This window comes from Nocardia sp. NPDC004278 (assembly GCF_053602975.1).
This window is the reverse complement of sequence record NZ_JBSGEQ010000009.1, coordinates 181,913-235,560: the sequence shown is the minus strand read 5'-3', so window position 1 is coordinate 235,560 and position 53,648 is coordinate 181,913. Positions and strand designations below refer to the sequence as shown.

The window sequence follows — 53,648 nt, the reverse complement described above, 5'->3', positions numbered from 1 at the left end:
CGGCCTGTTGCGCGGCCGACTCCGACTAGGCTCGGTCGCATCGGTCGACTTCGATCTGATAGGCCTCGTCGCATCCTTCCATGAGCAACATCCAGCTATCGAACTGTCCCTTGTCGAGGATCGCAGTGAGCGCCTGACAGAACTGTTGCTGACCAACAGGCTCGACGCAGCGGTGGTGGCGTCGTGCCATGAATCGATAGACAGACTGGATGGAATCCTCGTCGCAAACGAACCACTCGTTGCCATTGCCGCGCCCTCGTACGGTCAGTGGCCATCCTGCCGGATGCTCACCCTGCATGACCTTGTCGACCGACCGGTCGCGACCTTGCCGATCGGGACCGGCACTCGCGCCGCGCTAGATCACGCCTGCCACCAGGAAGGCATCGCCCTCGATATCAGGTTCGAAGCGAACACCCCAGCCACCTTGCGCGACCTCGCAAGCGCAGGTCTGGGCATCGCGATCCTCCCAGAACCGGTCGCCCGAACGCCAGGCGTGCGTGCCCATCCGATCGGTCCAGTCGCAATCCGAACACGCCTGTCAATTCTGTGGGTCGGCGATCAACCGTCATCGTCGATCGGCCGAGCCTTCACCCGACACGTCTCGGACAGACTGGCCAGCGATGCCTAGCGCCTGACTTGCGCGTGCATCCCGCACATCGGTTACGCATGGCGGCGCCCGCGGGCCGCTCGGTGCGCGGAGAGCGCGAGATCACTAGTCCCCCATCCAGATAGCTTGCTGCTTCACCACTTCGGCTACTCGCCGAGCGTAGTCATGTGGCGTCGAATACGGCCTTGGCGACCACCACTCGACTACCTTCGACCGTTGCCTGGACGGGAGGAGCTATCTGGACGCGGCAGTGGATTGGCGTTGGTCGGCGCGGTGGCGGAGGATTTCGGCGGTCTGGTCGTCGGCGGGGAGGAAGGCCTCGAGGTGGAGTTCGGAGAGGGTGATGTCGACGGCGGTGGCGAAGCTGGTGATCGTGGTGATGAGGCGGAGTTCGCCGTCGGGGCTGCTCAGGCGTAGGGGGACGGCGAAGCCGAGGTGGTCGGGGCCCAGGGTGGCTTCGGGGAGGTAGCTCTCGAGTTCGGCGATGAATTCGTCGAGGTGGGTGTCCGGGCTGCGCAGGGCCTTGCCGCGCAGGCTTTCGGTAACGTGGCGGCCCCATTCGGGCAGGTTCTGTACGCGTCGGGCCAGCCCATCGGGGTGTAGGGCCAGGCGGAGCACATTGATCGGTGGGGTGATCAGTTCCGCCGCGGCCCCTTCGGTGAGGATGTCGAAGGCGGCGTTGGCGGCGACGAGTCGGCCGTAGGGGCGGGTGACGACCGCAGGGTAGGGCAGGTGCCCGTCGAGAATGCGCTCCAGTGCGGTCCGGACCGGGCCCAATTCCGGTGTGTCCAGGTCGGATTCGGGGAACACCGGGGCGTATCCCGCGGCGAGCAGCAAACCGTTGCGCTCGCGCAGCGACAGCTCCAGCGATTCGGCCAGCCGCACCACCATGGTGCGACCCGGCCGCGAGCGTCCCTGCTCCAGGAAGCTCAGATAGCGCTGGCTGGTATCGGCGCGAATGGCCAGGTCGAGCTGGCTCACGTGCCGTTGCGTACGCCAGTGCCGCAACTGCTGCGCGAACGGACTTGGCTCTACCACCGTGGTCATGACTCCAGTGATATCCGACCCGGCGCACCCGCGCCATTCCCGACAGGGAATCAACGGGCCACCCGCGCGCTTCATCGGTGTCATTCCCTGGAGGGAATCGCGCGGCGGCGTCGCGCTCGTAAAACTCTGAGCCATGAGCAAGCGATTCGATGACAACGACCTGACCGCCTTCGCCGAGCGCTACATGGCCCAGTGGAACGAGTCCGACCCGGAACTGCGCCGCAAGCTGATCCACGAGATCTGGGCCCCGTCCGGTGCGCAGACCCTGGTCGATCCGCCGCTGGAGATTCGGCAGGCGGCCGCCCAACTGAACTTCGCGGTACCCGCACTGGAAGTGCGCGGCCACGACGCGATGCAGGCACGGGTGACCCGCGCCTACGAGATGTTCGTCGCCTCCGGCGAATACCTCTTCGAGGTGGGCGAGCCCACCGAACTGCCCGCCGGTCTGATCGGCCTGCCGTGGTCGATGGTCGCGCGCGCCGACGGCTCTGTCGCGGGCGGCGGCTACGAGGTCATCGGCCTCGACGCCGACGGCCGCATCACCTTTGACCACCAGTTCATCGAGGGCGTGCGATGAGTGCGGTGCGTGCGGCCGGGCTGGCGAAGACGTTGCGGTACAGCCGGATCGTGCGCACCGCGGACGGCGGTTCGCGATTCGTCGACGCCGAACTGGCTTTGGCCGATCGCACCCTGGCCACGGGTGTCCCCGCGATGGCCGTTGCCGGATTGTCGTCGGCGGCGGCCGTGACGTATTTGCGCAGTGCGCAATTCGATAGCGACCCGCATCCGGCTCCGGCCGAACAGTGGGTCGTTATGCTGCGCGGCCTGATCGAGGTGACCACGAGTGACGGCCGCAGCCGGCGCTTCGGCCCCGGCGATCTCGTCCATGTCGAGGACACCGACGGGCAGGGGCACGTCACCGTCGGTGTCGGTGACGCCCCCTTCGAGGCGCTGTTCGTGCCGACCACTGATTTTTCGATTGCTACCGAGAACTGAGAGAGCAGATCATGAATGCCATTGCCTACCACCTCGATCCACTGCACGGCCTGGCCGGGCTGACCGTTCGGGAGCAGGAGGTGCCGGTGCCGGGGCCGAATCAGGTGGTCATCAAGGTGCGGGCGGCCTCGGTGAACAGGCGGGATCTGATGCTGATGGACGGCATCTATCCGCTGCCTGCGACCCCGGATATTGTTCCGCTCTCCGATGGGGTGGGAGAGGTCATCGCCGTGGGCGACAATGTGACTCGCACCGCGCTCGGCGACCGGGTCACCGCCACGTACTTCGTGCGCTTCGTCAGCGGGCCGCAGCGGCTGGCCCTGGTCGCCGAGCAGTACGGCGCCAACTACAACGGCATGCTCGCCACTTACGCCGTGCTCGAACAGGATTCGGTGGTGCATGTGCCCGACCATCTCACCGATATCGAGGCGGCCACGCTGACCTGCGCGGGAGTCGTCGCCTGGGCAGCGCTGACGAAACCCGCGCCGGTCGGACCGGGTGAGACGGTGCTGACCGTGGGCAGTGGCACCGTTGCGCTGTTCGCCGTGCAGTACGCGAAAACACTGGGTGCCCGGGTCATTTCGATCACCTCGGGCCCGGATAAGGCGGAGCGGTTGCACAAGCTCGGCGCGGACGAGACCGTCGACCGGAGCGAGACACCCGACTGGGACGAGAAGGTACTCGAACTCACCGATGGACACGGTGTCGAACATGTGGTGGAGGCCGTCGGGCTGCCCACCCTGTCGAAATCGGTGCGCTCGGCCGGATACAACGCAATGATCACCATGATCGGCGCATCGCAGCTGCCGAAGGGACAGCCATTCGAGAATCCGTTCGTCGGACCGTATCTCGGGATCCGCCGGATCGCGGTCGGCAGCCGCGACGATTTCGAGGCAATGAACCGGACCATCACCGAACACCGCGTGCGCCCGGTCATCGATCGGACATTTCCACTCGATCAGGCGGTGGAGGCGTACCGGTACTTCCGCGACGACAATCCGTTCGGCAAGGTCGTCATCACCATGCCCTGAGTCAGGGCAGCCGTTGGGTTCGCGTGTCATGGCGGCCTTTTCGGCCTGGGTGATCCAGGGCCGATCGGCCGCCTTGATTCGAATCTGCCCGGTCACATGGGTGCATCAGTATTCCTCGCGCTGCGGCAGCCTGGTCGCTGCAATGGAGCACCTTGCCGATGTAGGTTCGGTACGGCCGATCCGGAACTCCGACCGGCGGCAATGTGACTCGGCGGTCAGGCCTCGAACGGCACGATATTGCCCGCCACGTCACGGGTTCCCGCGTTGGCTTCGATGGCGGCCGCGAGTTCGGCAACGGTGGTCCAGGTGCGCGGTGGTTCGGATTCGATATTGCCGATGGTGTACCAGGTCTCGTTGCCGCGATAGCGGACCAGACCCTTACCCGTGTCGTCGACAGCGACATCGAGCTCGCCGGAAACCGTCCCTTCCTCCTCGGTCATGACGGCTGCCTTGACGGAAATCTCGATGATGTCGCTTATTTGAACTCTCCTCGACGGACGCAGTCATCGACTGCGTTGCGCAGTGCGGTGTGTTCGGCGGGATCAACGGTCAGCGCGTATTTTACTTTGATCTTGACATAGTGCTCGATATAGCCACACCGGAAGTTTCCCGGCGGCAGATAGTTCGCGGCGTCTTGATCGCCCTTGGAGCGATTGGCCGACGGATCGGAGGCGATGAGATTGATGGCGTCATTGGCAATGCGGCGGCGGGTATCTTCATCACGCTTGTCCGCACCCGAGCGCCAGGCCTCGGCCAACGGCACGATGTGCTCGGCATCGACGGTGGCCGGATCGGTCATCCACTTGTAGGGCTTGAGTTTTCCGGTCTTCGAGTCGAGGAATCCGTACTGGTCGCGCCAGCCGCCGTCCTTGCCGACGGTGAGTTGGCAGGTCTTCGGGTCGAGTTCGACCGAGCCGGTGGCGTCGCGCAGCATCATCACATCTCGGGTGGTGCACTTGCTGTACTGCTCGAATTCGGTGCCGAATCCGTGCTCGGCCTTATTCGTATCCCAGTGCGGGAACTTCTCGCGGCTGTAGCCGTCCATCGCTGCCTCCGGCGCGTCGACCAGCTGCCCGAGCAATGCGGTGATGTCCTTACCGGAAATCGTTGCGGCGCTGGCGGCACCAGGCGCTTTGCCGCCGCTCTTACCGGTCCAGTCGTCGAAGAAGGAATAGGCGACGGCGACCACAATGGCCAAGACGACGGGTGCGCAAACGGCGAGTACGCGACGCACGGGGCTGGACGACAACCACTTCACAACGATCGAACTTCCTAGCCTCGCACCGATGAATTTGTCGGGCGTCAAGCTACCGTCGGCCGCCCGTCCCGTATGTGATTGTCACGTATGACGTTCGGCACATCCAGTGGGAGAACGTTCTGTGCGGCAATGTGACCGAGCGGTTTGTGTCCGGCACACACAAAACCGCCCCTGAGTCGCCGTGCCGGCGCCGACTCAGGGGCGGTCGTGTCACGAAGGAGTTGGTCCCGCTGGCGAGTGAACGGGCCGGGTGTCCAGTCCAGATGATCCGTTCGGGCGACTCCACGAGGCTGATGAGGGAAGTCTCGTCGAGTCGTCGTACCGCGGGTGACTCCTTGTGACGGTCTGTGTGCGAACTTCATTGTTCTTACGTAGATAGACAGTAGATCAGTCCGAATTCCTTTGTAAACCCTTTACCTAATTCTGAGAATCTCCTGAATTCCGCGATGAGTGTTTGAAGTATGTACTACTCACATACGGAATTAGGTTTACCTGCGGTTGTGTTGAGCTCCGTTCCGGGTGGGCGGCGGCAGGCAGGGTCCGATGGGTGACGAGCGTCACATCGTGCGGCTGTCACAACGGGCACGGAGTGTGTGTCGAAACCGGGTGCAGGCACAGAGCAGGATCAAGGAAGGACCCGCATCATGGCTACCGTCGACGTTCTCGACTCGTTCATCAACTACACCGATACCGGTTCCGGTTCGGTACCGGTGGTGTTCCTGCACGGCAACCCCACCTCATCGCACCTGTGGCGCAATGTGCTCCCGCATGTCGCCGGGCAAACCCGGGTACTCGCGCCGGATCTGATCGGCATGGGCGCGTCCGGGAAGCCGGATAGCGCCTACCGGCTCGAGGATCACGCCCGCTACCTGGACGCCTGGTTCGATGCACTCGGCCTCGATCAGGTCGTCATCGTGGGCCACGACTGGGGTGGCGCGCTCGGCATGCACTGGGCCGCACGGCATCCCGACCGCATTCGCGGCATCGCACTGATCGAGACGTTCCTGCGGCCGATGAGCTGGGACGATCTCCCGCCGCTCGGCGCCGAACTGTTCCGCAAGTTCCGCTCGGCCGAGGGCGAGCGAATGGTGCTCGAGGAGAATATGTTCATCGAGTTCAACCTGCCGAGGGGCGTTGTCGACCTGTCGCCCGAAGATCACGATGTGTACCGCGCGCCCTTCCCGACACCGGAATCACGCAAGCCGATGCTGGCCTGGTCGCGCGAATTCCCGTTGGACGGCTCGCCCGCCGATGTGGTTGCGCTGGTGCAGAACTACGACCAGTGGGCAGCCCGGAGTCCCGAGGTGCCGAAGCTGCTCATGGGGCTGGACAACGGGGTCGGGCTCGGCTCGTCCGAGGTGATCGCCTGGGCCGGCGAGACTTTCGCCAGCGCCGAGGTCGTCTCGGTCGGCCAGGGCGGACACCACGCTCCGGAGGATCAGCCCGATGCGATCGGCACGGCGGTCGCGAACTGGTTGCGCGCGCATTCGCTGACGACGGCGACCGCGAGTGCGTAAGGGGGTGCGCCGCGCGGAGCGCTGATCGACCGGCTCCGCGCGGGGGGCTTGCGCTCGACCGGATGGCGCCGAAGGATTGTGCGGTGGAACCCGAGCTATCGCAGTCCGAACAAGCCTCCGCCGCCGATGTGACCAGGATCGGACTCGGCGATGACGTCGAGGGTGCGGTGCCGGCCGAGGCGCGGGCTCGGGAGCGGGAACTCGTCGATCGGGCCATTGCCGGTGACGGGGCCGCCATCTCGGATGTGGTGCGACACCTGCAGGATCCGCTGTATCGGCTGGCGCTGCGCATGGTGTGGCGGCCCGCGGAGGCCGAGGATGCGACGCAGGAGATCCTCTTGCGGGTGGTCGGGAATCTCGCGACTTGGCGGGGTGAGGCCAAGCTGCTGACCTGGGCCTACCGGATCGGGGTCAACTATCTGCTGAATCTGAAGCGGCAGACGCCGCAGGAGGCCGCGCAGCTCAGCCTCGACACATATCGGGAGGGTTTGGCGGACGGGCTGGCGGCCGAGGACTACCGCGGGCCCGAGGCCGAGGTGCTCGCGCACGAGGTGCGCCTCAATTGCAGTCAGGCGATGCTGCAGTGTCTGGCCCGTGACGAACGGGTTGCATTCGTGCTCGGTGAGGTCTTCGAGCTCAGCTCCACCGATGCGGCCTGGATTCTGGGTATCTCCGCATCCGCGTATCGGAAGCGGTTGGAGCGGGCCAAGAAACGCATCGCGACGTTCTTGAATTCGACCTGCGGGGTGGCGAATCCGGAGGCGTTCTGCCGCTGCTCGCGGCGGGTGGACAAGGCGCTGGCACTCGGGCGCGTCGATCCGAAGCGGCCCGTCTTCGCCGGCCATGCGGTCAGTGCGGGCGGGCGCAATGTCAGCGCGGCCGAGGAGCAGATGATCCGACTGCACGATGCCGCGGCGGTGATCCGGGTCCACCCCGATTACGCTGCGCCGCAGGCGAAGATGGACGCGATTGCCGGACTGCTGCACTCGGGGCGCTTTCCCTTACTCGACTGAGCGGCTCACGCATTCGCCGGGATTCGGGTGCTCTGGGTTCGCGACCAGCCCGCACGTCCACTGGACTATCCGGCTCTTGCCGCGCTCAGCGATGTGTTCTTCCCGCGCGTGATGCTGCGACTCGGCCGGGTGGTTCCGGCCGGAACCGTCACGCTGACCGTGTATTTCCACGCCGATGCCGATCGCCTGGCCGCCCAGTCCGACCACCCGCTGCTGGCCGCCGCGCGCTCCCAGCACTTCGGCAATGGATTCTTCGATCAGGCCGCCGAACTGTGGGCGTACGACGGTGGGTTGCTCGCGACGAGCCGTCAGCTGGTGTACTTCAAGGCCTGACAGCGGCATGGAAATGTCTTGGGCCGGAATGCCGCCGAGGGCCCCGCGCTGGGACGGGGCCGCGGCAGTCGTTCGTGATCAGGCGGCGGGGGTCGGTCGCAGGAGCGGACCGGTGTGGACACCGCGGATGGTGTGTGCCGCGACGACCACCCAGGCGGCGACCAGTCCGATGTAGAGGACGACCGCGGTGACGGCGAAGAGGTCGGCGCCGGTGTGGCCGTAGAGCACGGTGCTGCCGGTGATGCAGGTGCCGAGGGGGAAGGTGAAGCCCCACCAGGTCATGTTGAACTTCAATTCGCCTGCGCGGGTGGTCTTTATGATGACCGTGGCCGCTAATGCCAGCCACAGCATTGCGAAACCCCAAGTGACGACGCCGAAGATGACCGAGAAGACGGTCAGGCCCTTGGTGTAGAGCTCGGGCAGCACGGATGGACCGGCCTTGGCGAGAAGTCCTGCGGCAGTGACGGATTGGCCGAGCGGGCCGAGCACGATACAGAGCGTGGGAATCATGTTCGCGGGTGGGAGGTCATGGTGCACCAGGCGGGACCAGATCATGGTGATGGTGACAATGGAGGCGATCAGGCTCAGACCGAACATGGCCAGGCAGAGCAGGATCATGGTCAGTCGCAGCTGTCCCTCGGGGGCATAGGGAACCAGCAGCGCGCCCATGGCCGCGGACACCATCGGGGGCACCACGGGCATCAGCCAGCCACCGAAAGCGGCATCGGGTTCGATGCGGTGGTGGGTGAACATTCGGTAGGGGATGGCGACGGCGGTCATCAGGCCGAGTACGGTGCCGACCGACCAGAGCACCCAGTCGACGGTGAGTGCGGCGCCGAGGCCGATCACATCGCGGCCGAGTAGCAGGGTGCCCCCGCCGACGGTCAGCAGTGCCATGGGTGGGGCGCCGTAGAAATGCGCCATGACGGGGTGGTCGCGGTGGCTCCGGGCGACCTCGGGGTAGCGCATCCGGTGCATGGCGAAGGCGATGGTCAGTACCACCAGCAGCAGTGCGGCCGACGCCCAGACGGCGGTCGCCGCGCCGCGCAGTTCCGGAAACTGCAGGGGCAGGGTGGCGGCGGCATTCGCGACGATGCCGGTGCCCATGACGGCGGCGAACCAGTTGGGGCCGAGGTGTCGCAGCGATCGGGGCTCGACTGGGCGGCGGGTCCTGTCGCGTTCGAGTTCGCCCAGGAGACGCCGCGAGCGTGCGGGGCGGAAGGTCACTGTGGCGGCCATGGATCCAGATTCGTCGGCTCGAGTGGCGCCGAGTAGCCACGGCGTTTCTATGGGTGCATAGACTCGTTCTATGCCCTTGTCTCCGCGTGTTCCGGATCTGGCCGCCCTCGACTTGCTGCTTTCGGTCATCGAACTGGGCAGCCTCGGGCGTGCGGCGCAGGCACATGGGATCAGCCAGCCGTCGGCGTCGTCACGCATCCACTATCTGGAGAAGCTGGTCGGCCTGCCGGTGCTGGAGCGCAGCACCCTCGGTTCGCGGCCGACTCCGGCCGGGGTATTGATCGCCGAATGGGCGCGCGGGGTGATCGACGCGGCCGGGCAACTGGACGCGGGCATCGACACATTGCGTGCCCAACGCGATTCCCACTTGCGCGTGGCGGCCAGCCAAACCATCGCCGAGTACCTGTTCCCCGGCTGGCTCATGACCTTGCGCGGCGCCGCACCCGATACCACCATCGCGCTGGAGTCCGGCAATTCCGTCGAGGTGGCCCAGGCGGTGCTCGATGGCAAGGATGTCATCGGCTTCGTCGAGAGCCCGGGGAATTTCCGCGGCCTCGAGAGCCATATCGTGGCCCGCGACCGGCTTGTTGTCGTGGTCGCCCCGCAGCATCGGTGGGCGCGGCGCGGTTCGGTCGAACTCGCCGACCTCGCCGCGACCCCGCTGATCCAGCGCGAGACCGGTTCGGGCACCCGCACTTGGTTCGAAAATGCTGTCGCGCAGGCCATTCCAGGGTGGAAACCCACTGTCGCGCTCGAACTCTCTTCAACCACCGCGATCAAGACCGCGGTCGCCTCCGGTGTCGGTCCCGCAGTGCTCAGCTCGCTGGCCGTAGCCGCCGAAATTGCCGCGGGCACCTTGGCGTCCCCGGCCATTACCGGCCTGGACCTGACCCGAACCCTCCGTGCGGTCTGGCCCTCCGGCCAGCGCCTCACCGGTCCGGCCCGCGACCTCTACGCCATTGCCGGCCGCACGACTGGATCCGGACCGAGTTCCGACCCCACGCAGACGGGATCCGCACCCGCCTAGCGTCGGATTCGGTGCGGTGGACCTGCTATTCGGCGTCGGAAGGCTGTGCGGCCGGGGGAATTCCGGTGTCCAGAAAGCGGATCAGGCGATCGATGCGGTTGGTGTGGTCGATGCAGCGCTCCAGTTTGTTACCGACCATGGCGATATCGATGGCGGCCTCGGTGGGGTGGGTGTGGGTCGGGTCGGCGAGGGCGATATGGAGTTGCCGATGCAGCTGATCCATTGCGAGGGAACCGGATTCGGGGGTGGCTGACTCACGCCCGGTGGCAACCGTTTGGCCCGCGAGGGCGGTGTAGTGGCCGGCCAGCCGGCCCATCGCGGTGAGGATATCCATAAGATGTTGGGGTGCAACGGGTTCCGGATGATATTTGTAGACCTGATCGGCGACGCGGCTGATCAGCCAGCCGATCCGGGACAGTTCACCGGCGATCTGGATCGCGGTCACGACGTGGCGTAGATCACGCGCGACCGGCGCCTGCAGCGCGAGCAGCACCACGGTCCTGGCCTCGCAGGCCGAGTACATCTTCTGTAGCTGTTCGTCGTGCGCGAAGGCCTCATAGGCGGCGGCGAGATCGGCGTCGCCGAGCGCAGCGGTGACGCGCTCGGCGGCATCGTGGGCGAGCCGACACATGAGCGTCAAATCATTGGTCAACGCGAGGAGCTCGCGAGTGAACTGGGTCCGCACTTGGCACATTGTCGCGCATCGCCGCGCCATCGCGTACCTGAATCTCGACTCCATCGCAACGTTGGCAGGAACGGACAGGCCATAACACTCGGGCTGGCACCGGCAATCTGCGGGCGGGTGAGTGGACAGAGCGCCACCGATGTGGCAGTGAGGGGACGCGCGGGGGTTCGCCGTTGGTTCCGACTGGTTTTGATCTCTCCGGAGTAGCGTCGCGGTATGGCGAATCTGCGGGATGTGCAGCATCGGGTCGTGACGACTCTGCAGCGGCGGGTCGCGAATCCGATGCTGCGGAGGTTGCCGACGCAGCAGCTGCTGGAGACCGTGGGGCGGGTGAGTGGGCAGCCGCGGGTTACGCCGATCGGTGGCCGCCGGGTCGGCAACGCGTTCTGGCTCGTCTCCGAATTCGGTGAGCGCTCGCAGTACATCCGAAATATCAAGGCCGACAATCGGGTTCGAGTGCGGCTGCATGGGCGTTGGCGTACCGGTACCGCGCATCTGCTGCCCGACGATGATCCGCGCGCTCGGCTGCGGGCCTTGCCCAAGGCCAATAGCACGGCCGTTCGGCTGGTCGGCATCGACTTGCTGACCGTCCGGATCGATCTCGACTGACCGGACCGCTGCCACAGCTCGACGTCGTCGGCCCTCGCAGTATCCGGCGATAACTGGCAAGTCGATCTCGGGCACTGCGACGGTGATGCCGGAACTCGCGCGCTCGGGCGATCTGCTCGCCGCCACCATCATGACCAGGGCCCCGAAGATCGCCCAATTGCTCAATAGCTTTCAGCTCGCGGCTGGCGATATCGCCTGGGCCGGTCCGGCCACCACGGCCGGTGCGCCTGATCTGGTGCGGTTCGGTCAGGCGCTCGACGATCTCGTCGAGGCGGTCGGTCGGCTGGTGACGGCCGGGAACAGTCCGCAGATGTACCTGGCGGGCAATGGCCTTGTGCCGTTTCTGCAACGGGTGACCGAATGGATGGACAAGGTCGGGCCGGAGCTGAAATCGCTGATCCCCGGATTGCGGCCACTCACCGACGCGGTCACCGCCAGCGCACCGCGTATCGACCTCAGCAGCCTGATCGGCCAGGCGCTGCACGAAACCGGCGATGACGCCGTCAAGGTGCGCGTCGGCGTCAGATAAGGCGTTGGCCGAAGGGAACACGCGCCGAGAAACCTGATCTTTCCTGCCGCGACTTCGGTAGCCTGCCAGCAGAGTTTTCGTGAAGGTAGTCCCTACTCGGCACGAAGGCGGTGCGATGGTGCAATTCGGCGGTGCGGCACCCGGCGGCAATCGCGGAACCGATAACACGCGCGTCCTAACCGTCGCGGCCGTCCTAGCCGCCACACTTGCGCTGGTGGTCGCGATCGCGCTGCTGCGATCGAATCAGGATTCGGATAGCGACGTGCCGTCCTCGACCGTGAAGTCCACCTCCGCGACGCTACTGACCACCGCCCGCCCGGCACCCGCACCCCCGATCTCGCCGCCATCGAAATCCATGCAAGCGCGCAAGCGCGGTGACGATTGCTCCCACGAAAACGTCATCGCCCAATGGGACCTGCGCAACGGACTCTGGGTCTGCACCCCCCTGCTGCAGGGCCCCGAGGTGCACCAGGTCGGCGACGACTGCTCCCACGACGGCATTGTGGCGCAATGGGGCAGGTCGCCGGAGGGCCACTGGACCTGTATCCCGCAGAGCCCGGCCCTGCAAGAGGTACCACCGGCGGCCGAGACCCCGATCCCCGCGCCGGTTCAGACGCAGCCGAACCCGGTCCCGAATCCGGCACCGATTCCAGCGCCGGTGCCGGAGAATCCGGTCCCGAATCCAGCACCGGTGCCACAGAATCCGGTCCCGAATCCAGCGCCGGTGCCAGAGAATCCCGCACCCGCACCCGCACCCGCACCGATTCCGGACAATCCGTTCCCGGGTCTACCGCCGCTGCCCGTGATTCCGGGTCTGCCGTAGTCACCGGCTGCTGGGGAAAATCGTTCGACAGGGCTGAGAAGCTCGATTGGTGATCGTTGTCCCCGAATTCTTCGCCGATCGTCTCGTCAGGTTGGAGCCCGCGGCGCGGGCGTGGGTGGCCGGGCTGCCCGAGCTCGCGGCCCGCTACGCCGAGCGCTGGCAGCTGCGATTCGAGGGCGAGCTCATGCATGGTTACGGCGGTTTGGTACAGCCCGCCGTGCGTGCCGATGGCAGTCAGGTGGTGCTCAAACTCGGCTATCGCACCCCCGAGACCAGGGACGAACCGGTCGCGCTCGCGGCCTGGCAGGGCCATGGCGCGGTGCGACTGCTCGATAGCGACGCCGAGCACGGCGCGCTGCTCCTCGAACGACTCGACCCCACCAGGTCATTGGAGTTCGAGCCCATCGACGACGCGGTGCGGATCATCTCCGTGCTGCTGCGCAGGCTCGCCATTCCGGCACCCCCCGGCATCTCCCGGGACCTGCGCACCGAAGCCGAGCGTCTGGTCGAGGAACTGCCGAAGGATTGGCAGCGCTTGGGCGCCCCCTTCCCGCGCAAGTTGCTCGATGCCGCCGTCGAGGTCTGCGCACAACTCGGCCCGAGTGCGGACCGGCTCCTGGTGAACGAGGACCTGCACTATGAAAACGTCCTCGGTGGTACCCGCGAACCCTGGCTCGTGATCGACCCGCAGCCCTTGGCGGGCGATCTCGAATTCACCACCCTGTCCCTGCTCTGGAACCGCCGAACCGAATCCGGCCTCGATGACCGCTTCGCCACCGTCGTCGATATCGCCGGACTCGATCCGGACCGCGCCCGCGCCTGGACCCTGGTGCGCGCCGTGCAGAACTGGCTCTGGTTCGTCGAAGGTGAGGACACCGAGGACTTCGGCTGGCCCGCCGTCCAAGTCATCGCCCCATGGGCCGTGCGCTGACCTACCGGCGATGCGCAGAAAACGACTCCACGCCACCCGCCCGGCCGATGCTCCCTGGCGAAACCGCCTGCGTTCCAAGCCAACAGAGACCAGGCCGCCCAACTTTTCCGCCCGCCGCACCGTACGCCGTCGCTACTGGTGAAGAAGGGTCGCCGGGTGATGCCGATGCCGCGGGAATTGCGCTGGGCGAGAGGTAGGCGATATCGCCTCGACCGAAGGTCGGAATCCGGTGGCCCGCCTCGGAAAATTGGTTACGCACCGAAGGCGGGCAGCACGTACCGCTCGACGAGCGTTCGCTCCGCGGCGGGATCGGTCGCGGGCCAGAACAATAGCGAGAGCACGACGCGGACTATCCATTGTCCGGCAATCGGATCGTCGCCGGTTCCGGTGAGTTGTGTTGCGGCGTCGGCCAATCGGGGATTGTTCGCGAGGTATTCGTCGACCTCCGCCGGGGTGGTTGCGGTCAGGAAGGCGGTGGCGACCGGGTCGGCGCGGACGGCGGTCAAGGCCGCGAGAATCGCGTGGGTGATGCGGTCCGGGCCGGTGTGGGCCGCGGCGGAGTGCCGGATGGTTTCGGCGATGCGGGCGGTGGCCCCGGCCAGGACGGCATCGCGCAGTGCCGACTTGCCGCCGACGTAGCGGTAGACGGTGGCGCGGGAGCAGCCAGCCGCGGCGGCGACGTGATCGATATTCAGTCCGGCCATGCCCTTGCGCGCGATGAGGTCGGCCGCGGCGGCGTGGATGCGCTCGATCGCGAGGTCACGGCGGTGGCCGCCAGCGAGCCAATCGGGCAGACCGGTCATCGCGACCTCCTGATTCGCTGACGAAGAACTCGGGATTTTCGGTCAGATACGGTTGAAGAACTTTGTCTCAGAGTGAGACATTCTAGGCGAGATCGCCCAGCGGAGCGGCAGGTGGGCGGCGGGCCTCGAGACAGCGCGCGACCTGTGGATTCGGTGCCGGATTCGCAGTTTTTCGAGGCTATTGACGCGGGTGGTCGAGGCCGCGAAATCTGGTGTGCGGAAGTAGAAATCGTGCGTCGGAAAGGCGGAGCGAATGACCCGCGCATTGAATGACATCGACCTGTTCGACCCCGGGTTGCTCGACGATCCCTACCCGCTCTATGACCGACTGCGCACCGACTCGCCTGTGCACCGCATCGCGGACACCGATTTCTACTTGGTCAGCCGCTGGGATCTGGTCATGGAGGCGACCACGCGCCCCGCCGACTTCTCCTCGAACCTCACCGCGGCCCTGGTGCGGCAACCCGATGGTTCGGCCGGGGTTTTCGATTTGGACGGCGGCGGACAGGCGATCCATGTCCTGGCCACCGGCGACGACCCGACCCATCAGGCGCACCGCAAACTGGTGCTGCCCGCCCTGGTCGCCAAACGCATTCGCGCACTGGAACCCACCATCGCCGCCACCGCGGATCGCCTGTGGACGGCGGGTTTCGGTGCCGGACACATCGAATGGATGTCTGCCATGGGCGACCGACTGCCGATGACCTTGGTGGCCAACCTGATCGGCCTGCCCGACGACGACATTCCCCAATTGCTCACCTGGGGCTATACCAGTAATGAACTGCTCGACGGCGTGGTCACCACCGACCGTCTGGTCGCCGTCGTCACCGCCGCCACCGAACTCGCGGGCTATCTGCGCCGACAGCTCGTCCGAGCCTGCGGCCACCCCGACGACAACCTCCTCGGCGATCTCGCAAAGGCCTGTGCCGCAGGCGAACTCGCTCGCGATGTCGCCGTCCTGATCCTCGTCCAACTCGTCGGCGCGGGCGGTGAGTCCACCGCGGGACTCATCGGCAACGCGACCCGCATCCTCGCGACCGACCCCACCCTCCAGACCCGTCTGCGCACGGATCCGGACCTGCTCACCCCGTTCCTCGAGGAGGTGCTGCGCCTGGAATCCCCCTTCCGCGCCCACCACCGCCACGTCGTCCGCGACACCACGCTCGGCGGCACCGATCTCTCCGCGGGCAGTCACCTGCTCCTCCTCTGGGCCGCCGCCAACCGTGACCCCGCCGTCTTCGCCGCCCCCGACGAACTGCACCTGGACCGCCCGGCCCAGCGCAATCACCTGGCCTTCGGTAAGGGCATCCACTTCTGCGTCGGCGCGGCCCTGGCCCGGCTGGAGGCCCGCGTGGCCCTGCAAACCCTGCTGACTCGGACGGCCGCATTCCGACTCGCACCCGATCCCGCTGCGGCTCAATGGGTTCCCAGCATCTTCGTGCGTCGCCACCACCGCCTCGCCCTTGTCGCCGAATAGCTCCAGCTGCCCGCTGGGGCGCTGAGCGATCACCATTGAGCCTGGGATACGGCCTTCGGGAGGACCGACCTCCTCCGACGGCAGGAGTTGCGGTCCGCACCAGCCGGGCATCATGGTCTGCGTGGTGGATTCGGGTGTGACCAGGGGCGCGGACTGGCTGCTCGACGCGCGTGCCCTACCGGTTCGGCTGGGGGTGCTGCTGACCTCGGCGACGGGCTGTCTGCTGCTGCTTTCGGATGCGCCGGGGCCGGTGGACTGGATCATCGGCCTGCTCGCGGTGTGCGCGACGGCGGGCGGTATTCGATGGCCGTTCACCACATCACTGCTGGTGACCGGGCTATTGGTGCTCGGCTTCGAGATCGGCGGTACGGGTCCGCTGGTGCCGAAGGTGGGGGCCGCCATCGCACTCATCGAACTCGCCGCACGCCGCGGCGGGTGGCAGCCGTGGGTGGCGGCGGGAGCGTTGGGCGGGGCGTATCTGCTGCATCCGGCCGGGGCGGCCGCCGCGACCGGCTACCGGGCATTGGTGATGGCGGGTGCGCCGCTGCTGATCGGATATCTGCTGCGTGCCGCGCGCGAGGGTGCGGATCGGGCCCGCCGGGCCGCGGGGGAGATCGCGCAGCGTCGGGAGGCCGATATCGCGGCCGCGCGGGCCATGGAGCGGACCGCCATCGCCAGGGAATTGCACGATCTGATCGCCCATCACGTCTCGTCCACCGTGCTGCGGGTGGGTGTGGCCCGGCATGCGGTACCGGACGCGCCGCCCGCGGTGCGTGAGGTGCTCGACGATATTCACGCCAGCGGCACCGAAACCCTCGCCGATCTGCGGCTGCTCGTCTCCGTGCTGCGCGATCCGGCAATGGCGGGCGAATCCTTCATCGCGCCAGCGGATCTGCCGGGAGCGGTCGCCGCCGTCGCGGAGCGGGCCGAACAACTGGGCACCATGGTGGCGGTGCAGGTCGACGCTGCCGTGACGGAAGTGGATGCGCTACGGGCGTTGACCTTGCTGCGTCTGGCGCAGGAGGGCGTGGCGAATGTGGTCAAGCACGCGGGCTCGGGCGTCACGGCTCGGCTGACCATCACCGCACGCACCGACGGTGCGGTCGATTTCATATTGTGCGACAACGGGATTCGAACAGTCAACGGCTCCGGGAACGGCCTCGGACTGGTCGGATTGCGCGAACGCGTTGAGCTGCTGGGTGGCGAGTTCGTCGCCGGGCCGGGTGATTCCGGTTGGCGACTCGACGCATCCCTGCCGCCCGCGATTCGGGTGGCGTCGTGAAGGTCCGGGAGAGCGTGCGGCCATGACCATTCGAGTATTGATCGTCGACGACCAGCAACTGGTTCGGGCCGGGCTGCGCATGCTCTGCGAGACCGATGACGAACTCGAGGTCGTCGGGCAGGCGGCCAGCGGGGGCGAGGCCGTGCGGCTGGCCGAGCAGACCACGCCCGATGTCATCCTGATGGACCTGCGCATGCCGGGAATGGACGGAATTCGCGCCACCGAACGGATTCTCGCGATGCGGCCATCGATCCGCATCGTCGTCCTGACCACCTTCGACGATGACGACCATCTGTATCCCGCGCTCGCGGCGGGAGCCTGCGGGTTCCTCGTCAAGGACGCCTCGCCCACCGATCTGCTCGATGGCATCCGCCGCGCCGCCGCGGGCGAATCGCCCTTCACTCAGGCCGTATTGCAGCGACTGGTGGATTCGGCGGTGGCCGCACGGGAGGCCGCCACGACCAACGATGATTTCGATGCGCCGCAGGGACTTACCCGACGCGAAGCCGAGGTGCTCGCCTTGGTATCGACGGGTCTGTCCAATGCCGAGATCGCCGAGCGTCTACATCTCGGCGTCACGACGGTCAAAACGCATATCGGCAATCTGATGACGAAAACCGGTGCCACCAACCGGGTTCAGCTCGCCGTACTCGGCGCGACGAACGGGCGCCGGCGCTGAGTTCTCAATGCGGATGCTGCGCCGCATATCTCGCTCTTTCGAGCGCTCGTTGCCGTGCCCGCTTCGAATTCTCCAGATCCGCCGGCAGCCCGTGCTTGGCCAGTCGGTGCGCCCGATTCATCGGCATGAAGGCCGTGGTGTAGAACAGCGCGAGCAGCAATGCCAGCAGCACCATCGACCCGCGCAACCACAATTCGCCCGGAAACAACAGGAATACGGCGAACAGCGGAGTGAACGGTACCAGGCCGCGCACGATATGGCGCGGGGTCGCGTATCTGCCGGTGAGGTCATCGCGTACCCACTCGCGCAGCGAATCGGGCAGGCGCCGCCCGAAGGCGTAGCCGAGCCACTGGATGGGATTGGGTCGACTGTTCATGCGTGTACTCCTGTCGCGACGGCGACCGACCGTCGTGCGGCCGCATTGACCCGGGTCAATACCTCGTGCAGTTCCTTCAGATCCGCCAAGGTCACCCCGAGACGCTCCACCACCGCGGGCGGAATCTTCAGGGCCTGCTCACGCAGCTCCACTCCGGCCGGGGTCAGATCGATAACGAGGTTCCGCTCGTCGCGGCCATCGCGGCCGCGGGTGATCAATCCGGCCGACTCCAACCGCTTGAGCAGCGGTGACAGGGTCGGCGAGTCCAGCTGGATCGCCTCGGCGATCGCCTTCACCGACATCGGCGCCGCACCCCACAGCGCCAACATCACCAGGTACTGCGGATGTGTGAGCCCGAGCGGTTCCAGCAGCGGCCGATACACGCCGAGCACCGCCCGATTGGCGACGGCCAGTGCGAAGCACACCTGCCGATCCAGCTGCAGCGGATCATCCATCTCCATGGCTCCTCCTAGGTCGCCCCTAACTTAGCGCATGAATAGTTAGTGCATGAACTAATGTGACCGACACCCCATCGGATGTGCGGGATCCACGGGGCGGGCATCGTTAGCGTGGGGATATGGATCCCGACTGCGCGCATCCGCGCATTCACGATCTGGACGCCGTGCGCGGCGTCGCGCTGTGCGGGATTCTGGTCGTCGATATCCGGCAGCTCACCGATATGCGGGCCACGGTCGAGCCCGGAGTCGTCGATCCGATGCGGCACCTGCTGTGCGTGCTGTTCGAGGGACGGTTCTTTCCGATCTTCTCGTTCCTGTTCGGACTGAGCTTTTCGCTGTTCCTCGACCGCGCCGCCCAGCGCACCGATCGCCCGCGACTGGTTCTGGCGCGCAGGCTGATCGCTCTCGGCGTCCTCGGCCTGATCCACCATGTGTTCCAGCCGGGTGAAGCGTTACTGCCATACGCGATCGTCGGATTGGTGATCCTGCTGCCTGCGGCGGTCCTGCCGCGCTGGGTGCTGCTGCTCGCCGGGCTGGTCGGCGCGATCGGGGTGCCGGTCGCACTCGGCGGTGGGCTCGGCCTGGTACCCGGCCTGTTCCTGCTCGGCTCGGCCGCCGAGCGCTTCGGTCTCGCGGATGACCTGCGCGACCGCGGCTGGCAGGTCGTGGTGGTATTCGCGCTGGCCGCGCCCGCCGCGGTGGCCGCGGGGATGTGGGAGTACCGCATACCGTATGCAGAGCTGTGGACCGGCAGTGTGGCGCCGGTGGCCGGACTCCTGGGCGCACTCGCGTATCTCACCGGAGTCCTGCTCTTGCTGCGCACCGAGACGGGCGAGGTGTTCGCGGAGGTGCTCGAGCCGATGGGCCGGATGGCGCTGACCAACTATCTCTCGGCAACCCCCCTGATCCTCGCCGCCGAGCCGTGGCTGCACCTATCCGACTCCAACCGCTACGACACAGTGCTCGGCCTGGCCGCCGCGATCATCGCGGTGCAGGCGCTGTGGAGCTACCACTGGCTGCGCTGGTTCCGCTACGGCCCGTTCGAATGGGTGTGGCGATGCGTGACCTGGTGGCAGCTGGTGCCCAACCGCCTGACCCGTCAGGAACGCCAGAAACTCACCGTGGCATACGGGCCCGGTGGCTAGAAAATCTCAGTGGTGATGCTCGGCTGCCGCCACTCGCCGCCTACTGTGTGGCCGAGGCGTTTTCGGGGTCGGGGGTGCTGGCCGTGCTGGTGTGCGCGCTGTATCTGACCGATGCGGGCACCGATTTCGGCGATCGCGATTACCGCCTGGTCGGTGACGCCTTCTGGGGGATCATCGAAATGTTGTCGAGTGGTTTCGCTTTCGGGCTGATCGACCTGGAACTCGGTGTCGTGCTGACGGTACGGGCGACGGCTGGGTGTCGCGAATGCTGTTGTCGCCGTGGTGGTTGTGTTGCGGCCGGTGTGGCTGCCGACCACCCTGCGCCGGTGGCTGTGGCGTGACGAGGCCCTGATGGACCGGGTAACCCTCTGGTTGGCCCTCGGGCGGCGTAAGACGTCCACTTGGCGCCGACACCCGCGGATCGGAGCGCAAATCCTTCGGTTTCGCGCATAGCCGGATCGGCCGGTTTCAAACGCCGCGCCAGGTGTGGTGTTTGGTTCTCGGATTACCGGGCATAGCCAGAAAGTAACATCAACCAGTACAGCGGGATTGTCATGATCATTATCATCGGGCTCGTCGTTCTCATCGGCGCCGTAGTTATCGGCGTTGCGGGAGTGGCGGCCAATACGGGTGAAGTTCGTACGTCATCCAGCGATTTCGGGGTATTCGACTATCACTTCACCGCCTCGGCGGGGGCGCTGTTCCTCTACGGGATGGCGATCGGGGCGATCGGGATGCTCGGCCTGAGCCTGCTGCTCGCAGGTGTCTGGCGCAGTTCCCGCCGTAGCAGTGCCGTACGTCGTGACCTGCGACAATCGCGTAGGGAACTGGCGACCAAGGAAAAGGCGGCGCAGCGTCCGGCAACTCCAGCGGCCGGATCACCGCCGCCTGCCCCCAAACCCACCCCGCCACCGGGCGGTAAGACGGTCTGGAGCTGGAATCGGTTCGTACGCCAGCCCAGCCACGCGGACGCGGTCGAAACATCCGGCCGCACAACGGTCAAAACGACCAAGTAAAGGAAAAAGCCATGATTATCTTGGGCTTAATACTCCTCATTGTCGGATATCTGCTCAGCATTCCACTGCTGACCACCGCCGGAATCATATTGCTACTCGTCGGCGCGGTACTCGCACTCGTCGGGTCGGTGGGTCACCACCCGATCGGCGGTCGGCAGCACTACTACTGACCGAGGTGAACGGGCCGGGGCGAGTTCATAATTCATGCCCCGGCAACGCCCGCCAATTGACCGATGCCATAGGTGACCGCCATGGCCAGCGCACCACCGATCACCACCCGCAGCACCGCCCGCGTGCGGTTGCTGCCGCCGAGGCGGGCGCTGACCGACCCGGTGATCGCCAGCGCGACCAGCACCGATGCGAACGTCACCGGAATGCGCGCCGTGGTGGGCGGCAGAATGATCGCAAGCAGCGGCAGCAGTGCACCGAGGGTGAATGCGATCGCCGAGGATCCGGCCGCCTGCCACGGGTTGGTCAGCGCGTGCGGATCCAGGCCGAGTTCGGCCTCGGCGTGGGCGCGGAATGCGTCGTGCGCGGTCAATTCCTCGGCCACCTTGTGCGCCGTCTCCGGTGACAACCCCTTCGCCCGATAGATATCGGCCAGTTCGGCCAATTCGTAATCCGGTTCGTCGGTGAGTTCCCTGCGTTCCTTGGCGAGTAACGCGCGCTCGGAATCGCGCTGGGTGCTGACCGAAACATATTCGCCGACGGCCATCGAGATCGCACCAGCGGTCAGTCCGGCGATACCCGCGGTGAAGATGGCCGAGCTGCTGGTCGTCGCCGCGGCGACACCGACAACCAGACCGGCGGTCGATACGATGCCGTCGTTCGCGCCGAGCACGCCCGCGCGCAACCAGTTCAACCGGGACGTAAAGCCCTCACCGTGCGGCTCGTGCGGGTGCGGTGCACCTCTGGTCTCCATACGCCGCAGACTATGCCAAAGCCCGCAAAGTATCAGCTAGCCGGACCGCCAGCGCCACGATGGTCAGCGTCGGATTCGCATGGCCGGTGGTCGGGAAGACCGAGCTGCCCGCGACGAACAGATTCGCCACACCGTGCACCCGGCAGTCGGGGTCGACCACGCCAGTGCGCGGATCCGCCGACATCCGCGTGGTCCCGGTCGGATGCGCCCAGTCGGTGAGCACCAGCGGCAGCGTGCTGTCAACGCGCGCACCGTCGAACAGTGCCGGGGTAGGTAGACCCAGCCGCGTGAACTCCGCAACCGCCAGCTCCGCCGCCCGCCGCACGGTGCTGTCTTCCTGCGGATTCACCCGCCAGTCCACCCGCGGCAGCGGCACACCGAGACGATCGGTGCGATCGGTCAGGGTGATCCGGCTGTCCGGGTTGGGTAGCTGTTCGACCATGCAGCGCAATTCGATTCGATCGAGTTTGTGCGGCAGTCCGGTGTGCCGGATCAGCCGGCGTCGCGCGCCGGCCAGCAGCAATCCGGCGTGACTCACCGCGACCCGCGCGTCATGCCGATCGCCGCGCCCGCGCAGCAATTGCTTGACCGACTCCCACGGATCGTCCGCGGCCGGAACCTCCTGCAGCCACAGCGCGCAATTGAGCAGCCCCTCGGCCTCCTGGACCTTCGGTGACAATGCGACGCCGTGCAGGAAGGTGTGCCTGCCGTGCGGCGTCTTGACCACGTATTTGCCGAAGCGCTCCAGCGCACTGTCCGCTACCGCCGGATTCAGCACGCCGACCGCGCCGCAGCGGTGATCCATCAGATAGCGCCCCACCATGTCGTGCCGGTTGCCGATGCCCTCGGGCGCGATCCGTCGCGATGCCAGCAGCAGACGCGGATTCCCGATTCCGCCGGTGGCCAGCACGAAGGTGTGCGCGTGCACCGTTCGCGGCTGCGGCTCGGCCCCGGCGACCTGGAGCGAAACCACCCGTGCGCCTTCGGGATCGGTGTCGACATGGGTGACGGTGGCATTGATGAGCACCCGGATGTTCGGTGCGACAAGGTCTTTCACATGGGCGCCGAAACGCTTGCAGTCGAATGGATCCACCGGATCGCGGCTGATCTGCCAGAAATACGGACGCAATCGGGTCGGGTCGAGGCGATGCTCGGGTTGGGTGCGACCGGCCAGATCCCAGAATGCGTCATCGGTGAAACCGCTGCCATAGCCGATCCCGATATGCTCGGCCGCGCGCGACAGAAACGGTTCGAGGTCGGCCGTGCCGATCGGCCAGCCGGATCCGGAAACCCATGGGCGGCGGCTGAAATCGAGGTCATCGAGCAGACCGCAGCGTCCGCTCCAGGTGTGGGAGGCGCCACCGAGAATCCGGTCGCCCGCTGCTCGATCCGATTGCGCCCGGCGCGCGCCCACATTCTCGATATCGGCGAGCGCATCCACCTCTTCGGTCGCGGTCAGGCCGCCGCTCTCCAACACCAGCACGCGCAGTGCTGATCCGGCCAGCTCGGTCGCAATGGTCAGTCCGGCGGGTCCGGATCCGATTACACAGACATCGGCGGTGAGGGCGTCATCGCCGACCGCTCGCAGATCATCGATTCGCAACGGCGGTCCTCTCCCACAACCGTATACACCCCGACGTCACGCCCGTTACTCCCCGCGCGAGCGTCTCGTTCACTGTAGGAGACCGGACATTCGATCGTTCCCGGATCAACAACCTCGGCTGAAGAACGCGCGCACATAGCCCGCTGACTGGCGGATGTACATCCAGGTCCAGAATTTCACGCCGCTATCACTGGGACTGGCCACCATGGTCAATTCGCCATCGAAGCATTTGCTCACGATGTACCTGGCCCGCGACACATGCGGGGTATAGGTCACCACAATGATGTGGTGCCAGCCGTAAAGCCTTGCCCGCCGCCCGATCTCGCGCGCCTCACCATCGGTGGTCCACGGATTCGGCACGAAACAGCTGACGGTGAATTCGAAGCGGGGCGTGCAGTATCGGTCCATCACCGAATCGTCTTCGCCGGTGGACCGTGAAATCAGCAGCTGCGGCGCATATCCGCGTTCGGCGAGATCGAGGCCCACATCGAAACGCTCATAGGCAGTGCCACCCAACACCACGATCGCATCGGCCCGGCGCAGCGGATCGGTCTGCGGATGGACATACACCGGCAGACCTGCCACGCCGAGGACGGCGACCAGGGCGAGCAGTGCACCGATAAGCAAACCAGCTCGTCGTAGGCCGGGCACGAATCCGACGATACCGAAATCCACGCGACGCCGACGTCGGCGCAGCACGGGCCGGTTTCACCGAATCCCGGTGTGGCACAGGATGACCCCGATGCCGCAGGTTGCGCACAGCGCTGAACCCTAACGGTAGTCGGGATTCTCGAAATCGAACCGGCAGCCCGCGTCCCATTCGGAGCGCTGATTGCCGTGTGCGGGAATGCCGTTGTTGTCCTTCAGCATCCGGGCCAGATGCAGCAGATTCCAGGTCATGAAGGTGGTATTGCGATTGGTGAAGTCGTTCTCCGGTCCACCGGAACCCGGATCCAGATATGACGGGCCGGGTCCGGCCTCGCCGATCCACCCGGCGTCGGCCTGGGGCGGAATCGTGTAGCCGAGATGTTGGAGGCTGTAGAGGATATTCATCGCGCAGTGTTTGACGCCGTCTTCATTACCGGTGATCAGACAGCCGCCGACCCGGCCGTAGTAGGCGTACTGGCCGCGCTCGTTCAGGATCGACGAATTGCCGTACAGCCGTTCGATGACGCGCTTGGTGACCGAACTGTTGTCGCCGAGCCAGATCGGCCCGGCCAGCACCAGAATGTCGGCATCCATCACCAGCCGCTGCAGCACCGGCCATTCGTCGGTGGCCCACCCGTGTTCGGTCATATCGGGCCAGACCCCGGCCGCGATGTCGTGATCGACGGCGCGGATATGCGAAACCCGCACCCCGTTCTTCGCCATGATGTGGGCACTGACATCGATGAGACCCTGCGTATTGCTCGGCTCGGGGGAGCGCTTGAGCGTGCAGTTGATGAACAGCGCCCGAAGGTCGTCGAAGGTAGTCATGTCCGAAGTGTCGGCCGGTCCCGATGCCGCGACAAGGAGCTGGCCCGGCATGTCACGGACTCGTCAGACCTGGTCATACAGACATGGAGCTACTTCAGATTCGGGTGGGACCGGGCGCACCGGCAACCGAGCTCGCCGGGCGACCACGGCGCCCGCGGCTCATTTCAGGGGCTGCTCCCGGATGGCGAGCTGCTGCTGGCCGCGCACGAAGCTCACTTCACGAATGCCGAGCGCGTCGTGCAGCCTCCCCGCCGGGATGGTGACCGGCTTGGGCGCGGGCCCGTCGCCGGGGTGGGGGAGCGGATAGGCGGTGGTCGTCCCGCTGTGGAAGGTGATGTTGCCATCGGTCTTCGTGAACAGTTGGTGCACATGGCCGTTGAGACAGGTCACCGATGCGAAGCGGCGCAGGTAGCTCAACGCCTGGGTGGCGTCGTCGGTGCCCCAACCCCAGTCCGGATACATGGCGAACAGCGGGATGTGGCTGAAGACGATGATCGGGGTGTCACTGGACAGCGGTGCGACATCCTTGCGAATGAACTCCAGCTGATCCTGGCCGAGGTGGCCCAGCATGTTCAGATTGAGCGTATTGACCAACGCGATCAGGTGCACGCCCGCGATATCGAAGCTGTACCAGCCGTCGCCGCGAGTTCCGGCGCCGAATGCGGCGCGGTATTTCTGCCCGGCATCGTCGATCGAATCGTGTTCGCCGGGCACGGTGAAGACATGCGGGGTATTCGTCTGGGTCAGCATCTGCTTCACCTGATCGAATTGTTCCGGGGTGGCCAAGTGGGTGAGATCGCCGGTGTGGATCACGAAATCCGGTGTATAGCCGAGGGCGTTGATCTGACCGATGGCCTCGGCGAAGGTGCCGATGACATTGGTATTCGCCGGGCCCTGGAAGCCGAGATGGCTATCGCTGAGTTGGGCGAAACGCAGTTCCGGTCGCGGTGTGCTCTCGGCACGGGCCGCGGTGCCCGCCACCTGCGAGATGACTTCGCCGCCGACAACGGACAATCCGACCGCCGCGCCGAACCAGGCGGAGTGGCGCAGCAATTGGCGGCGGGTCATGGCATGTGGGTCGCGGGGGTCGTAGTCGTTGCTCGGCGTCATTTCGTCACCTCCACGGTGCCGTGCATGAATGGGTGAATCGTGCAGATGTAGTCGAAGATTCCCGGTGTGGTGAAGACGAAGGTGAATGTCGCGTCGTGACCCATCCCGGGGGAGCGGAAGCCGGCATTGCTCGCCGCGATCGTATGCGGCTCTTCGTCTTTGTTGATCCAGGTCACCGTGGTACCAACGGGGACAGTGAGTTTCGCGGGCGAGAACACGAAGTTCTGGATATCGACGGTATTCGGGGTTGCGGCGACCGCGGTCGACATTGTTGTGGTTGCGGCGGCCGTCGGGGCGGAACCGGTGGTCCCATGGCCGGGCAGACCCGGTGTGGGGCCGCCGGTTTGGTGGAAGTCGATGGTCGGTGCGGTGTCGTGGGCGGGTGCCGGACTGCCACAGGCCGTGGCGAACAGCAAACTCGGTATTCCGGCGAGCACGGCCACGGCGAGCAGTGCACCGGTGCGGGCGGGTGTCATTTGACCGGGCCTCCAGGTCTGTCGGTGATCCGCGCTATCGCGAACCTCTCACTGACAGATAGGAGCCGGTGTTACATCACGCGGGCTTCGCGGGTGCGAAAACCTCTACGACACCTGCATTTTCCCGAACCTGTAGCTGCGGCAGCGGTGGCGGTGCGATCGGCAGCTGATGGGTCAGCACCTTGCCCGTCACCGTGAACGAGGTCGAATGGCAGGGGCAGCGCAGCCGGTCGTCGGCATTGTCGAACCAGAGTCGGCAGCCCTGATGTGTGCACACGCCCGACACCGCGATGATCGCGCCGTCTACTCGACGGATGAATCCGGTCACCGTGCCGACGTCGAAGGGGCGGGTCATCCCCTCGGTGATATCGGAACTCGACGCGATTGCGAGCCAGGTGCCGTGTACGGGGTTGAGCGTCGACGCGGTGGGTGGGTTTTCGGTGCCGCGGGTGAGCGCGCGGTCGACGACCACACCGGCAGCGGCGGCGGCCGCCGCGATCGACGTCCCGGCGATCACTTGGCGGCGGGAGCCGATCGCGCGTACCGAAGCCTTGTCATCGGTGGGCGGATCCAGCTCGGCAGCCAATCGGCGTCGCAGATCATCGACGAATTCCGGACGCGGCGTGTCATCCTCGCGCCGGGCGGCCAGCAGTTCGAGCACAACCCGCAGTTGTTCGGCCTCATCCGCATCCGGCCGGAAGGCCTTCGGCCTGCGGCCGTGCAATAGCCCGTCGATATACCGGCGCAGTTCGCGGGCGCTCATCGCGCTTTCCTTTCCACCTGGGCCGCCATCCGCAGCGCCCGATGCTGCAATACGCGCGCGTTGACAACACTGATCCCCAATTCGGCCGCCGTCTCCCGGGCCGAGTACCCCTGCAGAAACCGGAGCTCCAGAATTCTGCGATATCGCTCGGGCAATTGCTCGAGCATCGCGCGTGCCCGCTCCGGCGCGTCGGTCACATCGGGATCGGCGGCTTCGACCTGCGGCACATCATCATCGATGGAGGTGATCTCACAGCCGAGACGATTGCGCCAGTACTGCGCGAGCACGGACCGAGCGGTGGCACGCAGGTAGGCCCGCACCTCGGGAATGCTCGCCGAAACCCGCAGCGGCCGCAATGCCGCGAGGAAGACCTCACCGGTGAGATCCTCCGCATCCGCGCGATTGCCGACCTTGGCGAACATCAACCCGTACATCCACCCGACATTGTCCTGGTAGACGGCATGCCAATCGGCGTACGTGTCCTTGGACACCACCCGCAGCTCCAGCCCGGTCCTCGGGTCCGCGGTTCTCGCGGACGACGCCCGTCCCTGCATGAATCCGTGCCTTCCGAATCTAGGTGCGGACCAGTCACCTCGTCCACAGTCAGATACCGGTGCGCGTTACACCCCCAACCGCCGATAGCGTGACCAGACGTGCCGGATTCCGGCGCGACCAGTGCCGCGGCCGTCCGCCGCATTGCTCCCGGCGTGCCGTGGGTCGCAGCACTACCGGGTCTTGCCGCATGGCCCCGGGTGCGGCGCTCCCGGCGCGGCGCGGATCGGCCTGACGCTGGGCTGGAGATCGCGACGCCTTCGAGTCGCTGGCCAGCGCGGCATACGCGATAAGGCGGTGCTGCGGGTGAATGCCGATGACCGCTGAGCGTCCGGGCAGCTGAGCCATTCGCGATGATTTTTCGGCCGAATAGCGGGCTGCAATAGGGGGCCGAGCTGCGGCGATATCGATGGCGATATCGACTTTCGGGCGCATTGGTCTTGGACAGCCGTACCGACCCTGTGTTGTCGTGTCGGCATGACAAAGATCGGTAGAAGCGGATCGGCCTCGGTTCGCGCGAGGTCCGTCCTGTTGACGATGGCGCTGCTGCCCCTGATCGGCGCGTGCGGGGGCGAGTCGACGGACTCGACCCCGGCAGCACCGACCACGGTGGCCGCTGCGGCCCAGCTGAGCGGCATCGAGCAGCAGCATGCGGCCCGGCTCGGCGTATTCGCCGTCGATACCGGCTCGGGCAAGACCGTCGGCTACCGCCAGGACGAGCGGTTCGCCATGATGTCGACCTTCAAGACGTTCGTGTGTGCCGCACTGCTGCGCGAACATCCGCTCGCCACCGGGTATTTCGACCAGATCATCCATTTCACGCAGGCCGATGTCGCGGCCGCGGCCGGTTCGCCGGTCACCGGTACCCGGATCGAGAGCGGTATGTCGGTATCGGAATTGTGCGATGCGGCGATCACCCGCAGCGATAACGCGGCGGCCAATGAACTGCTGAAACTGCTCGGCGGCCCGCAGGCCCTGACCCAGTTCCTGCGCTCCATCGGCGACCAGACTTCCCGACTGGATCGCTGGGAGCCGCAGCTCAATACCGCCATCCCCGGCGACGAACGCGACACCACCACACCGGCGGCGATCGCGGCCGACTATCGGGCGCTAACCGTCGGCGACGTACTCGCCGCGCCCGAGCGGGAGCGGCTGACGGCCTGGCTGCTGGCCAATACCACCGGCGGCAGCCGCATTCGCGCTGGCCTGCCCGCCGAATGGAAGACCGGTGACAAGACCGGCACCGGCGACTATGGATCGGCCAATGATGTGGCCGTCACCTGGCCCACCGGCAGCACGGCGCCGATCGTGCTCGCCGTGCTGACCACCCATAACAGTCCAGATGCCCAGGCGGACAACGCATTGATCGCGGAGGCGACCAAGGAGGTCGTCACATCGGTGCGGTGAGCCCGGTCGGCCGCTGCTGTGCCGCTTCGCGCCGAACAGCGGTAGGCGTTGTGCCCCACCATCTTCGGCAGCAGCGGGTGAAGGTGGCCTGTTCGGACAGCCCGATCAGCGAGGCGACCTGACTCATCGGCATATCGGTGGTGGTGAGGTAGCGGCGGGCCTCATCGCGGCGGACGGTATCCACGATGGCGGCGAAGGAGCTGCCCTCGGCGGCGAGGCGACGTTGCAGAGTGCGCGGATGAATCGTCAAAAGCCGTGCGACGGCGGCGATTTCCGGTGCTGTGGTACCCAGCAGCTGTTGGACGGCGGCACGGACCTTCGGTGCGATCGCGGCATCCGCGCCGCCGGACTGTTCGGCCAGGAATGCCATGGCCAAGCGGTGCAGGTTCTCATCGCCGCCGCTCAGCGACAGTGACGCCAAGCGGCTCGGGATACGCAATGCCGCCGCCGGACGCTCGACGCGCACGGGTGCGCCGAAGAACTCCTCATAGACCCGGACCGGCGCGGCGGGCCGATGTGGCAGTTCGACCGAACGTAGCCCGTAGCGCTCGTCCACCAGTCGCTGGAAGGTGCGGTGCACGAAGGCCAGCCCGAGATCGGTGCCCTGGACCGGTGTCGGCAGGCCGGGTTGGATCCCGTATCGCAGGGCGATCACGCTGCGATCGCCGTACGGGTCGGGCTCGAGGGCCAGATGCAGCGAGCGCGCATGCAGGAACAGATAGCGCGAACAGCATTCCAGGACATCGGCGAGGGTCGGTGAATTCCGGATGGCCAGGGCCAGCGGGCCGAGCATATCGAGATCCTGCCGTCGCGAGATGCGCAGGCCGAGATCGGGACAGTCGAGTCGCTGTGCGGCCAACTCCAGCGCCGCCGCGACCGCCTGATCAGGTACCAGCAGATCATCGGCATCGAGGGCGGCGATCGGCAGCCCGACGGCGGTGGCGAACTCCTCGGCATTGCCGCCGAGCTCGGCCACCGTCGCGCGGAATCCGCGCAGCCCCGCGGACCGAATCACCGACATGTCGCTCAGAATCAAATACTTGTCGTGCAAAGTCAAGAATCCGGTACCGTGCCCTCGCAGACTGGAGTGATGAGGCGAGCATCGCGCAGCGATTCGATGACGGGTGGTGGCCCGGTGGCGGGCGGGACCGAGACCGCCGTACTTCCGGACCACCTCGATGTCGTGATCGTCGGCGCCGGACTGTCGGGGATCGGCGCCGCATACCGGCTGCAGACCGCATGTCCGGGCAAGACCTACGCGGTGCTGGAGGCGCGCGCGGCACTGGGCGGGACGTGGGATCTGTTCCGCTACCCCGGAATTCGTTCGGATTCGGATATGTTCACCCTGGGCTATCCGTTCAAGCCGTGGCGGGATGCGAAGTCGATCGCGGACGGTCCATCGATCCTGCGCTACGTCGAGGAAACCGCCGCGGAGTTCGGCATCGACCGGCACATCCGCTACGGCACCAAGGTCGTTGCCGCCGACTGGTCCACCGAATCGGCGCGCTGGACGCTCACCCTCGAGCAGCGTGACGCCACGGGTGTCACCGTGCGCCGCACGCTGACCTGCAACTTCCTCTACGCCTGCGCCGGTTATTACAACTACGACCAGGGCCACTCGCCGGAGTTTCCCGGCATCGACTCCTTCTCCGGACAGGTCGTGCATCCGCAGTTCTGGCCGGAGCATCTCGACTACACCGGCAAACGAGTCGTGGTCATCGGCAGTGGCGCGACGGCCGTCACGCTGGTGCCCGCCATGGCCGAGCAGGCCGAGCTGGTGACCATGCTGCAGCGCTCGCCGACCTGGATCAGCGCCGTCCCCGGCCGGGACAGGCAGGCCGACAAGATCCGCGAACTGCTGCCGCCCAAGTTGGCGCATCGCGTGATCCGCACCAAGAACATCCTGTTCAACATCGGCTTCTACCAGTACTGCCGCCGCCGTCCCGAGGCCGCTCGCAAACTGCTCACCGGTTTGACGACCCGAATCCTGAAGGACCGCAACGCCGTTGCCGAACACTTCACCCCGGACTACGACCCGTGGGATCAGCGGCTGTGCGCAGTGCCCGATGCCGACTTCTTCAAGGCGATGAAGAAGGGCACGGCCGAGGTCGTCACCGATCACATCGAAACCTTTGTGTCCGAAGGGATCCGGTTGCAGTCCGGCCGAATCCTGGAGGCGGATATCGTGGTCACCGCGACCGGACTGCAGCTGCTGGCCTTCGGCGGCATCGCCCCGCAGGTCGACGGGCAGCCGGTGCCGCTCGCCGAGCAATTCGTCTGGCAGGGCGCGATGCTCACCGGCGTACCGAATTTCGCGGTCTGCATCGGCTACACCAATGCCTCCTGGACGCTGCGCGCCGACCTCACCTCGCGGCTGGTCTGCAAGGTCATCAACCACCTGGACCGCAACGGCTATGCGGCTGTGGTGCCGAAGCCGGATGGCAGACTCGACGAGCGCCCGCTGCTGGATCTGGCCTCCGGCTATATCCAGCGTTCGATCGGTGACTTTCCCCGGCAGGGTGATCGGCATCCGTGGAAGGTACGGCAGAACTATCTGCTCGACTCGGCCACCACGCTGCGCACCAGCCTGCACAAGACCCTGGCACCGACGCCGTATTCGGCCGTGCGCCAACGCGATCTGTCCGTCACCGGGTGACGGCCGGGGCCGTCCAGTCGATCCGGTGGTCGAACATCCAGCTCAGCGGGGCGACACCGACCTTGGCGGCCTTCTTCAGGAAATAGGGTGTGAGCAGGCGGACCAGTAGGCGGCCGAGCCCATTGGATGCCTTGTCGCTACTGGTTTCCGCGCCGTGCGCGACCACCCGCTCGACGCGTTCGCGGCGGCGGTCCTCGAAGGCGGCCAAGGCCGCCGCGGTGTCCGGAATATCGCGCAGGCAGATCGCCAGCGTCACCGCGTCTTCCACCGCCATCGACACACCCTGGCCGGACGATGAGGCCACCGCATGCGCGGCATCGCCGACTATGACCATCTTGTCGTTGTGCCATTTGGCGACCGTCGGCATGTCGTATTGGTTGAAGGCGGAGACGAAGGTGTCATCGGTGGTGGCGGCGACGATCCGGGCCGCGGGACCGCGATCCGCCGAGAGCAATTCGACCAGTTGTGCGCGCCACTGCGCCGCGCTGGCCGAATCCTGCGCCGAAAGCTCCTGTGTCCGAGGCATATTGGCGAACCACCAGATCTCGCCGTTCGGCGCGACGAAGTATCCGAAGAATGCCTTCTTCCCGAAGATCATGCTGTACACGCCCGGGCGCAATCCGAGCTCCCGGTGCAGGGCCGGATCGGTGACGAACCCGCCGAGTCCGTAGATGCCGAGGAAATGTGCCTTCGGCGCGGTCGGATCGATGATTTCCCTGGTGCGGGAACGAATTCCATCGGCACCGATGAGTACGTCGGCCTCGAGCGTAGTGCCGTCGGCGAAGGTCGCGCGGACGCCATCGGCGGTCGAGGTCGCATCGACCAGCCGCTTGCCGTATTCGAATCGCACCCCGCGCCGCGTCGCCTCGGCATTCAATGCCCGATACATATCGCGGCGCTTGATGCTGTGGGTGACGGTTCCGTCGGGCAGTGTGCCACCGATCGGCATATCGGTGATGTGCTTACCCGCGCTGGTCGCGAAGGACAGTGTGGCGGTCGGATGCCCGATCTCGGTCACCACATGATGCGCGTCCAGCAATGCCAGCGCCGACAGTCCGTTCACCGCGACCGTCAGATATGCGCCGATCTGCCCGGCCGCGGCCTCCTCGTAGGCCTCGCACACGATGGGCTCCAAGCCCGCCCGCTGCAATGCCATCGCGGTGACCGGTCCGGCGATCCCGCCGCCGATGATCAGTGCCTTCTGCATGGTGTGTCTCCCGGACTCTTTCTTGACTCTGCGGTATCTTGATTATCAAGACGTTAGTAGTTTGACGATCAAGAGGCTTGAATGTCAAGAGAAAAATCCGAAGAGTCGGGTGAGCTGGCGGAACTGCGTGTACAGGTCGGCCGCGAGGCGCAGGCGCTACAGGCCGCGGTCGACGACGTGGACCGGGCCGCCGCGACCCATCTCGGCGTCAACCGCACCGACCTGCGGTGTCTGGAAACCCTCTTCCACGGCGAGTCCACCCCCAGCGCCCTCGCTGCCGAATTGGGTCTGACCAGCGGCAGCGTCACCACCATGCTGGACCGTCTCGCGAAACTCGACTACGTCGTGCGCCATCCCGAACCGGGAGACCGGCGCAAGGTCGTCATCCGGATCACCGACAGGGCCCTGACCGAAGTCATGCGGATCTACGGCCCGATCGCCCAGGAGGGTGCGGGGGAGGTGGCGCGCTACAGTGCGGCCGAATTGCGCACTGTCCTGGACTATTTGCGCCGGTCGCGCGAACTGCAGGACCGTCACCGCACTCGGATCGCGGATCTGCGTGAGCGCTGAATTGCCTTCTGCAAGTGGGTGTTAAGGATTGTCCATGGCCGACACTGACATGATCACCACCATGATCACACGGCGGAACGCGGGGTTGGCAGTGGCAGTGGCGGCGGGCACGATGCTCGTAGCCGGATGTAGCGGCAAGGATGATGCGGCGGATCGCTGGAACTCACCGGCGCCCACCACATCTCGTGAGCAGCTGGTGCTGACTGCGGCGGAATTCCCCTCGGGCACAACGAAAATGGATCTGCCGCAGGACAAGCTCCAGTCGGCCGTCGGTGATATCTCCGCCATCCAGCAGAATGCCACCTTCACCCCGGCGGAATGCGGGTCGACGCAGCAGGATCTGGGTGCGGCGACCAAGGAGTTGCTCGGGCAGTCATCGATCGTCGCCGCAACCGGTAAGTCGAGCACGATGTTCGTCGAGTTCATCTCGGGCCGAACCGGAAATCTGCAGCGGATCACCGATGGCAATAAGCGGTGCGGTGAGGTCCAGATGACCTCGACCGTGAATGGTCAGCCGGTCACCGCAACCGAGCACGTCGAGAGCCGATCCCTGCCCCAGGAACTGCAGGGCGCCAACGCCATTGCCTACCGTTCGAGCAGTACCGCGACGGCGGGTGCGGGCGGGCCGATGACCACGGCCGCGTATATGGGTTATGCGGAGGTGCGGGGCATGACGGTCGCGGTACGCGTTGCCGCACTCCAGGATTCGCTCGATCAGGCGGCCTTCGAGCAGTTCTTCGTCGCCGCGGTACAGAAGGTCGCGAACGCCGCCTAGTCTACTTGCGGACGGTCAGCTCCAGCGCGATATTGTCCGGGTCGCGGAACTCGAGGATATAGCTGAACCCGATATCCTTGATGTCCTCGCGCGCGACCCCGCACGCATCGAGATGCGCTGCGGCAGCTTCCAATTCGGCCAATGACCCGAGCGGAAACGCGAGATGATCGAGCCCGACCCGGTTTTCGTCGAAGCTATCGGTGCCGACCGGCCGCAGCCCGATCATCCCGTGCTCCATCCGATAGATCACCCCACCGAACAGAAACCCGAGCCGCTCCCGTGTCGCCGCATCGGCATCGGCGGGCACCTCGAGCGCAACCGGCCACCCGAACACCTTCTCGTAGAAGGCCCGCGACCGATCGATATCGCAAACCGTCAGCCGGACATGGGCAATGGCACTCGTCGCAATAGGCATGCCCCCATGCTCGCACCCACCCCGCCTACCCGCAGGTTATCCCTTCCCACCAGGCGTTTAGGTAACAACCACCACCATGGGGTAGCGTTACCTCTGCCGACGCGGGGTGGAGCAGCTCGGTAGCTCGCTGGGCTCATAACCCAGAGGTCGCAGGTTCAAATCCTGTCCCCGCTACTAGGGAAACGGCCCGGAACACACAGTTCCGGGCCGTTTTTCATTTCGGAGTGGGCGCAGGCGACCGCGACTGCTCCCGGTCGTCCACGAGCTCGCCTGTGACCTGGGGATCGGAGGGAGTCAGGTATGGCAATGGAACCCAACCAGAACGACCCGTTGTACGAGACTGACGAGCGAGGTCCGGTCTCGCGCGGTGAGCTCGCGCGGAAAGTGGGCTGGGGCGCGCTCGCTGTGTCGACGGCCATCCTGCGCGACAAATTGCTCCAAGGCGCGGCTCTGTTCTCCTTCATCCTGCTGGTTTACGGCGTGATGTCCAAATATCCCGTCATGGTGGCCGTCTGCGTCACCTGCGGAATCTGCGGACTGGTGCTCTTCGTCGTCGCGTTGAAGCAGAAGTGGTCCGCCATCCGCCAATGGCTTCTCATTACCGTGCTGTTCACGGTGAACATCGCGCTGATCGTCGCTGCGTCGAGGCTGGGCACGCGGTAGCCCACCAACTCTCGGCGTCGCGCTGACTGTCAAGGAGACACGTCGTTGTGGGCGTAGATGGCGGCGACCGTTCCGCCGTTCGACTTTGCCGAATCGAGGTCGTCTTTGATCTGCCGCTCGACTCCACGACAAAAACCTTTGTATTCTCGCGAGATTCGCGCATCTATTCATAACCGGGCGCCGAGTCCGACCACGAATAGACCCAGGTGATCACATCTTCGGGGGTTCGCATCGTGACCTGCCCCGCCGAAACAATGATCCGAATCGGATCGTGGAAACCGTTGCGGGCCAAGACCGTCAGCTCACCGTCGGGGTTCCGTCAGGCAGGACGCTGCGGCCAGCACGGCGGACCGGCCCAAGGTATTTGCGGACCAGATCGCGTATCGCGTCAAAGACGGTGCCGGATCGACCAGTCCGCCGCGATCCGGCGGTGGAGTGTTCTTGCGGTCGCTGATCTGGATGAACGGCCCACTCGGCGTGAGCATGTCGTGGACCGTGGCGGCGGCCCGGTCGCGATCCATTGTGCCCGGTTGCCGATCGGGCGCCGAAAAAGGAGTGGCCCGTGGGCCGGTGTGGTTGGTAGCCTTTCGGGACCGTGACATCCTGCGAGGAGGTGAGACCCATGAACGCTGCATCGAAATGGGTGCTCCCCCTCGCCGTCACGGTTGGGCGAACGTCGTAGTTGTCGCCGGGAGCGCCTGAGCAACGGCAATCCCGAAAGGCGACAACCATGCATTCACAACATTTCACGTTCGAAACAGGCGAGCCCGCCGCCATTATCACGCGGGTCGCAGACAGCCAGTGGCACGCCGCAGTGGACGGCCGTATGGTCGGCAGCGGCGACGTGGCCCGGCGGCCGGACGGGCGGCTCTTCGTCAGCGTCGACGCCTGGCACGCCACCGTATTCGACCAGCTCGCGGCGGCCCTGCGGGCCGAGCTGCCGCGGCCGCTGTACACCGTGGTGGACGAGGTCGAGACCGAGCTGACCGCAGGCTGGCGGCGGGCGGGCTTCACGCCGGGCCGCCGCGAGTGGGAGTATTCCGTGCCCACTGACCCGGCGGTCACCGGACTCGACGCCACCGCACCGCCGCCGGGGGTCACGATTGTGGCCGCGGGGGCCGCGGTGGAAGGTCCGCTGCGGGCATTGGACCGGGCGATCCGCGACGAGGTCGAGGCGACCGTCGGCTGGCAGCACATGCCCGCCGAAGTGCTGCCCCGCCCGGACGGCGACACCATCGTCGACCCGTCCAAATACGCGGTCGCGGTGCGATCGGGCCGCTATGTCGGGCTGATTCGCGTGGTGCAGGCGACCCGGCAGCCGCGCATCGGCCTGATCGCGGTCCGGGCCGGGGAGCAACGCACCGGCGTGGCGCGGGCGCTGCTGGCGCACGCGCTGGGCACGTTGCATCGGGACCGGCGTGTCCCGGCGTACACCGAGGTGAACGAATCCAACACCGCAGCAACGGCTTTATTCGACGGCATCGGCGCCCGGCGCGTCGGCAGCAACCTGGAACTGGTGCTCCGATGACCAAGACGAGCAAGGGCATCGAGATCGAGGGCACCGTGCTGGAGTGCCTGCGCAACGCCACCTTCACGGTGGAGCTCGCCAACGGGCACAAGGTGCTCGCGCACATCAGCGGGAAGATACGGAAGAACTACATCAAGATCATGCCCTTCGACCGGGTCTTGGTGGAGCTCAGCCCGTACGACCTGGCCCGCGGCCGGATCCTCTTCCGATACCGGACGTAACCGGTCCCCAACCGACGTGGGTGGCAGGTGTCGTCCCGGCGACACTTGCCACTCACCCGGGTCTGAGCAAGCTCAGTCGAGAAGGTCGAGTGCGGTGAGGATGTCGGTGGTTTCGGAGCGGGTGGCGTAGTTGGGGTGGACGTCGATCCAGCGGATTGTTTTGTCGGTGTCGATGATCAGCACGGTCGGCATCGGCAGGCCGTATCCGTTGTCGGCGTTGAGTGTGGCCAGGTCCAGGCCCAGGCTTCGCTGGGCTTCGCGAACCTCGTCGGTGGGTGCGGTGAGGACGCCGAGTTCTCGGGCGATCCGGTTTCCGGGATCGGACAGCACGGTGAAGGTCAGATCGTTCTTCTCCGCCATGGTCAGCGATCCGTCGGGTTTCTGCGGGCTCAGCGCGATCAAACCGATGCCACGGTCGGTCAGTGCCGGCACCAGCTGCTCTTGGTAGGCCCGGAGAGCCAGGTTGCAGTAGGGACACCAGGCGCCGCGGTAGATGACGAGGACCGCGGGCCTCCCAGCGAGGGCCGCGTACAGGCTGGTGGGGTTGCCGTGTACGTCGAGGAGGTCGGCGTCCGGCATCGCAGTACCCGCCTGCGCGACACCCTCGGGGATCCCCTGACTGGCCAGGTCGGCCTGCTCTGCGCTGAAGGCGGCCAAGGCTGGCCCGGGGATCTGGTCGGCCGTGGACTGGTGCATGAGCTCGACGCGCTCGGCGATGGTGGGGTTTGTGCTGGTCACATCCGTCCCTTTCCAGGCAGTGGAAGCGAGGAGGCAAGCACCCGATCCGATCGGCCCGGTGCCTGGTGAAAATGGATTAGCTACTCCAGTAATACTGCATAGAAAATGGAATATCAATTCCAATTTATAGGCGTTCCCGCTGGGTGGCCGGGCGGCAATGTGGTCAGGAGACGGGGACGTTGTCCGGGGCCGGTCGGGTGCGGGATGCGATGTGGTCGATCATCGTGTCCAGAGCCGCTTCCAGCGGCGCGGTGTCGCGCTGCAGCTGGGTCAGCAACAGCGCCCCCTGCAGCGCGGCCAGGGTGGTGATGGCGAGTTTGTCCGGGTCGGCGGCGGGGTCGAGACGACCGGCCTCGGCCATGGATCGCAGTCCGGACCGAACCCCGGATTCCCAGCGATGGAACGCGGCGGCGGCATCGGCGCGGGCGACGGGATTGATCTCGGCGAGCTCACTGCCCAGGGATCCCAGGGGGCAGCCGCCACGGCAGTGCATCCGCCGTTGGTGCGCGACGAGAAAATCGCGCCAGGCCCGGAAGCCGTCGACGGTGTCCAGGCGGGCGAACATGGGTTCCTGCCCACCGACGACGATGTCGCTCTGATAGGCGATCACCGCGCGGATCAGCGCGTTTTTGTCGGTGAAGTAGTGATAGACCTGCGAGTTGCTCACCCCGGCGGCATCGCGTACGTCCTCGACGGTCGTCGCCGCGACGCCGCGCTCGAACATCAACTGCGCTGCTGCCACCACGATCCGTTGCCGCGTCTGCTCGCCCTTCGGTGTCAGGCGCCGCGGCTTTGTGCTGCTCATAACCCCAGGCTAGCGCAATTTCTGGAATTTACATTCCATTTTTGCCGGAACATGATTGGCTCAATCAAGCCAAACTCCTGAGCTGATCGGCCGCGCCACCACCAGCAACTGACAACCCGCCGCTCGGTTGCGGCTCCACGCTCAACGCGGCTCCCAACCGGCCCGGGCCTATCACCTCCACGCGGCGCACCGCCGTCTGCCAGCGCGTCGCTTCCGTAGTCGGCAGACCCCGATCCGACAGCGACGAACCCCGGCCATCCCGACACCCCCGTGCTGAAGACGAGAGTTCGAGACACGCCGATGTTCGAATCCCCTTCGATCAGAGCCGAGTCAGCCCTGAACGCGACTTCGAACATGCACAAGATCGTCAACTGCGGACAGGCGCTTCGGGAGCGCGAACACTCCTGCGGCAACGGCGATCAGTATGCCGATGGCCCACCACAGGGTTTGGGCGAAGCTGTGCGACATGTTGTGCGCGTTGGCTTGTAGTCCGGCTCGAGTGAGCGCCTGTTGGAGCGGTTCGGCGAACGGTTGTCCGGCTGACGGCTGGCAGCTGGCGGGTATGGCGGTGGGGTCGGTAGCCGCGGAGCGATCGTGGACGCAGGCGCGGAATTGGGTGAGGATCTGCTCTTGGGCGGAGGCAGGGATGTCGAGGTCGGTGAGTTGTTGTCGTAGGGCGGGGATGGCGGTGGTCGTGCCTTGGGCGGAGGTCTGGTCGAGTTGGGTGAAGAAGCAGACCCCGGCCAGCGCGACACCGAGGGCCATGCCGACCTGTTGGATCGTCGACAGCTGCCCGGACGCGGACCCGGCATCGTGGGCCGATACTCCAGACAGGATCAGGTCTACGGCGGGGGCGACAAAGAGTCCGAATCCGAATCCGCTGATCGCAAGTGGAGCGAACATCTGCGCCGAGGTAATTCCGGAACCGTAGTGCGCGGCCAGATACAGGTACATGCCGAATCCGGCGGCATTGATCAGCGCGCCCGCGAACATGACCATCCGTCCGTAGCGCGGCACGAACACCTGCACGCTGGTTGCGGCTCCGGCGGCAGCGGCCACCGCGAACGGCGACGCGCTCAGCCCGGCCCGCAGCGGGGTCCAGCCCAGCCCGGCTTGCAGATACAGCGTCCACACCAGGAAGTAGCCGCCGAGCGCGATCCAGAACAATAGCCACACCGCCATGCCAGCGGTGAAGGTGCGGGCACGGAACAGATCCAACACCACCAGCGGTGATCCGACCGTCGCGATCCGATGCCGCTCGAAGATCACGAATGCCGCGAGGACCAGCGCGGATGCGGCCATCAGCCCGAATGACCATACCGGCCAGCCCAGGGCGCGTCCCTCGGTCAGCGGATACACCAGCAGCAACACGGCGCCGATCGCGAGGACGGTGCCGATCGGGTCGAGTCGGTCCGCGGTGGCCGAGCGGGACTGCCGCACCAGCACCATCGCCGCCGGAATGGCGAGCATCCCGACCGGCACATTGACCAGGAAGATCGGCCGCCACGCCCAGCCGAACAGATCGGCCTGCACCAGGATTCCGCCCACGATCAACCCGGCCACCGACGCCGAGCCCAGCACGCCACCCCAGATGCCGAGCACCTTGCCGCGCTCGGCGATGGGGAACGACACCTGCATGACGGCCAGAATCTGCGGGATCATCAGCCCGGCCGTCGCGCCCTGGACCACCCGCGCGGCGATCAGCCAGGCCGGGCCCGCAGCGATCCCGCAGGCCAGCGAGGCCACCGTGAAAAGCGTCAGTCCGACCAGCAGGATGGTTTTGCGGCCGAACAGATCGCCGAGTCGGCCGCCGGTGATCAGCAGCGCCGCGAATCCGAGCAGATAGCCCGACACCACCCACTCCAGATCCGCGTACGGCGCGTCCAGATCCCGCTGTATCGTCGGGAGCGCGACGTTCACGATCGTCACATCGAGCAGATCCATGAACCCGGCCACCAGCAGCACCACCAATGCGAGCCAGCGCCGCCGATCCGGCGTCGGTTCGACCGATACCTGTGTGGGGAAGTCAGGCTCGATCTCGGATATTTTGCGCATCAGTTCGCCCTCCTGTTCGGCCCATGCGAGGTGGATCCGTTTCCGCCGGCGTGTCATGTCACTCCGGTTTCAGCCGTCATAGATATGACGGACCACGACCGGTCGACATGACAGGCGGATCGGGACGGGAAGGAGATATCGCCGATGACCGATGAGATCCAGTGGCTCACACAGCGTTTCGAAGACCACCGCGCCCACCTCACCGCCGTCGCCTACCGGATGCTCGGGTCGGCGAGCGAGGCCGATGACGCGGTCCAGCAGGCATGGCTGCGGCTGGACCGCGCCGACACCACGGGCGTGCGCAACCTGCGCAGTTGGTTGACCGCCGTGGTCGCCCACATCTGCCTGGACATATTGCGCGCCCGCAAGGCGCGCCGCGAAGATCCGGTCGGCGCGCTACCGGCCGATCTGCCCGCCGTGCCCGCGGACACCATGGATCCGGAACAAGAGGCGGTAATGGCCGACTCGGTCGGGCTCGCACTGCTGGTCGTGCTCGATACCCTGACCCCCGCCGAGCGGCTGACCTTCGTATTGCACGACCTGTTCGATCTGCCTTACGCCGAACTCGCCCCCATCCTCGGCCGCACCCCGGCCGCGGCCGCGCAACTGGCCGCCCGCGCCCGCCGCCGCGTTCGTGGCACAGCCATTGCCGATACCGACCGCAGCGTCGCCGATGAGCGCGCCGTCGTCGACGCCTTCCTGATGGCTGCCCGCGCCGGTGATTTCGACGCGCTCATCGCCGTACTCGACCCGAATGTCGAACTGCATGCCGATGGCGTCGCCGTACCCAGCGGACAGCCGGTACGTATGCATGGCGCGCGCCGCGTCACCGCCAGCGCCCTGATGTACTCCTCCCGCGCCCCCTACACCCGCCCCGCCCTCATCGACGGCCACGTCGGACTGGTCGTCGCCCCCAATGGAATCCTGGACTGCCTACTCGCCTTCACCATCACCGACAACCGCATCACCACCATCGACATAATCGCCGACCCCCAACGCCTCGCCACCATCTCGCTCGCCGTGCCCGATATAACGCAGCCGCCGAGGCCCGAAGCCTAGGGGGTCGGGACTTCATCGCGACCTCACAAGTCGGGGATTGCGTCCCGCGATGTCCTCGATACGCTGCGATGTGTAATTAACCGAAAAGCGAGAGGTAGCAATATGATTCGGAAGGTTCTTCTTACGGTCACAGCTGGCATCTTGATCAGTGCGCCTGCGACGGCTTCTGCCGATGTCGCGGCTTCTGATTTCGTCGCCGACCAGCCCGCTACCGCGCAGGAGGTGGCGATCAGCACCGGATCGGGAGCGGCGGACGCCGTCATCAATGGACTGATTGCCGCGATCTTCGGTCCGAATGATCCGTCGAGGTGCAAATTCCCCTACTGCTTCTGAGGATTTGCTGCTGAGGTATAGCGAGAAGGCCCCGGTGTCTTGCTGAACCGGGGCTGCCTCAGCACACCGGGTCACCCATTGCCGTTGACAAATGCCACGATCTCGTCGAGTCCGGGTCGATACCCGTCCGTCGTATCGACCTTGATCGCTGGTACCGCCAGCGAGACTTGGTCGAATTCGCGGGGCAGCTCGCTGGTGTCGGTGTGCGGTCCGGAATGTGCACGCCGCAAGCGGTTTTCGCTGCTTCGCTGGTGAAGTCGCCCGTGCACCATGCCTTCCTTGATCTCGTCCCGGCAGATCGCCGGACATCCCACTCTCGTGGCCAAGGCGTGTGCGAGCGTTGTCTTCCCAGCTCCCGGTGGCCCGCTCACGACGACGAGGGTGGGCAGGCGAGTTGTGGTCACCGCCCGTTCGGAGCAGACGCGCGTCGAGCGGTCGTCCGATTCCGAATCGCCTCGGCCACTTCATCTACCGCAGTGCGGATCATGATCCCGTAACCGTCGTCGCCGAGCGTATCCAGGCAGTCCCGTGCCGCATCGATCTCCTGCTGAGCCGCATCGAACGAACCGAGCCGACGATAATTGTCGGCCAGATTCAAATGCAGCGACGGGTAGAAACCTCGCACGTCGAGATTCTCATCGTGCCGTCGCAGCCGCTCATCGGTCAGGCTGTCCGCAGCGTCCAGCGCGCGTATGTCCCAGCAAAGCGACTGTGCCGCATCGTCATACAGATCGGCGAGGTAATGCGCCAGTGTGCATCGATGTAGCGGATCGCCCTGCGGACCGATTGTCGCCCATATCTCGAGCAGTGCATGCCGCGCCTCCGGCGAACCCGACCGCCCGAGCTCAACCGCCCGCGTAATGGCCGCCATTGTCTCCTGCGCCGATTGTGTTGTACCGGTGGCAGTCATGCGCTGTACTCCTTCGAATTCATCATGGCAATGGGCATTACGAGAGTGGTCAGATCACCGTCGTTTGCGGACCGGACGACAACCGGCGCATCGGCCGCGGCGATATCGAGCATGATTTCCGGACCGATCGCGCTCACCAATGCGGGCCGTAATATCTTGGGGGAGAAGGCAAGTTCGGTGCCAGGTCCGGTAATGGTTGCCGCTATGCGCTCGGGCCCATTACGGCTCACGGAAAGCACCGATTCGTCGGCGAAGAGGACGATCGGCGCGGCACTGCCATCCTCGAGCGCGGCGAGCAGAACGTCACGCTCCACGACGACCCGAGTCCGAACCGGGGCCAATCCCGCCAGCATCGCCCGATAATCCGGATACGCCTCATCAATGACTCCGCACCGGCGCTCGGTGCCACCGCCCGTCAGCACCAGGACATCGTCCGTCGACCGCACGGTCACCTCATCCAATCCCCGCAACCAGGAGCCGATTCCGTCCAAATCGCTGGCATCGACAACCGCCGACCAGGCCGCACCACTCGGCCGCACCGGCACCATCGCCCGAGTCGACAGCCGATACCGATCGGTAGCCGTCAGCGTGACCGAATCAGCATTCGACTCCACCAAAACCCCGGCCAGCACCGGTATTTCGCGATCGAGCGCCGCCGCCGACCACACCTGCTCGATGGCTGCGGCCAGCACCGCCGCGGACAGCACCACGCTGGCCCGGATCTCCTCCTTGATCATCCGGGTAACGACTGCGGCCTCCCGCGCACGCTCGGCAAGCTCGGCCACATGCGCATCGAGCAACCGCTCGGCCCGCACACCGTCTCCAGCCAAAATCTCCGCAACAGCCTCCAGCGGCACCCCGATCCCGCGCAGCCGCCGAATCATCACCCCGCGATCGACCTGCGCCTCGCGGTAATACCGATATCCGGTCGCCCCGTCCACCCGAACCGGAACCAGCAACCCGCAATCGTCGTAGAACCGCAGCGCACTGGCCGTGAGCCCGCAGGCCCGCGCCAGCGCGCCGATCGTGATCAACTCATCGCCCGCCACCGGTTCATCATGGAGTCTCAGGTAACCCGAAGGTCAAACGGTGGCCTGCGATCAGGACCTGTGTACCGGCCCGTGCGCCTCGGCGCAGTGCACGTCATCGGCGGAGACCTCGAGATCCGTCGAATGGTCCACCTGCAAGGTCGTGTGCTCCAACGCGAATTCGTCGTGCAGCACCGTCTCGATCGTCGAACGAACCGCATGGCAGTCGGCCTTATCGTCGACGAGGATGTGCGCCGACAGCGACGGCTGTCCGGAGGTGATCTGCCAGACGTGCAGGTCGTGCACCTCCGTCACCTGCGCAATCGCAACGATCCGCGCACCGATGGCGTCCGGATTCAGGTGCGCGGGCGCGGCCTCCAGGAAGATCCGCCCCGATTCCCGAACCAGTGACCAGCCCGCCTTGACCATCAGTGCCGCGACGACCAGCGCCGCGATCGCATCGGCACGGGCGAATCCGGCCAGCCACACCACCGCGCCCGCGATGGCGGTCCCGATGAAGGCATAGAGGTCATTGAGGATGTGCTGGAACGCGCCCTCGACATTCAGGCTGGTCCGGTTGGCGCGGCTGATGCTCCACGCGGCGGCGATATTGACGACGATCCCGACCAACGCCGTGATCAACACCAGCGGGCCTTCGACATCCGGCGGATGGATCAGCCGATTGATGCCCTCGTACACGAACCACGCCGCGAGCAGCAGCAAGGTAATCCCATTGGCCTGCGCCGAAAGGATCTCGACCCGCTTGAACCCATAGGTGTAGCGCCCTTGCGCCGGACGTCGAGCCAACCGGATCGCGATCATCGCGAGCACAATCGATGCGGCGTCGGTGAGCATGTGCGCGGCATCGGAGATCAGCGCGAGCGACTGCGCTACCAAGCCGACGATCACCTCGGCCACCATGAACGCGACGATCAAGCCGAGCGCGATGGCCAGCCAGCGCGGATTCGAATCGGCCGAGACGCCGTGGTCATGGCCGTGTCCGTGGCTGTCCGCATGGCCGGCGTGCGCACGGTCGGAGTCATGGGAGTGGTCATGCTCCCGGTGCTCAGCCTCGCTGACCACCGCTGCTGAACGCTTCGGCGACACGCACTGTTCGCCCATAGTCGAATGCCCCTTCCGCTGCACAATCGCTACCGTCCGACAGACTAGCCTATCTTGCACTCATGCGCATGTATGAATATGGATCATCGCGAGCGCCGCGATCAACAGTGTCGAATTCGTGATCATGCGAACCGACCGGCCCGACTACTATGCGGACTGCACCTCTGGCGTGATCAATAACCACGGTATCCAGGCGGTGTGGATCGGCCTGGACTGTCGGGTCGGTCCGATCGGTGAGCGTGCGTCGGCGAGCGGACCTTGGACACCGCCGCCCCTGCGCACCGCGGAGCCGAACGCAGGGAGATCGAGTTACGCAGAGGGGTTTCGATGGACAGGCCTGGGTGGGCACCCGAGGGCGTGGATATGCAGCAGGCGAGCCCGGCACGAATGTATGACGCCCTGTTGGGCGGCTCGCACAACTTCGATATCGATCGCAAGGCCGCCGAGGCGGGCAAGCGGCTGGTGCCCGATCTGCCGCGCCTCGCGCTGAGCAACCGGGCTTTCCTGCGCCGCACCGTCCGATTCCTGGTCGATCAGGGGGTGCGCCAATTCCTCGATATCGGGTCGGGCATTCCGACTGCGGGCAATGTGCACGAAGTCGCGCAGGCGCTGGATCCGGATATCCGCGTGCTGTATGCCGATATCGATCCGATCGCCGTCGCACACGCCCGCGCGATCCTGCAGGGCAATGACAAGGCCGCCGCCATCGAAGCGGATCTGCGCGAGTCCGAGGAACTGCTCGCACGCGTCCGCGAGACCGGCCTCATCGATTTCGAGCAGCCGGTCGGGGTCCTGTTGGTCGCGGTACTGCACCTGCTCTCCGACGAGGACCGGCCGGTCGAGCAGGTTTCCGCGCTGCATGCGGTCGTGCCCGCCGGAAGCTATCTCGCGATCTCGCATCTGACCTCGGAAATGCGCCCCGAGGATGCGGACAGGCTGGGCCACAATGCGACCAATGTGACCCGCGTCGGCATTCACTTCCGCTCGAAGGAGGCCATCACCGCGATGTTCCAGGGATGGGAGCTGATCGAACCCGGCGTCGTCGAGCTACCCGCCTGGCGCCCGGAATCCGATCGCGACCAGCACGAGACGCCGGGCCGCTCGCTCGGCCTGGCTGGCGTCGGCCTGAAGGTCTGACCGGAGCGGTGGCAGGGGGTACGAGTGGGGATACGTGAACTGGCGGTGCGATGGGCGGATGCGCTCGATGGCGCCGTGGCTCCGACCCTCACCCGAACCCAAATCGAAAGCCTGCTGGCGGATCTGGCCGATGTGCTCGTCGCGGCGGTGCGCGGGACGCGGGCGGTCGAGGTCGCCCATGACGCCGCGGCGGTCCTGGTCGCGGCGAATTACCGTGACTCGATGGCCGTAAGCCGGTCGGTGCTGGTCATCTGCCGGGAGATGGTGCGGGAAATCTGTCCCGCCGGAACCGAATCCGAGTACGAGGCAGTGCGCGAGCGTGCGATAGTTGTCGCTGCCGAGTTCGCCGCGGGCTTCACCTCCGCGCTGCGGAACGCGGCATTAGGGGAGCAGGAAACCACACTCGCAGCGGCACTTTCGGCCGCGCAGGAGGCCGAGGTGCGAAGGCAGTTGTCGGAGGCCAGGTTCGAAGCGGTCTTCGCGGGAGCGTCGGTTGGTATCGGGACGGTGGACGTCACCGGACGAGTGCTGGAGGTGAATGCGGCCATGGCCGATATGCTGGGCCTACCCGCCGCGATGATGCCGGGGCGATCGGTCGCCGAACTGCTCGGACCCGCGAATATCGGTGACGCATATGCCAATTTGGAGCACCTACTCAGCGGTCGGACCGACCGCTTCCGCGTCGAAACCGACCATCTGCGCCGCGACGGCACCATCACCAGTATCGACCTGTCCATGTCCGCGGTCCGTGACACCGGTGGGCGGGTCCGCTTCCTGATCGGCGTCGCCGTCGATGTCACCGAACGTAAACAGCTCGCCGATCGGCTGTGGCACGACGCCAATCACGACAGCCTGACCGGCCTGCCCAATCGCGTGCTGTTCTTCAGCCGACTGGCGAGTGCCGTTCCGCCAGTGGGTGTTTGCTATCTGGACCTCGACGGCTTCAAGCAGGTCAACGATATGTGGGGACATACGGTAGGGGACCGGGTGCTCCGCGACGTCGCCCAGCGACTGCGCGGATCAGTCGAACCCGTCGGTGGGTTGGTCGCGCGGATCGGCGGCGACGAATTCATTGTCCTCGTGGAAAAGTGCACGGGCGCAGAACAATTGGCCACCATTTCCGGGCTACTGCTCGATGCGCTCACTACCCCGATACAGGTGGCCGGGCGGCCGGTGATCGTAGGTGCCAGCATCGGCACGGTTTTCGCCGAAGAACGACCCACCGATATCGACGCGATGATGCATGCCGTCGACACCGCGATGTACCGCAACAAAGCCGCGGGAGGACGCCGCCTACGGCACGAATCGCGCTAGCCGCCAACGGAAGGTCGCGATGTTCTCGATATCGCTCGGCGCGGATGGCGCCGAACTGCGCCCGCTCGAACCGCGGCATGCCGTGGAGCTGCTTGACCAGATGGACCGAGGGCGGGAGTCGATCGGAGTGGTGGGCGGCCAAGGAAATCCGCCTAAGGATGTGTCTCCCAAATATTTGGGTCTCGACCGGCGAAGATCGGCCGGTGACGCGGATGGGTTCGAACTCTGAACTTCGCCGACCAGCGGAGCTTTACGTGAACTGCTGGCCGCCGTCGATGTCGTAGGTCGCGCCGGTGAGCGCCGTGTTGGTCATGATGTGCACGGCGAGGGCGGCGACATCGGCGGGGCCCACCACGCGCCCGATAGGGAGCGTGGCCCTCAGTTCGTCGCGGCGCTGATCGAGTCGGTCTCCGAGCAGCGCTGCCGACAAGGGGGTGTCGACGAAGCCGGCGGCGATGAGGTTGACTCGCACCGGCGCGAGCTCGAGGGCCAAGGCCGCCGTGAATGGGGGCAGTGCGGCGGTGGCCGCGGACACGATGCCGAGGCCTCGACGGACGTGGCGGGCGCCGGTACCGCCCATGAGCAGCAGTGTGCCGCCTGGTCGCATCTTGCTCGCGGCATTGCGGGCGACCTCTAGCGCCACCACCACGTGGTCGCTCAATATGTCGCGCACCTGGGCCGTGTCCATTTCGAGCAGCGGTCCGTACTGCGGGCCGCCCGCGGTGACCAGCACGTGATCGATCGGTGCGGGCAGGTCCTGAAAGAAGCTCTTCAGGGCGGCCGAGTCGTTGACGTCGAAGGCAGCGCTGTCCTTCGCGCCGACTTCGGTCGCGGCGTGCTCGAGTCGGTCGCGATTGCGGCCGGTAAGGATGACCTCGGCGCCCTCGGTGCGGGCACGTCGAGCTGTTTCGAGTCCGATGCCCGCGCTGCCGCCGATCACTACGACGGTTTGTCCGAGCAGTTCGGGGGTGCGGGTGTGTACCGGCGTGCTCGCGCTGCTCATGATTCCTCCGGCCCGATCATGTTGAGCGGCGGCGCGTCGAGGGTGGCGTAGCGAACCCCGTCCTCGGTTCGGATATCCATGGTGTCCATATCAATCCTCTCGTTCGGTTGACAGCGCTGAAACAGGCAGCGCCAGTTGCCGCACGGCGCTGTTCGAGTCCGATCACTCCTCGGTCATTGCTTCTCCCGGTTGCGACCATTGTCTACGGTCCTGCGTCTCGAGGGGTGCGTTCGGTTGGCGCCGGCCGGGTGTCGACGCCCCGCACGTATTGGCTTGCGCTGTCATCCACGCCCGTGTCGGGACCAACGATTCGGGAGACACCGCCTCTAGGAAATGCGGTTCGCCAGGGTGCTGGTCCCGGCCAGCGCCACCACCGCCCCGTGCTCGCTGACCAGCCACTGTCCGCATATGCAGCGCAAGTAGCTGGTGGAGCCGTGCGAGGACACGAGAGTCGGGTCGGACCAGGAGCAAGACGGGCAGGTGGTGATCATACGTCCAGCCTGATGTAATGAGTTAGTGCATTTCAACCCTTACGGAGGTGCGGCGGCCGAACTCGCCGCGCGCCTGGTGAACGCGGACCCGCGGCAGGACCTGCTGCAGTTGCTCGCCGAATCCGGATACAAACCGCTCGGCACCCTCGATGCCCGGCAGGCCGCCGAGCTGCGCCGCTGGATCGCCCGGCTCAACGAGGTCTTCACCGAACCGGGCGTCGACCTGCTCAATGCTTTGCTGGCCGAAACGACCAGCCAGCCCTATATCTCCACCCATGACGGCCGTGCGCCGCACCTGCACTACGCCCGCGCGGATGCGCCCATCGATGAGCGCGTCAAGGCATACACCGCCGCCGGACTCGCGGAGCTGTTCTGCGAGGATCCCGGCCGCATCGGACGCTGTGCGCGATCGGGCTGCGATCTGGTCTTCGTGGATACCTCACGCAATGGCCGACGTCGCTTCTGCTCGACGCGTTGTTCGAACCGGGTACATGTCGCCGAACACCGAGTCCGCCGGTCCGATGGAGCCGGGCGTGGGATCAGCGCGCGAGCGTGACCGGCAAGGTCACCAATCCGTGTGCGCGCCAGGATGATCGGTACTCGAGTTCGGACTCCGGAACGGCGAGTCGAACGTGTGGATATCGAAGGAACAGTTCCGGAATCGTCGCGTCGACAATTAGATCGGTGACCTGAGCGCCGAGGCAGTAGTGCGGTCCGCGGCCGAACATCAGGCTCGGTCGGCCGTCGCGCGCCGGGTCCGAATCCGCGCCGAAGAGTGAGAGCAGAACGGTGTCGCCCTCGGGGATCGTGTGGTCGCCGATCGTCATGTTCTCGACCGCGAATCGCCGGATCGCGAACGGCAGGGGATTCGCGGCTTCCTTTACCTCGCGGCGGCGGGTCGACCAGTCGCCGAGCGGATCCTTCGACGTGAGCAGTGCCGCAAATATGTTGCTGCACAAGTGAACAGCATTCTCCAGCCCCGCAAGCATCATCAGAAAGGCCAGCGATACCAGTTCATCCTCGGACAGCAGGTCGGCGTCGTCGCGGGCCCGCACCCACCCGCTGATCAGATCATCGCCCGGTGCGCTGCGCTTGGACCGCACCACGTTTGTGAATGTCTCTGCAAGCCAAGTGACGGCTCCCGCCAGTCGCGTTGCCGACTCTTTCGACGAGGCGTCGAATGTCACCATCGCCGTGGCGGCATCGCGCAACTCGCCGTATCGATCAGTGGGCACGCCGAGCAGTTCGCCGATCACTATTGCGGGCACCGGGACGCAGATTCTTTCGAGCAGATCGACTGTGCCGCTGGCATTTTCGTCCAGTGTCCAAAATGTGGCCGCGCTGATTCCGCTGACCGCTTTCCGAAGCGATTCGGCTGACCTGCGGGAGAACGCGGGCGCTGCGAGCCGCCGTATCCTCGAGTGCTCGGCCCCATCCATATTCAGCAGGTTTCGATCCAATGCGGGCGGCAACGAGAATCCCGAATACCCACCCCCGGAATGCCGCTTGTCCACACTCAGCCGCGCATCGGCCAGCAGCGCAGACACCTCGTCATATCCGCTGACGACCCAAACCTGTTGCCCACCAGCAAGTTCAGCCCTGCGCACCGCCCCACGCCACTCCGCATGTTCACGCCAGCGCGATCGCCCCGCCGTACCAATCGGACACCTATCCACCAGCACTCCTCACTGCCGCCTGCTTCGAGGATATTGCGCTGGATAACAAGTCCGCCCCAGCTATTCCCCCGTTCAGATAGATCGCTGCACTACCCCTCCCGCTGCTCGCCGAGCGTAGTCATACCGCGGTCGAATACGCCTTGGGTTCAAGGGGTCGATGCAACAACTGACGGGAGTCGAGGTGTTGCATGGTTCAGCAGGGTCCGGTGCGGTCGTTGCGGGTGGTGCGGAAGCTGCTTGGCGACCACCAATCGACTACGGTCGACGGAATCCGCACCCCGGGGGCTCGATACGGCAGGAGCTATCTGGACGCGGCACTGGCTTTGTTTGACATGCGGCCGGATGAATCGAGACCTGAACGGGGAGGGAACCATGGGTGCGACCACAATCCTGTAGCGCTCAATAGGTCCCGAAGGATTGGCGCTGGTCGCCGCCTCCGACTGGCGCGAGTGGCCACTCCGTCTGCCCGACCAGGCGATCTTCTACTCCGTCCTCTTCGAGGGCTATGCCATCAAGATCGCCCGCGACTGGAACGTGCCCGCGTCGGGCTCCGGCTGCGTCACCCGCTTGACCGTCGGAACCGCCTAGCTCGACCGGTGCGACATTCAACAGGCGGGCGGCCACGAGATCCTCGAATACTGGATCCCCGCCGAGGATCTCGCCGAGTTCAACATCGACATCATCGGCAAAATCGAAGTGGTCCAACGCTTTCCGTCCGACCCCCTGGTCCTGATCGCCATGATCGGCTGCGGATCGCCCCGCTGATCGTGACAGCGGGGCGTCCGGCAGCGTCCTCAACTCGCGGAAACTACCCCGCCGTAGATCCCCCAGGTCCGCCCCTTGGACTTGCAGCTGAAACTGCCGTGAAATCCCTGCTCACACCGCGCCCCGGCATACTCGATATACGACCCCCACGTACCGGCCCCGGTCTTGACATCCGCAAGATCTGGATTACCACCCGGCAAGGTATGCGTTCCGACAGCGAACGTCGGATGCGCAGGCAACCACTGCTGATCGATCACAATGTCCCGCGCGGGCAAGAGGATTGGCAGAAAGCTGTACTGAACCAGCGCCTGACTCGCGAAATCACACCCAACAGTGCCATCCCCAGCGATCGAGCAGTTCGTGGACCCGGACGAGAAATACACCGTATCCCCGTCTGCCTGCGCGGTCCCCGCAAATAGCATCGACGCCAGCCCCACCACCGAAAACACCCCAACAACTCGTCTCACGATGCGCCGCATACAAACTCCTCGATGTTGTCGAAACTCCAGATAAGCGAACCGATCCTAGCTGTCGGACCCACCCAGATATTCGTTTCAGCCATCACCACGGACGGAAGGACATTAGGCCCCGCGCCGCGATTCCCTGACGCGGGCGATTGCACTGGCGCAGGCCGCTCTCAACATCCACCCCCACCAGCGCATGGTCACCACCGGTCCAGAACTCTGCCAAGAAACCCCCCGACACTGCCGACCGTCCGCGCCTATGCCGCAGTACCTACTACTCGAGAATGCGCTGGTGCAGGGGTCTTCTCGATGTTTGCCCTGGATCAGTGCATGGTGATCAAGATCAGGTGGCACTGGTGGCGGTGGCTTCTCGGGCGATGCCGCCATAGATTCCACGTGATCATTTGTCCAGTTCAGATGCGGGGTGGGCGGTTCTGGAGAACGCGACTATGGCCAGTTGACTGGGTTGGAAGCTGTGGGTCTGTTCACCTGGCTGCGGGAGGTAAGGGGGGTACGGGACACGACGTGCCCAGTACTGCACCGGCAAAACCGCGGAACGCCAAACCATCTCGGGTCGAGAAAATCGGGAAGTCGGTGCAGGACAACAGGACCTACCGCAGCCTGACCAACCCGAACGCACCCGTCCAGAACTCTGCCAAGGAGGAGGTCGGGAGTGAGGGGTCGGAGTGAGGGATTTCAGTGCTCGCGGAGTGGGGGTAGGGGGGATGAGCTGCGTAGTTGTTCAGGGGCTGAGGATCCAGGTGGTGAAGTGGGCGGCGAGGTCGGTGGGGGTGGTGGGGGTGGTGGGGTGGATGGTGTGGGGTTGGTTGTGGAGTTCGGTGTAGCGACCGTCATCGGTGATGTCGTGCCATTGGATGGTGGCGACGGGGTTGCTCGGTTTGTCGGTGGGGCCGGTGTACAGCAGAGCGGATCCGCCGCCGTCGGCGGGCTGCTGCAGGAGGCGCTGATAGCGCTCGTGTGGGGTGTCGCTGTCGGGGTGGCAGACGGGCTGCGATTGGGTGCCGGGTGTGCAGGGTGGCAGGCAGCCGACGAGTTGCGTGGGGAGGTGATCGGTGGGGAACATTCGGCAGCGGATCGGGCCGTTCGCGTCGCCGAAGGTGGCTTGGGTCAGCGACATCGCGCGCTGGTCGGTATGTGCGCCGACAATGCGGTAAATGTGGACGCCGCCGTTGGGGTTCTTGTGTCGCGTTGTGCCGCCGAAGATTTGGATGCGCACCAGCGAGGTGGTCAAGGTATCCAGGGCGAGTTCGATTTCTGCTAGTTCGTTGCGGGAGTAGCGCTCGCGCACGGTCACCCGGTGGGCATCGAAGTCGTCGCGGTAGGCGAAGCGACTGGTGAAGCGAAGCGGATCGGGGAAGCGGTCGCGCGCGGGGCTGAGAAGCGGATCGGGGAAGCGGTCGTGTGTGGGGCTGAGAAGCGGATCGGGGAAGCGGTCGTGTGTGGGGCTGAGAAGCGGATCGGGGAAGCGGTCGTGTGTGGGGCTGAGAAGCGGATCGGGGAGT

At 65.8% G+C, this 53,648-nt stretch carries 62 protein-coding genes, 1 tRNA gene and 1 pseudogene (1 of these 64 cut by a window edge); 33 read left to right on the top strand and 31 right to left on the bottom strand.

What is annotated here, in order from left to right; all coding sequences use genetic code 11:
- Positions 1-628, top strand: the 3' portion of a protein-coding gene (locus ACWEO2_RS17050) for a LysR family transcriptional regulator (RefSeq protein WP_452406157.1). 257 nt of this gene lie to the left of the window's left edge; 628 of the gene's 885 nt are visible here — the last part of the coding sequence; the start codon falls outside the window, past its left edge; the stop codon is at positions 626-628.
- 213 nt (positions 629-841) lie between these two features.
- On the opposite strand, the gene ACWEO2_RS17045 is transcribed toward ACWEO2_RS17050, so the two are convergent.
- Positions 842-1,654 (bottom strand): helix-turn-helix domain-containing protein, encoded by an 813-nt coding sequence (locus ACWEO2_RS17045; protein WP_452406156.1) that lies wholly within the window; start codon positions 1,652-1,654, stop codon positions 842-844.
- 133 nt (positions 1,655-1,787) lie between these two features.
- Between ACWEO2_RS17045 and ACWEO2_RS17040 the strand changes: the two genes are divergently transcribed.
- Genes ACWEO2_RS17040 through ACWEO2_RS17030 form a run of 3 tightly spaced genes read left to right on the top strand, consistent with a single transcriptional unit; the run spans position 1,788 to position 3,681 of the window.
- Entirely contained in the window at positions 1,788-2,231 is a 444-nt protein-coding gene (locus tag ACWEO2_RS17040) for a hypothetical protein (RefSeq protein ID WP_452406155.1), read from the top strand.
- Positions 2,228-2,650, top strand: coding sequence for a hypothetical protein (locus tag ACWEO2_RS17035; RefSeq protein WP_452406154.1), 423 nt, complete (start codon positions 2,228-2,230; stop codon positions 2,648-2,650). Before ACWEO2_RS17040 ends, ACWEO2_RS17035 begins: the two co-directional genes overlap by 4 nt.
- Before the next feature lie 11 nt (positions 2,651-2,661).
- Positions 2,662-3,681, top strand: a complete 1,020-nt coding sequence (locus ACWEO2_RS17030; protein WP_452406153.1) for a zinc-dependent alcohol dehydrogenase family protein — start codon at positions 2,662-2,664, stop codon at positions 3,679-3,681.
- Between the two features lie 215 nt (positions 3,682-3,896).
- Here the strand turns inward: ACWEO2_RS17030 and ACWEO2_RS17025 are convergent, their stop codons facing one another.
- Both ACWEO2_RS17025 and ACWEO2_RS17020 read right to left on the bottom strand, forming a co-directional pair.
- On the bottom strand, positions 3,897-4,121 hold the full coding sequence (locus ACWEO2_RS17025) for a hypothetical protein (RefSeq protein WP_452406152.1): 225 nt from the start codon (positions 4,119-4,121) through the stop codon (positions 3,897-3,899).
- Positions 4,122-4,156: 35 nt separating this feature from the next.
- Positions 4,157-4,939 (bottom strand): HNH endonuclease family protein, encoded by a 783-nt coding sequence (locus ACWEO2_RS17020; protein WP_452406151.1) that lies wholly within the window; start codon positions 4,937-4,939, stop codon positions 4,157-4,159.
- A 644-nt stretch (positions 4,940-5,583) separates the two neighbouring features.
- Here ACWEO2_RS17020 and ACWEO2_RS17015 point away from each other — a divergent pair.
- The 3 genes and pseudogenes from ACWEO2_RS17015 to ACWEO2_RS17005 all read left to right on the top strand — a co-directional run.
- On the top strand, positions 5,584-6,456 hold the full coding sequence (locus ACWEO2_RS17015) for a haloalkane dehalogenase (RefSeq protein ID WP_452406150.1): 873 nt from the start codon (positions 5,584-5,586) through the stop codon (positions 6,454-6,456).
- Positions 6,457-6,539: 83 nt separating this feature from the next.
- Complete coding sequence (locus ACWEO2_RS17010; RefSeq protein WP_452406149.1) at positions 6,540-7,469, top strand: RNA polymerase sigma factor; 930 nt, start codon at positions 6,540-6,542, stop codon at positions 7,467-7,469.
- Between the two features lie 30 nt (positions 7,470-7,499).
- Positions 7,500-7,802 (top strand): annotated as a pseudogene (locus ACWEO2_RS17005) (acyl-CoA thioesterase); the annotation flags it as partial.
- A gap of 78 nt (positions 7,803-7,880) precedes the next feature.
- Here the strand turns inward: ACWEO2_RS17005 and ACWEO2_RS17000 are convergent.
- Positions 7,881-9,041 carry a TDT family transporter gene (locus tag ACWEO2_RS17000; RefSeq protein ID WP_452406148.1) on the bottom strand — a complete coding sequence of 387 codons (1,161 nt, stop codon included), beginning with the start codon at positions 9,039-9,041 and terminating at the stop codon, positions 7,881-7,883.
- A 70-nt stretch (positions 9,042-9,111) separates the two neighbouring features.
- Between ACWEO2_RS17000 and ACWEO2_RS16995 the strand changes: the two genes are divergently transcribed.
- Positions 9,112-10,068, top strand: coding sequence for a LysR family transcriptional regulator (locus ACWEO2_RS16995; RefSeq protein ID WP_452406147.1), 957 nt, complete (start codon positions 9,112-9,114; stop codon positions 10,066-10,068).
- A gap of 25 nt (positions 10,069-10,093) precedes the next feature.
- Here ACWEO2_RS16995 and ACWEO2_RS16990 read toward each other — a convergent pair whose 3' ends face one another.
- Entirely contained in the window at positions 10,094-10,762 is a 669-nt protein-coding gene (locus ACWEO2_RS16990) for a phosphate signaling complex PhoU family protein (RefSeq protein ID WP_452406146.1), read from the bottom strand.
- 207 nt (positions 10,763-10,969) lie between these two features.
- Here ACWEO2_RS16990 and ACWEO2_RS16985 point away from each other — a divergent pair, with 207 nt between their 5' ends.
- From ACWEO2_RS16985 to ACWEO2_RS16970, 4 genes are all read left to right on the top strand, one after another.
- A complete protein-coding gene (locus ACWEO2_RS16985) occupies positions 10,970-11,362 on the top strand; it encodes a nitroreductase/quinone reductase family protein (RefSeq protein WP_452406145.1) in 393 nt (130 codons plus the stop codon).
- An 85-nt stretch (positions 11,363-11,447) separates the two neighbouring features.
- Positions 11,448-11,891 carry a hypothetical protein gene (locus ACWEO2_RS16980; protein ID WP_452406144.1) on the top strand — a complete coding sequence of 148 codons (444 nt, stop codon included), beginning with the start codon at positions 11,448-11,450 and terminating at the stop codon, positions 11,889-11,891.
- A 115-nt stretch (positions 11,892-12,006) separates the two neighbouring features.
- Positions 12,007-12,714 carry a hypothetical protein gene (locus ACWEO2_RS16975; RefSeq protein ID WP_452406143.1) on the top strand — a complete coding sequence of 236 codons (708 nt, stop codon included), beginning with the start codon at positions 12,007-12,009 and terminating at the stop codon, positions 12,712-12,714.
- 49 nt (positions 12,715-12,763) lie between these two features.
- On the top strand, positions 12,764-13,645 hold the full coding sequence (locus ACWEO2_RS16970; RefSeq protein WP_452406142.1) for an aminoglycoside phosphotransferase family protein: 882 nt from the start codon (positions 12,764-12,766) through the stop codon (positions 13,643-13,645).
- A gap of 251 nt (positions 13,646-13,896) precedes the next feature.
- Here the strand turns inward: ACWEO2_RS16970 and ACWEO2_RS16965 are convergent, their stop codons facing one another.
- Complete coding sequence (locus ACWEO2_RS16965; protein WP_452406141.1) at positions 13,897-14,448, bottom strand: TetR/AcrR family transcriptional regulator; 552 nt, start codon at positions 14,446-14,448, stop codon at positions 13,897-13,899.
- Between the two features lie 253 nt (positions 14,449-14,701).
- Between ACWEO2_RS16965 and ACWEO2_RS16960 the strand changes: the two genes are divergently transcribed.
- From ACWEO2_RS16960 to ACWEO2_RS16950, 3 genes are all read left to right on the top strand, one after another.
- The gene (locus ACWEO2_RS16960) at positions 14,702-15,925 is read left to right on the top strand and encodes a cytochrome P450 (RefSeq protein WP_452406140.1); all 1,224 of its coding nucleotides are present in this window, start codon (positions 14,702-14,704) and stop codon (positions 15,923-15,925) included.
- A gap of 121 nt (positions 15,926-16,046) precedes the next feature.
- Positions 16,047-17,207: a sensor histidine kinase gene (locus ACWEO2_RS16955; RefSeq protein ID WP_452406139.1), complete on the top strand. Its 1,161-nt coding sequence runs from the start codon at positions 16,047-16,049 to the stop codon at positions 17,205-17,207.
- A 22-nt stretch (positions 17,208-17,229) separates the two neighbouring features.
- Positions 17,230-17,886 carry a response regulator gene (locus tag ACWEO2_RS16950; protein WP_452406138.1) on the top strand — a complete coding sequence of 219 codons (657 nt, stop codon included), beginning with the start codon at positions 17,230-17,232 and terminating at the stop codon, positions 17,884-17,886.
- A 4-nt stretch (positions 17,887-17,890) separates the two neighbouring features.
- Here the strand turns inward: ACWEO2_RS16950 and ACWEO2_RS16945 are convergent, their stop codons facing one another.
- Positions 17,891-18,262 carry a DUF5313 family protein gene (locus ACWEO2_RS16945; protein WP_452406137.1) on the bottom strand — a complete coding sequence of 124 codons (372 nt, stop codon included), beginning with the start codon at positions 18,260-18,262 and terminating at the stop codon, positions 17,891-17,893.
- Complete coding sequence (locus tag ACWEO2_RS16940; protein ID WP_452406136.1) at positions 18,259-18,723, bottom strand: MarR family winged helix-turn-helix transcriptional regulator; 465 nt, start codon at positions 18,721-18,723, stop codon at positions 18,259-18,261. The genes ACWEO2_RS16945 and ACWEO2_RS16940 overlap by 4 nt, the downstream gene beginning before the upstream one ends.
- Before the next feature lie 116 nt (positions 18,724-18,839).
- On the opposite strand from ACWEO2_RS16940, the gene ACWEO2_RS16935 reads away from it, so the two are divergent.
- From ACWEO2_RS16935 to ACWEO2_RS16920, 4 genes are all read left to right on the top strand, one after another.
- Entirely contained in the window at positions 18,840-19,865 is a 1,026-nt protein-coding gene (locus ACWEO2_RS16935) for a DUF418 domain-containing protein (RefSeq protein WP_452406135.1), read from the top strand.
- A gap of 47 nt (positions 19,866-19,912) precedes the next feature.
- Positions 19,913-20,206, top strand: coding sequence for a hypothetical protein (locus ACWEO2_RS16930; RefSeq protein ID WP_452406134.1), 294 nt, complete (start codon positions 19,913-19,915; stop codon positions 20,204-20,206).
- Between the two features lie 213 nt (positions 20,207-20,419).
- A complete protein-coding gene (locus ACWEO2_RS16925; RefSeq protein WP_452406133.1) occupies positions 20,420-20,881 on the top strand; it encodes a hypothetical protein in 462 nt (153 codons plus the stop codon).
- 20 nt (positions 20,882-20,901) lie between these two features.
- On the top strand, positions 20,902-21,051 hold the full coding sequence (locus ACWEO2_RS16920; RefSeq protein WP_452406195.1) for a hypothetical protein: 150 nt from the start codon (positions 20,902-20,904) through the stop codon (positions 21,049-21,051).
- Positions 21,052-21,083: 32 nt separating this feature from the next.
- Here ACWEO2_RS16920 and ACWEO2_RS16915 read toward each other — a convergent pair whose 3' ends face one another.
- From ACWEO2_RS16915 to ACWEO2_RS16880, 8 genes are all read right to left on the bottom strand, one after another.
- Positions 21,084-21,803: a VIT1/CCC1 transporter family protein gene (locus ACWEO2_RS16915; protein WP_452406132.1), complete on the bottom strand. Its 720-nt coding sequence runs from the start codon at positions 21,801-21,803 to the stop codon at positions 21,084-21,086.
- A 10-nt stretch (positions 21,804-21,813) separates the two neighbouring features.
- Entirely contained in the window at positions 21,814-23,406 is a 1,593-nt protein-coding gene (locus ACWEO2_RS16910) for a GMC oxidoreductase (protein WP_452406131.1), read from the bottom strand.
- Between the two features lie 105 nt (positions 23,407-23,511).
- Positions 23,512-24,057 carry a YdcF family protein gene (locus ACWEO2_RS16905; protein WP_452406130.1) on the bottom strand — a complete coding sequence of 182 codons (546 nt, stop codon included), beginning with the start codon at positions 24,055-24,057 and terminating at the stop codon, positions 23,512-23,514.
- 120 nt (positions 24,058-24,177) lie between these two features.
- The gene (locus tag ACWEO2_RS16900) at positions 24,178-24,882 is read right to left on the bottom strand and encodes a flavodoxin family protein (RefSeq protein WP_452406129.1); all 705 of its coding nucleotides are present in this window, start codon (positions 24,880-24,882) and stop codon (positions 24,178-24,180) included.
- Between the two features lie 159 nt (positions 24,883-25,041).
- Positions 25,042-25,992, bottom strand: coding sequence for a metallophosphoesterase family protein (locus ACWEO2_RS16895; protein ID WP_452406128.1), 951 nt, complete (start codon positions 25,990-25,992; stop codon positions 25,042-25,044).
- Positions 25,989-26,468, bottom strand: a complete 480-nt coding sequence (locus ACWEO2_RS16890) for a cupredoxin domain-containing protein (RefSeq protein ID WP_452406127.1) — start codon at positions 26,466-26,468, stop codon at positions 25,989-25,991. Before ACWEO2_RS16890 ends, ACWEO2_RS16895 begins: the two co-directional genes overlap by 4 nt.
- A gap of 76 nt (positions 26,469-26,544) precedes the next feature.
- Complete coding sequence (locus ACWEO2_RS16885; RefSeq protein WP_452406126.1) at positions 26,545-27,231, bottom strand: QcrA and Rieske domain-containing protein; 687 nt, start codon at positions 27,229-27,231, stop codon at positions 26,545-26,547.
- Positions 27,228-27,785, bottom strand: a complete 558-nt coding sequence (locus ACWEO2_RS16880; protein ID WP_452406125.1) for an RNA polymerase sigma factor — start codon at positions 27,783-27,785, stop codon at positions 27,228-27,230. The genes ACWEO2_RS16885 and ACWEO2_RS16880 overlap by 4 nt, the downstream gene beginning before the upstream one ends.
- Positions 27,786-28,260: 475 nt before the next feature.
- Here ACWEO2_RS16880 and bla point away from each other — a divergent pair, with 475 nt between their 5' ends.
- Positions 28,261-29,190 (top strand): class A beta-lactamase, encoded by a 930-nt coding sequence (gene bla, locus ACWEO2_RS16875; protein WP_452406124.1) that lies wholly within the window; start codon positions 28,261-28,263, stop codon positions 29,188-29,190.
- Here bla and ACWEO2_RS16870 read toward each other — a convergent pair.
- Positions 29,174-30,211 (bottom strand): AraC family transcriptional regulator, encoded by a 1,038-nt coding sequence (locus ACWEO2_RS16870; protein ID WP_452406123.1) that lies wholly within the window; start codon positions 30,209-30,211, stop codon positions 29,174-29,176. The two genes, bla and ACWEO2_RS16870, sit on opposite strands and share 17 nt — an antisense overlap.
- 96 nt (positions 30,212-30,307) lie before the next feature.
- On the opposite strand from ACWEO2_RS16870, the gene ACWEO2_RS16865 reads away from it, so the two are divergent.
- The gene (locus tag ACWEO2_RS16865; RefSeq protein WP_452406191.1) at positions 30,308-31,846 is read left to right on the top strand and encodes a flavin-containing monooxygenase; all 1,539 of its coding nucleotides are present in this window, start codon (positions 30,308-30,310) and stop codon (positions 31,844-31,846) included.
- Here ACWEO2_RS16865 and ACWEO2_RS16860 read toward each other — a convergent pair.
- A complete protein-coding gene (locus ACWEO2_RS16860) occupies positions 31,836-33,053 on the bottom strand; it encodes an FAD-dependent oxidoreductase (RefSeq protein ID WP_452406122.1) in 1,218 nt (405 codons plus the stop codon). The two genes, ACWEO2_RS16865 and ACWEO2_RS16860, sit on opposite strands and share 11 nt — an antisense overlap.
- A gap of 81 nt (positions 33,054-33,134) precedes the next feature.
- On the opposite strand from ACWEO2_RS16860, the gene ACWEO2_RS16855 reads away from it, so the two are divergent.
- Together ACWEO2_RS16855 and ACWEO2_RS16850 are read left to right on the top strand one after the other, a co-directional pair.
- Complete coding sequence (locus ACWEO2_RS16855) at positions 33,135-33,623, top strand: MarR family winged helix-turn-helix transcriptional regulator (protein WP_452406121.1); 489 nt, start codon at positions 33,135-33,137, stop codon at positions 33,621-33,623.
- A 34-nt stretch (positions 33,624-33,657) separates the two neighbouring features.
- Positions 33,658-34,398, top strand: a complete 741-nt coding sequence (locus ACWEO2_RS16850; RefSeq protein WP_452406120.1) for a hypothetical protein — start codon at positions 33,658-33,660, stop codon at positions 34,396-34,398.
- Position 34,399: 1 nt separating this feature from the next.
- On the opposite strand, the gene ACWEO2_RS16845 is transcribed toward ACWEO2_RS16850, so the two are convergent.
- Positions 34,400-34,813 carry a VOC family protein gene (locus ACWEO2_RS16845; RefSeq protein ID WP_452406119.1) on the bottom strand — a complete coding sequence of 138 codons (414 nt, stop codon included), beginning with the start codon at positions 34,811-34,813 and terminating at the stop codon, positions 34,400-34,402.
- Positions 34,814-34,913: 100 nt separating this feature from the next.
- On the opposite strand from ACWEO2_RS16845, the gene ACWEO2_RS16840 reads away from it, so the two are divergent.
- Together ACWEO2_RS16840 and ACWEO2_RS16835 are read left to right on the top strand one after the other, a co-directional pair.
- A tRNA-Met gene (locus tag ACWEO2_RS16840) sits at positions 34,914-34,987 on the top strand.
- 126 nt (positions 34,988-35,113) lie between these two features.
- Positions 35,114-35,476: a hypothetical protein gene (locus tag ACWEO2_RS16835; protein ID WP_452406118.1), complete on the top strand. Its 363-nt coding sequence runs from the start codon at positions 35,114-35,116 to the stop codon at positions 35,474-35,476.
- Between the two features lie 302 nt (positions 35,477-35,778).
- Here ACWEO2_RS16835 and ACWEO2_RS16830 read toward each other — a convergent pair whose 3' ends face one another.
- Positions 35,779-35,961, bottom strand: a complete 183-nt coding sequence (locus tag ACWEO2_RS16830) for a hypothetical protein (protein WP_452406117.1) — start codon at positions 35,959-35,961, stop codon at positions 35,779-35,781.
- Between the two features lie 245 nt (positions 35,962-36,206).
- Between ACWEO2_RS16830 and ACWEO2_RS16825 the strand changes: the two genes are divergently transcribed.
- Together ACWEO2_RS16825 and infA are read left to right on the top strand one after the other, a co-directional pair.
- Positions 36,207-37,004, top strand: a complete 798-nt coding sequence (locus ACWEO2_RS16825; RefSeq protein WP_452406116.1) for a GNAT family N-acetyltransferase — start codon at positions 36,207-36,209, stop codon at positions 37,002-37,004.
- Complete coding sequence (gene infA / locus ACWEO2_RS16820) at positions 37,001-37,225, top strand: translation initiation factor IF-1 (RefSeq protein ID WP_355182464.1); 225 nt, start codon at positions 37,001-37,003, stop codon at positions 37,223-37,225. Before ACWEO2_RS16825 ends, infA begins: the two co-directional genes overlap by 4 nt.
- 72 nt (positions 37,226-37,297) lie before the next feature.
- On the opposite strand, the gene ACWEO2_RS16815 is transcribed toward infA, so the two are convergent.
- The 3 genes from ACWEO2_RS16815 to ACWEO2_RS16805 all read right to left on the bottom strand — a co-directional run bounded on the left by ACWEO2_RS16815 (position 37,298) and on the right by ACWEO2_RS16805 (position 40,823).
- Positions 37,298-37,963: a peroxiredoxin-like family protein gene (locus ACWEO2_RS16815; RefSeq protein ID WP_452406115.1), complete on the bottom strand. Its 666-nt coding sequence runs from the start codon at positions 37,961-37,963 to the stop codon at positions 37,298-37,300.
- 163 nt (positions 37,964-38,126) lie between these two features.
- Complete coding sequence (locus ACWEO2_RS16810; RefSeq protein ID WP_452406114.1) at positions 38,127-38,768, bottom strand: TetR/AcrR family transcriptional regulator; 642 nt, start codon at positions 38,766-38,768, stop codon at positions 38,127-38,129.
- A gap of 330 nt (positions 38,769-39,098) precedes the next feature.
- Complete coding sequence (locus ACWEO2_RS16805) at positions 39,099-40,823, bottom strand: MFS transporter (protein WP_452406113.1); 1,725 nt, start codon at positions 40,821-40,823, stop codon at positions 39,099-39,101.
- Between the two features lie 144 nt (positions 40,824-40,967).
- Here ACWEO2_RS16805 and ACWEO2_RS16800 point away from each other — a divergent pair, with 144 nt between their 5' ends.
- On the top strand, positions 40,968-41,882 hold the full coding sequence (locus tag ACWEO2_RS16800) for a sigma-70 family RNA polymerase sigma factor (protein WP_452406112.1): 915 nt from the start codon (positions 40,968-40,970) through the stop codon (positions 41,880-41,882).
- 102 nt (positions 41,883-41,984) lie between these two features.
- Positions 41,985-42,215, top strand: coding sequence for a hypothetical protein (locus ACWEO2_RS16795; RefSeq protein WP_355182473.1), 231 nt, complete (start codon positions 41,985-41,987; stop codon positions 42,213-42,215).
- 71 nt (positions 42,216-42,286) lie between these two features.
- Here ACWEO2_RS16795 and ACWEO2_RS16790 read toward each other — a convergent pair whose 3' ends face one another.
- Genes ACWEO2_RS16790 through ACWEO2_RS16775 form a run of 4 tightly spaced genes read right to left on the bottom strand, consistent with a single transcriptional unit; the run spans position 42,287 to position 45,275 of the window.
- Positions 42,287-42,619 (bottom strand): AAA family ATPase, encoded by a 333-nt coding sequence (locus ACWEO2_RS16790; RefSeq protein WP_452406111.1) that lies wholly within the window; start codon positions 42,617-42,619, stop codon positions 42,287-42,289.
- On the bottom strand, positions 42,616-43,125 hold the full coding sequence (locus ACWEO2_RS16785) for a hypothetical protein (protein WP_452406110.1): 510 nt from the start codon (positions 43,123-43,125) through the stop codon (positions 42,616-42,618). The genes ACWEO2_RS16790 and ACWEO2_RS16785 overlap by 4 nt, the downstream gene beginning before the upstream one ends.
- Positions 43,122-44,174 (bottom strand): DNA polymerase III subunit beta family protein, encoded by a 1,053-nt coding sequence (locus tag ACWEO2_RS16780; RefSeq protein WP_452406109.1) that lies wholly within the window; start codon positions 44,172-44,174, stop codon positions 43,122-43,124. Before ACWEO2_RS16780 ends, ACWEO2_RS16785 begins: the two co-directional genes overlap by 4 nt.
- A gap of 51 nt (positions 44,175-44,225) precedes the next feature.
- On the bottom strand, positions 44,226-45,275 hold the full coding sequence (locus ACWEO2_RS16775; RefSeq protein ID WP_452406108.1) for a cation diffusion facilitator family transporter: 1,050 nt from the start codon (positions 45,273-45,275) through the stop codon (positions 44,226-44,228).
- Between the two features lie 327 nt (positions 45,276-45,602).
- Between ACWEO2_RS16775 and ACWEO2_RS16770 the strand changes: the two genes are divergently transcribed.
- Positions 45,603-46,412 (top strand): SAM-dependent methyltransferase, encoded by an 810-nt coding sequence (locus ACWEO2_RS16770; RefSeq protein ID WP_355182479.1) that lies wholly within the window; start codon positions 45,603-45,605, stop codon positions 46,410-46,412.
- Positions 46,413-46,436: 24 nt separating this feature from the next.
- Positions 46,437-47,726, top strand: a complete 1,290-nt coding sequence (locus tag ACWEO2_RS16765; protein WP_452406107.1) for a diguanylate cyclase domain-containing protein — start codon at positions 46,437-46,439, stop codon at positions 47,724-47,726.
- A gap of 250 nt (positions 47,727-47,976) precedes the next feature.
- Here ACWEO2_RS16765 and ACWEO2_RS16760 read toward each other — a convergent pair whose 3' ends face one another.
- Positions 47,977-48,729, bottom strand: a complete 753-nt coding sequence (locus tag ACWEO2_RS16760) for an SDR family oxidoreductase (RefSeq protein ID WP_452406106.1) — start codon at positions 48,727-48,729, stop codon at positions 47,977-47,979.
- A 516-nt stretch (positions 48,730-49,245) separates the two neighbouring features.
- Between ACWEO2_RS16760 and ACWEO2_RS16755 the strand changes: the two genes are divergently transcribed.
- A complete protein-coding gene (locus tag ACWEO2_RS16755) occupies positions 49,246-49,776 on the top strand; it encodes a CGNR zinc finger domain-containing protein (protein WP_452406105.1) in 531 nt (176 codons plus the stop codon).
- On the opposite strand, the gene ACWEO2_RS16750 is transcribed toward ACWEO2_RS16755, so the two are convergent.
- Positions 49,760-50,767, bottom strand: a complete 1,008-nt coding sequence (locus tag ACWEO2_RS16750) for a cytochrome P450 (RefSeq protein ID WP_452406104.1) — start codon at positions 50,765-50,767, stop codon at positions 49,760-49,762. The two genes, ACWEO2_RS16755 and ACWEO2_RS16750, sit on opposite strands and share 17 nt — an antisense overlap.
- 546 nt (positions 50,768-51,313) lie before the next feature.
- Between ACWEO2_RS16750 and ACWEO2_RS16745 the strand changes: the two genes are divergently transcribed.
- Positions 51,314-51,484 carry a hypothetical protein gene (locus tag ACWEO2_RS16745; RefSeq protein WP_452406103.1) on the top strand — a complete coding sequence of 57 codons (171 nt, stop codon included), beginning with the start codon at positions 51,314-51,316 and terminating at the stop codon, positions 51,482-51,484.
- A 206-nt stretch (positions 51,485-51,690) separates the two neighbouring features.
- On the opposite strand, the gene ACWEO2_RS16740 is transcribed toward ACWEO2_RS16745, so the two are convergent.
- Positions 51,691-52,140, bottom strand: a complete 450-nt coding sequence (locus tag ACWEO2_RS16740; RefSeq protein WP_452406102.1) for a hypothetical protein — start codon at positions 52,138-52,140, stop codon at positions 51,691-51,693.
- A gap of 727 nt (positions 52,141-52,867) precedes the next feature.
- The coding region (locus tag ACWEO2_RS16735; RefSeq protein WP_452406101.1) for an ESX secretion-associated protein EspG at positions 52,868-53,648 on the bottom strand (781 nt) is incomplete at its 5' end.

Bases quoted from the DNA above. Each gene is read 5' to 3' on its own strand.
- ACWEO2_RS17045 (WP_452406156.1), bottom strand. From the start codon at position 1,654: ATGACCACGGTGGTAGAGCCAAGTCCGTTCGCGCAGCAGTTGCGGCAC.
- ACWEO2_RS17040 (WP_452406155.1), top strand. From the start codon at position 1,788: ATGAGCAAGCGATTCGATGACAACGACCTGACCGCCTTCGCCGAGCGC.
- ACWEO2_RS17035 (WP_452406154.1), top strand. From the start codon at position 2,228: ATGAGTGCGGTGCGTGCGGCCGGGCTGGCGAAGACGTTGCGGTACAGC.
- ACWEO2_RS17030 (WP_452406153.1), top strand. From the start codon at position 2,662: ATGAATGCCATTGCCTACCACCTCGATCCACTGCACGGCCTGGCCGGG.
- ACWEO2_RS17025 (WP_452406152.1), bottom strand. From the start codon at position 4,121: ATGACCGAGGAGGAAGGGACGGTTTCCGGCGAGCTCGATGTCGCTGTC.
- ACWEO2_RS17015 (WP_452406150.1), top strand. From the start codon at position 5,584: ATGGCTACCGTCGACGTTCTCGACTCGTTCATCAACTACACCGATACC.
- ACWEO2_RS17000 (WP_452406148.1), bottom strand. From the start codon at position 9,041: ATGGCCGCCACAGTGACCTTCCGCCCCGCACGCTCGCGGCGTCTCCTG.
- ACWEO2_RS16995 (WP_452406147.1), top strand. From the start codon at position 9,112: ATGCCCTTGTCTCCGCGTGTTCCGGATCTGGCCGCCCTCGACTTGCTG.
- ACWEO2_RS16990 (WP_452406146.1), bottom strand. From the start codon at position 10,762: ATGTGCCAAGTGCGGACCCAGTTCACTCGCGAGCTCCTCGCGTTGACC.
- ACWEO2_RS16985 (WP_452406145.1), top strand. From the start codon at position 10,970: ATGGCGAATCTGCGGGATGTGCAGCATCGGGTCGTGACGACTCTGCAG.
- ACWEO2_RS16980 (WP_452406144.1), top strand. From the start codon at position 11,448: ATGCCGGAACTCGCGCGCTCGGGCGATCTGCTCGCCGCCACCATCATG.
- ACWEO2_RS16975 (WP_452406143.1), top strand. From the start codon at position 12,007: ATGGTGCAATTCGGCGGTGCGGCACCCGGCGGCAATCGCGGAACCGAT.
- ACWEO2_RS16965 (WP_452406141.1), bottom strand. From the start codon at position 14,448: ATGACCGGTCTGCCCGATTGGCTCGCTGGCGGCCACCGCCGTGACCTC.
- ACWEO2_RS16960 (WP_452406140.1), top strand. From the start codon at position 14,702: ATGACCCGCGCATTGAATGACATCGACCTGTTCGACCCCGGGTTGCTC.
- ACWEO2_RS16950 (WP_452406138.1), top strand. From the start codon at position 17,230: ATGACCATTCGAGTATTGATCGTCGACGACCAGCAACTGGTTCGGGCC.
- ACWEO2_RS16945 (WP_452406137.1), bottom strand. From the start codon at position 18,262: ATGAACAGTCGACCCAATCCCATCCAGTGGCTCGGCTACGCCTTCGGG.
- ACWEO2_RS16940 (WP_452406136.1), bottom strand. From the start codon at position 18,723: ATGGAGATGGATGATCCGCTGCAGCTGGATCGGCAGGTGTGCTTCGCA.
- ACWEO2_RS16935 (WP_452406135.1), top strand. From the start codon at position 18,840: ATGGATCCCGACTGCGCGCATCCGCGCATTCACGATCTGGACGCCGTG.
- ACWEO2_RS16925 (WP_452406133.1), top strand. From the start codon at position 20,420: ATGATCATTATCATCGGGCTCGTCGTTCTCATCGGCGCCGTAGTTATC.
- ACWEO2_RS16915 (WP_452406132.1), bottom strand. From the start codon at position 21,803: ATGGAGACCAGAGGTGCACCGCACCCGCACGAGCCGCACGGTGAGGGC.
- ACWEO2_RS16900 (WP_452406129.1), bottom strand. From the start codon at position 24,882: ATGACTACCTTCGACGACCTTCGGGCGCTGTTCATCAACTGCACGCTC.
- ACWEO2_RS16895 (WP_452406128.1), bottom strand. From the start codon at position 25,992: ATGACGCCGAGCAACGACTACGACCCCCGCGACCCACATGCCATGACC.
- ACWEO2_RS16890 (WP_452406127.1), bottom strand. From the start codon at position 26,468: ATGACACCCGCCCGCACCGGTGCACTGCTCGCCGTGGCCGTGCTCGCC.
- ACWEO2_RS16885 (WP_452406126.1), bottom strand. From the start codon at position 27,231: ATGAGCGCCCGCGAACTGCGCCGGTATATCGACGGGCTATTGCACGGC.
- ACWEO2_RS16880 (WP_452406125.1), bottom strand. From the start codon at position 27,785: ATGCAGGGACGGGCGTCGTCCGCGAGAACCGCGGACCCGAGGACCGGG.
- bla (WP_452406124.1), top strand. From the start codon at position 28,261: ATGACAAAGATCGGTAGAAGCGGATCGGCCTCGGTTCGCGCGAGGTCC.
- ACWEO2_RS16870 (WP_452406123.1), bottom strand. From the start codon at position 30,211: ATGTCGGTGATTCGGTCCGCGGGGCTGCGCGGATTCCGCGCGACGGTG.
- ACWEO2_RS16865 (WP_452406191.1), top strand. From the start codon at position 30,308: ATGACGGGTGGTGGCCCGGTGGCGGGCGGGACCGAGACCGCCGTACTT.
- ACWEO2_RS16860 (WP_452406122.1), bottom strand. From the start codon at position 33,053: ATGCAGAAGGCACTGATCATCGGCGGCGGGATCGCCGGACCGGTCACC.
- ACWEO2_RS16855 (WP_452406121.1), top strand. From the start codon at position 33,135: ATGTCAAGAGAAAAATCCGAAGAGTCGGGTGAGCTGGCGGAACTGCGT.
- ACWEO2_RS16850 (WP_452406120.1), top strand. From the start codon at position 33,658: ATGGCCGACACTGACATGATCACCACCATGATCACACGGCGGAACGCG.
- ACWEO2_RS16845 (WP_452406119.1), bottom strand. From the start codon at position 34,813: ATGCCTATTGCGACGAGTGCCATTGCCCATGTCCGGCTGACGGTTTGC.
- ACWEO2_RS16835 (WP_452406118.1), top strand. From the start codon at position 35,114: ATGGCAATGGAACCCAACCAGAACGACCCGTTGTACGAGACTGACGAG.
- ACWEO2_RS16830 (WP_452406117.1), bottom strand. From the start codon at position 35,961: ATGCTCACGCCGAGTGGGCCGTTCATCCAGATCAGCGACCGCAAGAAC.
- ACWEO2_RS16825 (WP_452406116.1), top strand. From the start codon at position 36,207: ATGCATTCACAACATTTCACGTTCGAAACAGGCGAGCCCGCCGCCATT.
- infA (WP_355182464.1), top strand. From the start codon at position 37,001: ATGACCAAGACGAGCAAGGGCATCGAGATCGAGGGCACCGTGCTGGAG.
- ACWEO2_RS16810 (WP_452406114.1), bottom strand. From the start codon at position 38,768: ATGAGCAGCACAAAGCCGCGGCGCCTGACACCGAAGGGCGAGCAGACG.
- ACWEO2_RS16805 (WP_452406113.1), bottom strand. From the start codon at position 40,823: ATGCGCAAAATATCCGAGATCGAGCCTGACTTCCCCACACAGGTATCG.
- ACWEO2_RS16800 (WP_452406112.1), top strand. From the start codon at position 40,968: ATGACCGATGAGATCCAGTGGCTCACACAGCGTTTCGAAGACCACCGC.
- ACWEO2_RS16795 (WP_355182473.1), top strand. From the start codon at position 41,985: ATGATTCGGAAGGTTCTTCTTACGGTCACAGCTGGCATCTTGATCAGT.
- ACWEO2_RS16785 (WP_452406110.1), bottom strand. From the start codon at position 43,125: ATGACTGCCACCGGTACAACACAATCGGCGCAGGAGACAATGGCGGCC.
- ACWEO2_RS16775 (WP_452406108.1), bottom strand. From the start codon at position 45,275: ATGGGCGAACAGTGCGTGTCGCCGAAGCGTTCAGCAGCGGTGGTCAGC.
- ACWEO2_RS16770 (WP_355182479.1), top strand. From the start codon at position 45,603: ATGGACAGGCCTGGGTGGGCACCCGAGGGCGTGGATATGCAGCAGGCG.
- ACWEO2_RS16760 (WP_452406106.1), bottom strand. From the start codon at position 48,729: ATGAGCAGCGCGAGCACGCCGGTACACACCCGCACCCCCGAACTGCTC.
- ACWEO2_RS16740 (WP_452406102.1), bottom strand. From the start codon at position 52,140: ATGCGGCGCATCGTGAGACGAGTTGTTGGGGTGTTTTCGGTGGTGGGG.